Annotated in this window: 53 protein-coding genes (2 of these 53 cut by a window edge); 35 read left to right on the forward strand and 18 right to left on the reverse strand. The window is 66.9% G+C overall.

Annotated elements, in window-relative coordinates:
- Positions 1 to 140, reverse strand: the 5' portion of a protein-coding gene (locus tag AC5WS7_RS32790) for a DUF4118 domain-containing protein (RefSeq protein WP_495958491.1). 2371 nt of this gene lie to the left of the window's left edge; the window shows 140 of its 2511 coding nt (coding positions 1-140); the start codon lies at positions 138 to 140; its stop codon lies beyond the left edge, outside the window.
- A 174-nt stretch (positions 141 to 314) separates the two neighbouring features.
- On the opposite strand from AC5WS7_RS32790, the gene AC5WS7_RS32795 reads away from it, so the two are divergent.
- On the forward strand, positions 315 to 2270 hold the full coding sequence (locus AC5WS7_RS32795) for a DUF4118 domain-containing protein (protein ID WP_495958492.1): 1956 nt from the start codon (positions 315 to 317) through the stop codon (positions 2268 to 2270).
- A 197-nt stretch (positions 2271 to 2467) separates the two neighbouring features.
- On the opposite strand, the gene AC5WS7_RS32800 is transcribed toward AC5WS7_RS32795, so the two are convergent.
- Entirely contained in the window at positions 2468 to 3982 is a 1515-nt protein-coding gene (locus AC5WS7_RS32800; RefSeq protein WP_495958493.1) for an MFS transporter, read from the reverse strand.
- 547 nt (positions 3983 to 4529) lie between these two features.
- Between AC5WS7_RS32800 and AC5WS7_RS32805 the strand changes: the two genes are divergently transcribed.
- Positions 4530 to 9353, forward strand: a complete 4824-nt coding sequence (locus AC5WS7_RS32805) for a cation-translocating P-type ATPase (RefSeq protein WP_495958642.1) — start codon at positions 4530 to 4532, stop codon at positions 9351 to 9353.
- 576 nt (positions 9354 to 9929) lie between these two features.
- Here the strand turns inward: AC5WS7_RS32805 and AC5WS7_RS32810 are convergent.
- A complete protein-coding gene (locus AC5WS7_RS32810; protein WP_495958494.1) occupies positions 9930 to 10337 on the reverse strand; it encodes a hypothetical protein in 408 nt (135 codons plus the stop codon).
- 698 nt (positions 10338 to 11035) lie between these two features.
- Here AC5WS7_RS32810 and AC5WS7_RS32815 point away from each other — a divergent pair.
- Positions 11036 to 11464, forward strand: coding sequence for a hypothetical protein (locus AC5WS7_RS32815; protein ID WP_495958495.1), 429 nt, complete (start codon positions 11036 to 11038; stop codon positions 11462 to 11464).
- Between the two features lie 126 nt (positions 11465 to 11590).
- Here the strand turns inward: AC5WS7_RS32815 and AC5WS7_RS32820 are convergent, their stop codons facing one another.
- Entirely contained in the window at positions 11591 to 13093 is a 1503-nt protein-coding gene (locus tag AC5WS7_RS32820; RefSeq protein WP_495958496.1) for an LCP family protein, read from the reverse strand.
- An 871-nt stretch (positions 13094 to 13964) separates the two neighbouring features.
- Between AC5WS7_RS32820 and AC5WS7_RS32825 the strand changes: the two genes are divergently transcribed.
- Positions 13965 to 14138 carry a hypothetical protein gene (locus tag AC5WS7_RS32825; RefSeq protein WP_495958497.1) on the forward strand — a complete coding sequence of 58 codons (174 nt, stop codon included), beginning with the start codon at positions 13965 to 13967 and terminating at the stop codon, positions 14136 to 14138.
- A gap of 540 nt (positions 14139 to 14678) precedes the next feature.
- On the opposite strand, the gene AC5WS7_RS32830 is transcribed toward AC5WS7_RS32825, so the two are convergent.
- The 5 genes from AC5WS7_RS32830 to AC5WS7_RS32850 all read right to left on the reverse strand — a co-directional run bounded on the left by AC5WS7_RS32830 (position 14679) and on the right by AC5WS7_RS32850 (position 18220).
- On the reverse strand, positions 14679 to 15485 hold the full coding sequence (locus AC5WS7_RS32830; RefSeq protein WP_495958498.1) for an SAM-dependent methyltransferase: 807 nt from the start codon (positions 15483 to 15485) through the stop codon (positions 14679 to 14681).
- Positions 15482 to 15700, reverse strand: coding sequence for a hypothetical protein (locus AC5WS7_RS32835; RefSeq protein WP_495958499.1), 219 nt, complete (start codon positions 15698 to 15700; stop codon positions 15482 to 15484). Before AC5WS7_RS32835 ends, AC5WS7_RS32830 begins: the two co-directional genes overlap by 4 nt.
- Positions 15697 to 16458, reverse strand: coding sequence for a hypothetical protein (locus tag AC5WS7_RS32840; RefSeq protein ID WP_495958500.1), 762 nt, complete (start codon positions 16456 to 16458; stop codon positions 15697 to 15699). Before AC5WS7_RS32840 ends, AC5WS7_RS32835 begins: the two co-directional genes overlap by 4 nt.
- Positions 16455 to 17423 carry a nucleoside hydrolase gene (locus tag AC5WS7_RS32845; protein WP_495958501.1) on the reverse strand — a complete coding sequence of 323 codons (969 nt, stop codon included), beginning with the start codon at positions 17421 to 17423 and terminating at the stop codon, positions 16455 to 16457. The genes AC5WS7_RS32840 and AC5WS7_RS32845 overlap by 4 nt, the downstream gene beginning before the upstream one ends.
- A 104-nt stretch (positions 17424 to 17527) precedes the next feature.
- On the reverse strand, positions 17528 to 18220 hold the full coding sequence (locus tag AC5WS7_RS32850) for an HAD family hydrolase (RefSeq protein ID WP_495958502.1): 693 nt from the start codon (positions 18218 to 18220) through the stop codon (positions 17528 to 17530).
- A 291-nt stretch (positions 18221 to 18511) separates the two neighbouring features.
- Here AC5WS7_RS32850 and AC5WS7_RS32855 point away from each other — a divergent pair, with 291 nt between their 5' ends.
- Positions 18512 to 18637: a hypothetical protein gene (locus tag AC5WS7_RS32855; protein WP_495958503.1), complete on the forward strand. Its 126-nt coding sequence runs from the start codon at positions 18512 to 18514 to the stop codon at positions 18635 to 18637.
- 42 nt (positions 18638 to 18679) lie between these two features.
- On the opposite strand, the gene AC5WS7_RS32860 is transcribed toward AC5WS7_RS32855, so the two are convergent.
- The 3 genes from AC5WS7_RS32860 to AC5WS7_RS32870 all read right to left on the reverse strand — a co-directional run bounded on the left by AC5WS7_RS32860 (position 18680) and on the right by AC5WS7_RS32870 (position 22051).
- The gene (locus tag AC5WS7_RS32860; RefSeq protein ID WP_495958504.1) at positions 18680 to 18904 is read right to left on the reverse strand and encodes a helix-turn-helix domain-containing protein; all 225 of its coding nucleotides are present in this window, start codon (positions 18902 to 18904) and stop codon (positions 18680 to 18682) included.
- Between the two features lie 152 nt (positions 18905 to 19056).
- A complete protein-coding gene (locus AC5WS7_RS32865; RefSeq protein WP_495958643.1) occupies positions 19057 to 20355 on the reverse strand; it encodes a cytochrome P450 family protein in 1299 nt (432 codons plus the stop codon).
- A 112-nt stretch (positions 20356 to 20467) separates the two neighbouring features.
- Positions 20468 to 22051: an FAD-dependent monooxygenase gene (locus AC5WS7_RS32870; RefSeq protein WP_495958505.1), complete on the reverse strand. Its 1584-nt coding sequence runs from the start codon at positions 22049 to 22051 to the stop codon at positions 20468 to 20470.
- Positions 22052 to 22631: 580 nt separating this feature from the next.
- On the opposite strand from AC5WS7_RS32870, the gene AC5WS7_RS32875 reads away from it, so the two are divergent.
- Positions 22632 to 23762: a M20 family metallopeptidase gene (locus AC5WS7_RS32875; protein ID WP_495958506.1), complete on the forward strand. Its 1131-nt coding sequence runs from the start codon at positions 22632 to 22634 to the stop codon at positions 23760 to 23762.
- A 22-nt stretch (positions 23763 to 23784) separates the two neighbouring features.
- Positions 23785 to 24825 carry an NAD-dependent epimerase/dehydratase family protein gene (locus tag AC5WS7_RS32880; RefSeq protein WP_495958507.1) on the forward strand — a complete coding sequence of 347 codons (1041 nt, stop codon included), beginning with the start codon at positions 23785 to 23787 and terminating at the stop codon, positions 24823 to 24825.
- A 39-nt stretch (positions 24826 to 24864) separates the two neighbouring features.
- Here AC5WS7_RS32880 and AC5WS7_RS32885 read toward each other — a convergent pair whose 3' ends face one another.
- The 3 genes from AC5WS7_RS32885 to AC5WS7_RS32895 all read right to left on the reverse strand — a co-directional run bounded on the left by AC5WS7_RS32885 (position 24865) and on the right by AC5WS7_RS32895 (position 28421).
- Positions 24865 to 26178: an NsdA family TPR-like regulatory protein gene (locus AC5WS7_RS32885; RefSeq protein WP_495958508.1), complete on the reverse strand. Its 1314-nt coding sequence runs from the start codon at positions 26176 to 26178 to the stop codon at positions 24865 to 24867.
- Between the two features lie 163 nt (positions 26179 to 26341).
- Complete coding sequence (locus AC5WS7_RS32890) at positions 26342 to 27274, reverse strand: inositol monophosphatase family protein (RefSeq protein ID WP_495958509.1); 933 nt, start codon at positions 27272 to 27274, stop codon at positions 26342 to 26344.
- Between the two features lie 22 nt (positions 27275 to 27296).
- Positions 27297 to 28421 carry a helix-turn-helix domain-containing protein gene (locus AC5WS7_RS32895; RefSeq protein ID WP_495958510.1) on the reverse strand — a complete coding sequence of 375 codons (1125 nt, stop codon included), beginning with the start codon at positions 28419 to 28421 and terminating at the stop codon, positions 27297 to 27299.
- A 399-nt stretch (positions 28422 to 28820) separates the two neighbouring features.
- Between AC5WS7_RS32895 and AC5WS7_RS32900 the strand changes: the two genes are divergently transcribed.
- The 9 genes from AC5WS7_RS32900 (at position 28821) to AC5WS7_RS32940 (ending at position 37150) form a co-directional block, all read left to right on the forward strand.
- Entirely contained in the window at positions 28821 to 29513 is a 693-nt protein-coding gene (locus AC5WS7_RS32900; protein WP_495958511.1) for a 6-phosphogluconolactonase, read from the forward strand.
- On the forward strand, positions 29473 to 30585 hold the full coding sequence (locus AC5WS7_RS32905) for an ROK family protein (protein ID WP_495958512.1): 1113 nt from the start codon (positions 29473 to 29475) through the stop codon (positions 30583 to 30585). The genes AC5WS7_RS32900 and AC5WS7_RS32905 overlap by 41 nt, the downstream gene beginning before the upstream one ends.
- Position 30586: 1 nt before the next feature.
- Positions 30587 to 31723, forward strand: coding sequence for a sedoheptulose 7-phosphate cyclase (locus AC5WS7_RS32910; protein ID WP_495958513.1), 1137 nt, complete (start codon positions 30587 to 30589; stop codon positions 31721 to 31723).
- The gene (locus AC5WS7_RS32915; RefSeq protein WP_495958514.1) at positions 31720 to 32835 is read left to right on the forward strand and encodes an MDR/zinc-dependent alcohol dehydrogenase-like family protein; all 1116 of its coding nucleotides are present in this window, start codon (positions 31720 to 31722) and stop codon (positions 32833 to 32835) included. Before AC5WS7_RS32910 ends, AC5WS7_RS32915 begins: the two co-directional genes overlap by 4 nt.
- Entirely contained in the window at positions 32832 to 33914 is a 1083-nt protein-coding gene (locus AC5WS7_RS32920; RefSeq protein WP_495958515.1) for a hypothetical protein, read from the forward strand. Before AC5WS7_RS32915 ends, AC5WS7_RS32920 begins: the two co-directional genes overlap by 4 nt.
- On the forward strand, positions 33911 to 35026 hold the full coding sequence (locus AC5WS7_RS32925; RefSeq protein WP_495958516.1) for a DegT/DnrJ/EryC1/StrS family aminotransferase: 1116 nt from the start codon (positions 33911 to 33913) through the stop codon (positions 35024 to 35026). Before AC5WS7_RS32920 ends, AC5WS7_RS32925 begins: the two co-directional genes overlap by 4 nt.
- A complete protein-coding gene (locus AC5WS7_RS32930; RefSeq protein WP_495958517.1) occupies positions 35023 to 35706 on the forward strand; it encodes a ribulose-phosphate 3-epimerase in 684 nt (227 codons plus the stop codon). The genes AC5WS7_RS32925 and AC5WS7_RS32930 overlap by 4 nt, the downstream gene beginning before the upstream one ends.
- Before the next feature lie 247 nt (positions 35707 to 35953).
- Positions 35954 to 36406: a GNAT family N-acetyltransferase gene (locus AC5WS7_RS32935; RefSeq protein WP_495958518.1), complete on the forward strand. Its 453-nt coding sequence runs from the start codon at positions 35954 to 35956 to the stop codon at positions 36404 to 36406.
- Between the two features lie 102 nt (positions 36407 to 36508).
- Complete coding sequence (locus AC5WS7_RS32940) at positions 36509 to 37150, forward strand: NUDIX hydrolase (protein WP_495958519.1); 642 nt, start codon at positions 36509 to 36511, stop codon at positions 37148 to 37150.
- Between the two features lie 45 nt (positions 37151 to 37195).
- Here the strand turns inward: AC5WS7_RS32940 and AC5WS7_RS32945 are convergent, their stop codons facing one another.
- Complete coding sequence (locus AC5WS7_RS32945; RefSeq protein ID WP_495958520.1) at positions 37196 to 37534, reverse strand: DUF397 domain-containing protein; 339 nt, start codon at positions 37532 to 37534, stop codon at positions 37196 to 37198.
- Between the two features lie 10 nt (positions 37535 to 37544).
- Positions 37545 to 39044 carry a helix-turn-helix domain-containing protein gene (locus AC5WS7_RS32950; protein WP_495958521.1) on the reverse strand — a complete coding sequence of 500 codons (1500 nt, stop codon included), beginning with the start codon at positions 39042 to 39044 and terminating at the stop codon, positions 37545 to 37547.
- Between AC5WS7_RS32950 and AC5WS7_RS32955 the strand changes: the two genes are divergently transcribed.
- The 7 genes from AC5WS7_RS32955 to AC5WS7_RS32985 are packed head-to-tail and all read left to right on the forward strand — an operon-like array spanning position 38998 to position 42068.
- Positions 38998 to 39261, forward strand: a complete 264-nt coding sequence (locus AC5WS7_RS32955) for a hypothetical protein (protein ID WP_495958647.1) — start codon at positions 38998 to 39000, stop codon at positions 39259 to 39261. The two genes, AC5WS7_RS32950 and AC5WS7_RS32955, sit on opposite strands and share 47 nt — an antisense overlap.
- Positions 39258 to 39509, forward strand: a complete 252-nt coding sequence (locus AC5WS7_RS32960; RefSeq protein ID WP_495958522.1) for a hypothetical protein — start codon at positions 39258 to 39260, stop codon at positions 39507 to 39509. Before AC5WS7_RS32955 ends, AC5WS7_RS32960 begins: the two co-directional genes overlap by 4 nt.
- Before the next feature lie 39 nt (positions 39510 to 39548).
- On the forward strand, positions 39549 to 40028 hold the full coding sequence (locus tag AC5WS7_RS32965; RefSeq protein WP_495958523.1) for a hypothetical protein: 480 nt from the start codon (positions 39549 to 39551) through the stop codon (positions 40026 to 40028).
- Positions 40021 to 40341 carry a cold-shock protein gene (locus AC5WS7_RS32970; protein ID WP_495958524.1) on the forward strand — a complete coding sequence of 107 codons (321 nt, stop codon included), beginning with the start codon at positions 40021 to 40023 and terminating at the stop codon, positions 40339 to 40341. The genes AC5WS7_RS32965 and AC5WS7_RS32970 overlap by 8 nt, the downstream gene beginning before the upstream one ends.
- A complete protein-coding gene (locus AC5WS7_RS32975) occupies positions 40334 to 41320 on the forward strand; it encodes a hypothetical protein (protein WP_495958525.1) in 987 nt (328 codons plus the stop codon). Before AC5WS7_RS32970 ends, AC5WS7_RS32975 begins: the two co-directional genes overlap by 8 nt.
- Positions 41317 to 41520, forward strand: a complete 204-nt coding sequence (locus tag AC5WS7_RS32980; protein WP_495958526.1) for a hypothetical protein — start codon at positions 41317 to 41319, stop codon at positions 41518 to 41520. Before AC5WS7_RS32975 ends, AC5WS7_RS32980 begins: the two co-directional genes overlap by 4 nt.
- A complete protein-coding gene (locus tag AC5WS7_RS32985) occupies positions 41517 to 42068 on the forward strand; it encodes a hypothetical protein (protein ID WP_495958527.1) in 552 nt (183 codons plus the stop codon). Before AC5WS7_RS32980 ends, AC5WS7_RS32985 begins: the two co-directional genes overlap by 4 nt.
- 187 nt (positions 42069 to 42255) lie before the next feature.
- Here AC5WS7_RS32985 and AC5WS7_RS32990 read toward each other — a convergent pair whose 3' ends face one another.
- Positions 42256 to 43047, reverse strand: a complete 792-nt coding sequence (locus AC5WS7_RS32990; protein WP_495958528.1) for a helix-turn-helix domain-containing protein — start codon at positions 43045 to 43047, stop codon at positions 42256 to 42258.
- A gap of 360 nt (positions 43048 to 43407) precedes the next feature.
- On the opposite strand from AC5WS7_RS32990, the gene AC5WS7_RS32995 reads away from it, so the two are divergent.
- The 12 genes from AC5WS7_RS32995 to AC5WS7_RS33050 all read left to right on the forward strand — a co-directional run.
- Positions 43408 to 43563: a hypothetical protein gene (locus AC5WS7_RS32995; protein WP_495958529.1), complete on the forward strand. Its 156-nt coding sequence runs from the start codon at positions 43408 to 43410 to the stop codon at positions 43561 to 43563.
- Between the two features lie 486 nt (positions 43564 to 44049).
- The gene (locus AC5WS7_RS33000) at positions 44050 to 44598 is read left to right on the forward strand and encodes a hypothetical protein (protein ID WP_495958530.1); all 549 of its coding nucleotides are present in this window, start codon (positions 44050 to 44052) and stop codon (positions 44596 to 44598) included.
- Positions 44595 to 45842, forward strand: a complete 1248-nt coding sequence (locus tag AC5WS7_RS33005; protein WP_495958531.1) for a cutinase family protein — start codon at positions 44595 to 44597, stop codon at positions 45840 to 45842. Before AC5WS7_RS33000 ends, AC5WS7_RS33005 begins: the two co-directional genes overlap by 4 nt.
- Complete coding sequence (locus AC5WS7_RS33010; protein WP_495958532.1) at positions 45839 to 47002, forward strand: lipase family protein; 1164 nt, start codon at positions 45839 to 45841, stop codon at positions 47000 to 47002. The genes AC5WS7_RS33005 and AC5WS7_RS33010 overlap by 4 nt, the downstream gene beginning before the upstream one ends.
- A gap of 149 nt (positions 47003 to 47151) precedes the next feature.
- On the forward strand, positions 47152 to 48291 hold the full coding sequence (locus AC5WS7_RS33015; protein ID WP_495958533.1) for a lipase family protein: 1140 nt from the start codon (positions 47152 to 47154) through the stop codon (positions 48289 to 48291).
- A gap of 98 nt (positions 48292 to 48389) precedes the next feature.
- Positions 48390 to 49133, forward strand: coding sequence for a DUF8176 domain-containing protein (locus AC5WS7_RS33020; RefSeq protein ID WP_495958534.1), 744 nt, complete (start codon positions 48390 to 48392; stop codon positions 49131 to 49133).
- 85 nt (positions 49134 to 49218) lie between these two features.
- Positions 49219 to 50127 (forward strand): alpha/beta fold hydrolase, encoded by a 909-nt coding sequence (locus tag AC5WS7_RS33025; RefSeq protein WP_495958535.1) that lies wholly within the window; start codon positions 49219 to 49221, stop codon positions 50125 to 50127.
- Positions 50128 to 50238: 111 nt separating this feature from the next.
- The gene (locus AC5WS7_RS33030; protein ID WP_495958536.1) at positions 50239 to 52047 is read left to right on the forward strand and encodes a BTAD domain-containing putative transcriptional regulator; all 1809 of its coding nucleotides are present in this window, start codon (positions 50239 to 50241) and stop codon (positions 52045 to 52047) included.
- 883 nt (positions 52048 to 52930) lie between these two features.
- Positions 52931 to 54112: an AAA family ATPase gene (locus AC5WS7_RS33035; RefSeq protein WP_495958537.1), complete on the forward strand. Its 1182-nt coding sequence runs from the start codon at positions 52931 to 52933 to the stop codon at positions 54110 to 54112.
- Positions 54113 to 54153: 41 nt separating this feature from the next.
- Positions 54154 to 55845, forward strand: coding sequence for a VWA domain-containing protein (locus AC5WS7_RS33040; RefSeq protein WP_495958538.1), 1692 nt, complete (start codon positions 54154 to 54156; stop codon positions 55843 to 55845).
- Between the two features lie 77 nt (positions 55846 to 55922).
- Positions 55923 to 56795: a hypothetical protein gene (locus AC5WS7_RS33045; protein ID WP_495958539.1), complete on the forward strand. Its 873-nt coding sequence runs from the start codon at positions 55923 to 55925 to the stop codon at positions 56793 to 56795.
- 99 nt (positions 56796 to 56894) lie between these two features.
- Positions 56895 to 57671, forward strand: partial view of a hypothetical protein gene (locus tag AC5WS7_RS33050; RefSeq protein ID WP_495958540.1) — the 5' portion only. The gene runs 171 nt beyond the window's last position; the window shows 777 of its 948 coding nt (coding positions 1-777); its start codon is at positions 56895 to 56897; its stop codon lies beyond the right edge, outside the window.

A 57671-nucleotide genomic window follows, 5' to 3' on the forward strand; every position in this document is an offset into this window, starting at 1 on the left:
CGCCGCCCGTGTGCCTCGACGAACCCGATCACACAGTCGAAACCCTGCTCGGCCCGGCGATGAGCCTCCGACAACATGGCGTAGGTCTTACCGACCCCCGGCGCGGCACCCAGATACACCCGCAACCGTCCCCGCGTCACCGCCCGCCTCCCACACCTCGCAACTGTCCTGTGCGTCCAGGCTCGCCGGATCGGGGCAATACCGAAAGCATCCGACGTCGCCCCGGTTGATGACCTTGGCCCCTTCAGCGCAGTCCGCGCCGGACCCTACTGTCACGTGGCGTCCGAGACAGCTTCCCGAACGGGAGCAACACCATGACCAACTCCGCGGCTCCCAGCCCGGCCCGGTCGCGCCGGGGCCGGTTGCGTATTTATCTGGGCATCGCGCCGGGAGTCGGTAAGACCTACGCCATGCTGGCCGAGGGGCGCCGCCTGGCCGGCCACGGCGCCGATGTCGTCATCGCCGTAGTGGAGACACACGGCCGCCGCGACACCGAAACGCTCCTGACCGGGATTCGACGTATCCCACCGCGCCGGATCCCGCACGCGGGCAGCAGCTTCGACGAGCTCGACATCGACGCCGTGCTGGCTCAGCGCCCGGCCATAGCGCTGGTGGACGAGCTGGCCCACCGGTGTGTGCCGGGCAGCCGACACGAGAAGCGATGGGAGGATGTGGCCGAACTACTCGACGCCGGCATCGACGTCGTGACCACGCTCAACATCGCCCACATCGACAGCCTCAACGAGTCCGTCGAGGCGATCACCGGCATCACCACCGCAGAAACGGTTCCCGACGCCGTAGTCACCGCTGCGGACGACATCGAATTCCTCGACGTGACCCCCGAGCAACTACGGGCGCGGATCGCCGGGACCGACGTCCTGGGTGGCAGCGCCGGGTCGGCGCTGAGCGGATTCTTCACCGCGGACCGGCTCGCCACATTGCGCACGCTGGCCGCGCGGTGGCTGCGCGACCGGCATCGCCCGCACGCGCCTGCGCACAGCGCCGCCCCGGCAACGGCCGCGGAACGCGTGCTGGTCGCGCTGACCGGCGACCCCGAGGCCGAGCACGTACTACGCCGAGCCGCCCGCATCGCGGACTCACTCCGCGCGGAACTGGTCGGCGTGCACGTGCGCGAACCCAGCGGGCTCGACACCGCCGAGCCGGCGTGGCTGGCAGGACAACGCCGCCTGCTCAGCGAGCTCGGCGGGCAGTTCACCGAGCTGGCCGGCATCGACGTCGCCACCACGGTCCTGGACTTCGCCCGCAACAGCGGCGCCCGGCAGCTGGTGCTCGGCGCGACCCGCCGTTCCCGGCTGCAAGAGCTGCTGCACGGCTCGGTGATCAACAAAGCAATCCGTACCGCCGGACCGGTAGAAGTGCACATCATCCCGCCACGCACCGCCCGCCACCGGCACCTGGATTTCCCGCTCACGATGCCCAGAATCCAGCCCGCTCAGATGCCCACCGCACGGCGAACCGCTGCCTGGGCGCTCGCGGTGGCGGCGCCGCTGGCGATCACCCTGGCACTGACCCCGGTACGGTCCTCGGTCGGGCTCACCGGCGCACTGCTGTGCAACCTGGTAGGGGTCGTGGGCGCGGCACTGCTGGGCGGCGCGCTGCCCGCGCTGCTGGCCACCGCGGTGAGCGTGCTGCTTGCCGACTACTACTTCACCATCCCCCTGCACACCCTGCGCGTCACGAACTGGGTCGACCTGATCGCGCTGATCACCTTCAGCGGCGTCGCCATAGTCGTCGGCGGCCTGGTCGACCTACTGATCCGCCAGAGCCTGCGCACGGCCCGCACCACAGCCCAGGCACGCAACCTGGCCCGCCTGTCCGCCGACGCCATCGTCCACCTCGACGACCTCACCAGCACCACAGAAAGCATCCGCCGCGCTTTCGATCTCCCCGCCGTAGCCGTACTGCGCTCCGCAGACACCGGCTGGCGAGTCGAAGCGAGCAGCGGCACAACCGAACCCAGCGACCTCGTACTTGCCACCGAGACAATCGCCATCGGCACCAAGCGCACACTACTGGTCTCGACCACCAGTAAAACCCGTGACCACCACCTGCTCGACACGTTCCTCACCGAACTACGCACCGCCACCGAGCGCAACCTGCTGCACGAATTACATTGCGCCACACCATCCTTCCAGACCCCGACCGTTTCACCCGAGAACTGGACGGATACGTCGAGACCGACACCAGACACCTATCCCGCGAACCGAACCGCGAACACGCCCGGCCCCGGGCCAGACCGGACCGAATAACCCGTCACGAGCGCCGACCGCACTCCACCGCCGCCCGGCAGGCACGCCGTCCGGCGGCGGCGACGTGTTCATTCGACTTCGCGCGGATCGTGAGCCGCGAAACTGTCGACGCCCGCACTTGCGATTGACCGGATAATCACTGCTGCACTCGAACCCGACCCATCGAAATGAGGCGGTTGGAGGCCGCGCCGAGGCGCTTATTCGGTGGCCATGGACCGGGATCGAACGGGTTTGACCGAAGGCAGGAACGCCAACGCCAGCACAAAACCGAGCAGGGCGATCACCGACGAGGCCAGCAGGGCGGTATCCATACCGTGCGTGAACGAGGTCCGCACCGAACCCAGCAGCTGCGGTGATCGGAACCGCCCGGCGATCGATACACCGGCGAACACGCTTTTCTCGACCTGCGCCGCAACAGGTTTCGGTAGACCATCCAGCGCGAGCCGGTGCCGGTAGACCGACGACAGCACGCTGCCCATGATCGCCGCACCCAGCGGGCCTCCGGTCTTCTGCAGCGCCTGCATCACCGCGGAGCCGACTCCGCTCTGCTCCGCCGAGAGTTCACACAGCGCCGAGGACGCCGCAGTGGCCATCGACAACCCCAGCCCAGCCCCGGTCAGGGCGGTCCAGGTCGCCAGGAACGCGGTGCCGGAATCGGCGCTCGTGCGCGCTCCGATCGCCAAACCTGCTGCGAGTACGGCGAATCCGATCGCGACCGTGGCTTTCGCCCCGATCCGGCGGCAGATCTGGTCGGCGGGTAAGGCGCCCACGATCAATCCGCCGACGACCGGCAGCAGCCGCACACCCGATCCCATGGCGTCGGTGCCGGCCACAGCCTGGAAGTACTGCGGCAGTGTGAACAGAACCCCGATCATCGCCAGGACACCGACCGCGGCGAGAACGACTCCCCAAGTGAACGATGCGTTGCCGAACAGTCTCATATCGACCAGCGCCCGATCCGCGCCGAGGCGATGCTCCCACACCCCGAACCCGATCAGCACTACCAGCCCCGCGGCGATCCACCCCCACGCCGAGGCGGTGCTCCAGCCGAACTCACCGGCCAGGATCAACCCGTAGGTCAACGCGGCCAGGCCGCCCACCGACAACGCCATGCCGACCGGATCCAAAGCCGCATTCGCGGCCGCCCGGGATTCGGGTATCAGCGTCGCGGTCGCGATCAAGCCGATCACCGCGACCGGCACGTTGATCAAGAACACCCAGCCCCACCAGCAGTGGCTGAGCAACCAGCCGCCCAGGATCGGCCCGATCGGCAACGCCACGAAATTCGCCGCCGCCCAGATTCCCACCGCTTTCGGTCGTTCCTGCTTGGTGAACAACACCGTGATCGCGGACAACGCCATCACGATCACCCCAGCACCGGCGAGGCCCAGCAACACTCGCGCCGCGATGAACTCACCCGGTGTCCTGGAACAGGCGCAGCCGACCGAACCGAGCCCGAACAGGGCCAACGCGACCAGCATGGTGCCGCGACGTCCGAACCGATCGCCCACCACCCCGGCGGGAAGCATCCCGGCGGCCAGCACCAGCAGATAGCCGGAGGAGAACCACTGCAGATCCGACTCCGAGGCCCGCAAAGACTTGCTCAACGTCGGCAACGCCACGCTCAAGATGGTGCCGTCCAAACCCACGGCCAGCACCGCGAGGGTCACCGCGACCAACGCCCACCACTTGCGATCCCCAAGACCAGGCATGACGAACTCCGTATCGGCTGTATCGGCCGACCGATTGTCGGTGTCCTTCTTTTATCCCCGAGCGCCGCCGTCAAGATCAGAGCCGATGGTCCCGGCGAAAATGGCGGAACGTAGCTGTCGCAGCACATACGAGCGTCCACAGCCTCGTGCGGCGTGTGCGGGTCAACGCCTCGATAACGCAGTTGCGGCGGCTGTCTACCCGGATGCGGCCATGTCACGGCAGCGGATCCGGTCCAGCGAATGTGGTCTCGGACAACCTCGCTTGGGAAACACGCTCCCGTGCCCGACATCGGTGCGGCCGCGGCGCCGAGCGTCTCCCCGCAGCGGGCAACCCATGTGACCGCCCGCGTTCCGCGTGCGCAACGAAGGCAATGTGTCGGCGGCAACGACATCGCCGATGCCGATCCGTCCGCCGGGCGCGAGCGCCCGCGCGAACGCCGGTGTCGCCGCGCTGGTCGGGACCGGATTGATCGCGGACCGGGCGGTACTGTTCTTGGTGCATCTTTCCATGCGGGTTTTCCAGGAATTCGACGTGAAGGGTGAGGCGATGAACATCCCTGGTATCGCCACTGTGGCTGCGGGCGTGAGCTGTGGTGTGCGGGTGTTGCAGGTCGGTACGTCGACGGCAGCCGGGGCGGCGCAGGTCGTGGCGCGCCCGGTGCTGAGGTCTGTGGGGGGCGCGACTTTTCGGGTGTTGGGCGGCTCGGCACCGGCAGAGCCGTCTGTGGCCTGGGACACCGGCCGTCGGTTCCATGTGGACTTGGATCCGGTGCTGCCGTTTCCGCATTGGATCGACCATGCGACCGAGCTGGAAACCATGATCCACACGGTGCCCGGGGTGCGCACGGCACACGTGGAGAGCGGTTTGGGCCGCTTGGTGGTCGAGCATGACGGCTCTGCCGATCCCGCGGACATCTGGCAGCGGGTGCATGCGGCCGCGAACGATTTCTCCGACGTCGATACCGGTGCAGAGCAGATCTCTCGTGTCGTTCCTTTCGCGGACCCCGGCGATCCGCTGGCGATGATCATGCCGCTGGCTGCGGCGGCGATCGATGTGACAGCCGTGGCTGCGGCAATCGGCGGACAGATGGGCAGGTTACCGCTGCTGCCGCGGACCGCGCGGGCCGCTGCGGCAGCGATCAATCACCAACCGAGGGTGGTGGGGTTGCTCGAATCGCGGCTGGGCCGGCTCGGCGCGGATCTGGTGATGAGCGCCTCGACCGCGGCGGCGCACGGCTTGAGCGGCTCGGTCGGCGGGCCTGCGCTGGATCTGCTGCAGCGCAGCGTTCAGGTGTCCGAAGCGGCCGCGCATCGCAGGACCTGGCGTCGGCGCGAACCCGAACTGGCTTCACCGCGGCGTCCACAGGCCCCGATCGTGCCGGTGATCACCTCGGCAGGTAAGGACCTGCCCGCGCCACGGCATAGCTGGAACGCCGCGGGCATCGGTGAGCTGTCGCACGTGGCGGTCGATGCGGCCATCGACAGCGCCAAGGGAGCGGTGTCGGGTGTGGTGGAGGAGTATGCGAATCAGGCGGCGAACGCCTCGTTGGTCGCCGCCGCGGGTGTGTTGCTGGCCGGCGGCGGGGCCGAGGAGGCCGCTGATGCGGTACTGGCCGGGGTGCCGAAAGCCGCGCACCTGGGCCGGGAGGGATTCGCCGCGCAGCTGGGACGCGGCCTGGCCGAAGCCGGGCAGCTGGTACTGGATCCCGGGGCGCTGCGGCGGCTGGACAGGATCCAGGTCGTGGTCATCGACGGCGCGGCTCTGCGCGGCGAGGAACGTGCGGTGGTCAAAGCGCTGGGAAATCAACCGTGCTGGGACGAGGACCGCGTCTACGAAGTCGCCGATGCTCTGTTGCACGGCGAGCGAGCCCCGGATCCGGACCCCGACGAGCTGCCCGCCACCGGAGCACGCCTGCGCTGGTATCGCGGACAGAGGTCCTCCGCGCCCGCGCAAGGCGTCGAACACGCCGACCTCGTCGTCGCCGGACAGACGGTCGGACACGTCGAAATAGCTTGGGAGATAGATCCTTTCGCGGCCCCGTTGCTGCAGACCGCGAACCGGACCGGCACTCGGGTGGTACTACGGCACGTGGTCGGCACCGAGGAGCTCACCGCCAGTGTGTCCGCCGCGCACCCACCCGGCACCGCGCTGCTACCGCTGGTGCGTGAGCTGCGCGCCGATCGCGGACCGGTGCTGTTGATCACCGCACTGCACCCGGATGTCGCATCCACCGACACGCTGGCGGCATTGGCCATCGCCGATGTGGGAGTGGCAGTGGACGATCCGCAGGCGGCCACGCCATGGAGCGCGGACATCGTCACCGGCACCGACCTCGCCGCCGCAGTGCGGATCCTCTCGGCGCTGCCGACAGCGCGACAAGTCAGCGAATCCTCGGTACGTCTGGCCCAAGGCGGCAGCACCCTGGCCGGTTTGCTGCTCGTCACCGGGGAGTCCGGCGCCGACGGCCGGGCCGGGCTGCGCCATGTGTTCAGTCCCGTCGTCGCCGCCGGTGCTGCCGCCCTCGTCTCCGGAGCGATAGCCGCCGGGCGGGTTCTGCGGTTGCCCGACCCGACGCCGCAACCATTGACGGCGTGGCACGCCTTGGATCCGGAAATCGTCTATTCCCGTCTCGGCGGCGGCACCAGGCCGCTGGCGGCCGAACCCGGCCAGTCGCCGTGGCGGCGGCGATTGGCGGACCTGTCCGACAACGCGATGCTGGCGCCGTTGCGGGTGCCGATACGCACGGTGCAGCAATTGGCGGCCGCGACCCGGGCCGAGTTGCATGATCCCTTGACTCCGATCCTTACCGTCGGTGCGGCGGCCTCGGCGATTCTGGGCAGCAATATCGACGCGATCCTGGTCGGCGGTGTGATGGCGGGCAACGCGTTGATCGGCGGAGTGCAACGACTGCGAGCCGAGAACGCCGCCGCCGCCCTGTTCGCCGAACAAGATCAACTCGCGAGACGAGTCGTGGTGCCGGCGATGGCCACGATCCGCCGACGCCTGCAGTCCGCCCGGCACGCCGAGCGGACGGTGACTGTGCCTGCCACCCGGCTGCGCCCGGGCGACGTCATCGACCTCAGCGCCTCGGACGTCGTGGCGGCCGATGCCCGACTGCTGGTGGCCGACGATCTCGAGGTCGACGAATCCCTGTTGACCGGGGAATCGCTGCCGGTCCTCAAGCAGGTCGACCCCGTGCCCGTCGACGCCGCCGGCGACCGCGCCAGCATGGTTTTCGAAGGCAGCACGATCGTCGCCGGACACGCCCGCGCCATCGTGGTGGCCACGGGCGAGTCCACGACCGCGCAGCGGGCGATCTCGGCCGTCTCCGACGCAGGCACGTCGGCGGGAGTGCAGGCACGACTACGGCAGCTCACCGGAAAGGTGCTGCCCCTCACGCTCGCCGGGGGCGCCGCCGTGGCCGGCCTGGCGTTGGCCCGGCGAGTCCCGCTGCGACAAGCCGTTGCCGATGGTGTCGCCATCGCGGTCGCCGCGGTCCCCGAAGGACTGCCCCTGGTGGCCACACTCGCCCAGCTCGCCGCCGCCCGCCGCCTGTCCGGCCGCGGCGTGCTGGTCCGCGCCCCCCGCACACTCGAAGCATTGGGGCGCGTGCAGACCGTGTGTTTCGACAAGACCGGCACCCTCACCGAGAACCGCCTGCACGTCGTCGCAGCCGTGCCCGCCGACCTGAACCTCGGCGCACCACAACCCCTCGACACGCCGCAGGCAGTGCACGTAATCCGAACAGCCGCCCGGGCTTGCCCACGACCACACGAGAGCCAAGGACACGCGCACGCCACCGACGAGGCCATTTTGACAGCCGCGACTGCCACACCGGCCGCCGAGCACTGGACCGCACTCGCCGAAGTGCCGTTCGAATCCAGCCGTGGCTATGCCGCCACCGTCGGTGCCATGCACGACGCGGCTGGATCGCAACAGCATGCGCCGGTGTTGATCGTCAAAGGCGCGCCCGAGGTGATCCTGCAGCGCTGCCGATTCGCCGACGGATCAGCCGGCCGCGACCATGCCGAACAGTTGGTGCACAACCTGGCCGAGCACGGCCACCGGGTGATCGCCGTCGCCCAGCACGACTGGGATCGGACCAGCGCGCCCGAGGACGCCGATGCTGCCGATATCGACTCCGCGGCATGGGATCTGGAGTTGATCGGTTGCCTCGGGCTCGCCGATGTCGCCCGCCCGTCGGCTCGTCCACTGCTGGAACAACTCACCGCAGCCGGACGGCACGTCGTGTTGATCACCGGCGACCACCCCGTCACAGCGGCGGCGATCGCCGGTCAACTCGGGATGCCCAGCGATGGCCAGGTTGTCACCGGCGCCGAACTCGCCGCACTCGATGAACAAGAGCGCAGCGAACTCGCCGTCCGGACACAGGTGTTCGCGCGAGTGAGTCCCGAACAGAAGGTGCAGGTTATCCGCGCCCTGCAACACGGTGGACGAATCACGGCCATGGTGGGCGACGGCGCCAACGACGCCGCCGCCATCCGCATCGCCGACGTCGGCATCGGAGTCCAGGGCCGCGGATCGTTCGCCGCACGCAACGCCGCCGATCTCGTCCTGACACGCGAAGATCTCACCGCGCTGCTCGATGCGCTGATCGAGGGCCGCAACATGTGGAGCAGCGTCCGGGACGCGGTGACCATCCTGCTCGGCGGAAACGCCGGAGAAGTCGCATTCACCATCCTGGGCACCGCCCTCGGCCACGACCGGGCGCCGATGGGAACCCGCCAACTACTCCTGGTGAATTTGTTCACCGACATGTTCCCAGCACTGGCAGTCGCGGTGACACCGCGACAACCCGAACCCGAAATCGACACCAACGGCGATGCCGAGCAGGCCCTCGCCGCGATCCGGCGCGCAATACTGACCGAGCCCACACCCTCGCTCGACCGACCACTAGTCCACCAAATCCTCAGCCGCGGCGCCGCCACCGCCGCCGGCGCCACCGCCGCATGGGCGATCGGCAACTGGACACCCGGCACTCGCAGACGAACCGCGACGATGGGCCTGACCGCATTGGTGGCCACTCAGCTGGCGCAAACCCTGCTCACCCGCAAACACAGCCCGCTGGTGGCCGCCACCGCACTCGGCAGCGCGATCACCTTGGCCGCGATCGTGCAAACCCCAGGCATCAGCCACTTCTTCGGCTGCACTCCACTAGGACCGGTCGCATGGACCGGTGTACTCACCGCCACCACCACCGCCACCGCCTTGTCGATCGCAGCCCCCACCTGGCTGACCAAGATCACCGCTATCGCCGGCACTTCGAGTGAAAACCCCACCGACGCTCGGCCGCAACCGTTTCCGACGCGCCCGCAACCCTCTCCGACCCCTGCAGGCACAAGCAGCTGACCCAGCAGAAGACATCGAAGACCGCACAAAACGCTCTCGCACAGAAGTATCCGCGACGAGAAGGACCCCACAGCCCGAGCTCGACGCGCGGCGCAGGAAGCGGTACACGGTGGTCAGCGCGACTCGAACAGCCGCGTCGGCGAGTAGCCCGGCATTCAGTTGCTGAGCGCTGCTCAATCGGTCGCTACGGACCCAGCACCTCACGGACGGCGCACTATTGCGACATGGTGCTGCGCCAACAAGGAAATCCTCACCGACACCTGAACCGCGCGGGCCTACCGCGACCCGATGATGGCGTGGGACGACCCGGCATGCCAGGGTGCTTGGAGCAGATTCGGCGAGTGACACTGGCGATACGGCCGGTCTGCGAACGGATCACCGTCGGCACCACGGTGATACCCGACCAACGTCAGGTCGCCGACCGCGCCGCGCGCACGGCGAACCTCGTCTGGATGCAACACATAATCTCCCGCGAATGGCCGCAGGTTCGAGGAGTACCTCCCAGCAGACGGCGCTCAACCGCGCCGCCGCTGTATTTAGAGGGTCCGTTGCGGACTGGCTCGTGTTCCTCGCGGTTCAATCGGTCACGGCAGGCTTGTTGCCTGATTGCTCCGATTCCCGTTGCTCGGCGATCCGCCGATGGATCTCGTCCCATGACAGCGGCAACTCGTGAACCGGTGCGTTGAAGAACACGAATGTGCTGTCCCGCATGACCTTTCGCTTGCGCTCGACAGTCGACTTGTGCGGCTCCGAGCCTGCGTAAGCGGAGATGGCACCCTTGTCGTCCCAAGCCGAGTAGGTCCAGAATGTGCGCTTGAGCATCTCGGCCTTCAGAGTCACGCCCAGCGCTCCCGGGGAGCGGCGGGCCTGCCGCCACAACGCCAGCGAAGCGATCAGGAAACCGGGTGTGCTGAGCAGCGATTTGACTTCGAGACGTGAGGCCATGCATTGGGCTTCGGGTGTGGTGGGCGCGCCGATCGTCATCCATGGGAGCGTGGGCATGGAACCCTCTTTTCGAACGGAGGAGCGACGGTGGACTGCCGAGCAGCCTCACTATATTCCACAGTAGGATATAGGTAGTGTCAACGACTGCGGTCGATCGGACGGGCGTAGCTGATCCAGTCTCGGCTAGCCGCCCGATCGCCGACAAACCGACTCCGCTCGCGGGATGGAATCCTGCCCAGCGGTGGCCGGGTAGGCGGTGAACAGCTCGATTCCGCCCGTGCTGGAGAGTAATTCGGCCGTGTGGCACAGGCGACACAGAGCAGTGCACGCTGAGTTCGGAGCCTCGGGACCGTTGGGCGGCGATGAAAGATGTCGCCGGCGACGGGCTCGATGTTCGACTGGTCCCGGGGGCTGGTCAGGTCGCGCTTGTGGTTGATCGGAGTGACGGCCGGTCCCTCGGTGCTGTTTGACGGTTTCCGACAGCCGCGTTCCGGCGGAGAGACCGTGAATGGTCATGCGGCGGTACCGGTCTGCGAGCCACTGGGGCGGCCCGCGGCGTGGGATTCCACTGGTGGTGCGGGCGCGCAGATGTCCGCGCCGAAGGTATCGATACAGGCCAGACTGCGCGGATCAGCGGGGACATTAGGCACTGCGCCAACCGGAGTTGTCGTTGGCCTTCGGGGATGGTCAGTGTTCGTTCCTCGACTCGTCGGGAACAGCGAAACGCGGATGAATTCATGGTGGATGGGTTGCTGGGGCCGGTTGGCGACGACCATCCTGGTGGCATGCATAAAGCGATCGTGACGTTCATCGTTCTCGCTGTCGTGGTGCTCCTGGTGATCGCGGTCGTGCGCTCCGGATCTCGGCGTCGACGCAGGCAACGGGATCATCTGCTCGGCCAGGCCGCCTGGACGGGAAGGCATGGGGACATGCGGGGCACGGAGCAATGGATGATCTACACGATGCTCGCCAACCAGAACCACCACCATCATCATCACCACACCGGCGACGCTCAACCCGGTGGTTACAGCACTTACGGTGATGGCGGCTACTACGGAGACAATCTCGGGCAGACCAGCGGATGGGTTGCTCCCGGCAGCTGGGGCGATGGTGGCGGTAGCGGCTTGTTCGGCAACGGAAGCAGTTCCAGCGGCGTCGGTTTCTGATCCTCACCGGTCGAGCGACTCGCGCTCCCCGCGCCCCGGAATCGATGGTGGGCGCAGGAGTCGCCGGCTATGGGCGGCATGCCGATCGCGCGATCGAGGTTATGGTCGAACGGGTTGGAGGCCTGATCAGTTCACGCAGGGGCTTTTCGACCCTATGGTGGTCGTGATCGGCTTGCCGGTTTCGAGGCCGCTGTCCGCGGCGGATGTCGTTGTGCTGGTTGGGGAATCGGTGCTGTTACTGCTCGAGGACATGGTGCCGGTGGTCGATTCCTGCGGGAGAATGAAATCGTTGCCGATGACGACCTTCACGTGGCCGGGGGCAACGCTCGTCGATGCCGCTGTGGGCAGGCTGCCGAGGACCTCGGCGATCTGGGTGGCGTCGGTGTCGGCACCGGAACCGTAGTAGACGACCGAGCCGGGGCCGTCGTCGTAGCTGGCGTTGCCGATAGCGCCCCGGCCGAATCCCTTGCCGGCCAAGGCATTGGACACTGTGGCGGCCATGCCGGTGACGTGGCCGGCGTTGACGACGTCGACGGTGCTGGTGGGTGTGGTCCTGGGTGTGGTGGGTTGCGACGCGTGCACGCCGAACGCGCTGCGGACCGTCTTTTCGATGGCGGCGGGGTCGATGAGGTTGACATCTTGGCCGTCGATGCTCTGGTATCCCCTAATCGGCAGGGTCCGGAATTCGATCGGAATCGATCCGGCCTTTCCCATGGTCTGGGCGAAGTCGAGAATGTTCCAGCCCTGGGACAGCACCACATCGTTCTGCGCGGCGTTGATCAGTTGCCGTAGTTTCCCTATGTCGGTGAGTGTGCCGGCCTTCTTGAGTTGCGTGGCCGCGGCGGTCAGGAATGCTTGCTGGCGGTGGGTGCGGTCCAGGTCGCCGTTGTCGAGTCCGTGGCGTTGCCGCACGAACGACAACGCGTGGGCGGCATCGAGGTGCTGCGGCCCGGCCGGGAACACCGCCCCGGAGTAGTACTCGTCGTCGACCGCATGGTCCAGACACACGTCCACACCACCGAGAATGGTGGCCAGATCGTAGAAACCGACCAGGGAGATCTCCGCGAACCGGTTGATCGGTACGCCGGTCAATGCCTTCACCGTTCGCACGATCGATTCCCGGCCGGCCTCCCGGCCCCGGCGTTCCAGTTCACCCTTGTCCACGATGCCCTGGTCGGCGAGCTTCTGCTCGACTGCGGCTTTCTCGAGCCCGTAAGCTTCCTTGATCTTGGCGTGGTCGTAGCCGGGGATCCCGGTGACCGCGACGTAGTCGTCGCGGGGGATGGAAAAAGCGGTGATTTTCCTCAGATCCTTCGGAATGTGTACCAGGATCAGCGAATTGGCGTTGTAGCCGCCCTCGCTGCCATCACCGGCGTGCAATCGGTCCAGGACAGCTTCGGGTAGGTCGTTGCCGTTGCGGTCTTTGCGGGTGTCCAGTCCGATGAGCAGGATGTTCACATCGCCATCGAGCGCTGCGGCGTCCTCGGGACCGATCACGTTGGAATGCGCAAAACCCTGATCCAAGGTTTTCTCGGTGTAGTAAGCGAATCCGGTGCCGGACACGACGACCACAGCCGCAGCTGCGACGGCCAGCCGGACAACGACACGGGCCGCCGCCCTATACGACACGCTGGAACGGTGCCAAGCACACCAGCGGGGCGGGGCGGGCTCGTAGCAGTGGGCGGGCAGGTCAGTCGGCTGCGCCGCCACCGTAGTGCTCGGTGCGCTGGGCTCGACCTGAACCACGGGCCCACCGAGGTCGCCCGGTTCGACACCAGTCTCGGGATCAGACTCCGGCCGTGGGGCCTGCGCCCTGTGTCCGGTCACGGGCCGGGACCCGACGGCACATAAAGCGGTAACGGAGGCATGCGCCATGCGCGCGGCACGTTCGGCCGGAGTCGGTGCCGACGTGGAGCGATCTGCGACATTCCATAGCTCGGCGCGGGTGCGGTGAACTTCCGGTCCGGAATCCACGACAACCAGGGGCGGTGCGGCTTCGTCTTCCATCCCGGCAGCCCTCACATGACGGTGCTTCAGGAAGCGCTGAGAACAACCCTCAGCCAGGTCGTATCGAATCCTGCACGGGCCAACTGCAATCCCATGTCAGCGACACACCCCACCCGCTCTCGAGTTTCCATCGCCGGGCAGCCTCGCCAAAATAGCCACCGCGTCACCCAGGGGGCACCCACCTGCCCGCTGTGATCGCTGCTCCCGCCGACGAGTTCGGCCGCGATGCCCCTTCCCGGGCCGAACATGCGGGCACCGGACTATTCGGTATTGCCACCCAGCGTCGCACTAATGGTCAGGACCCGGACGTCCGGCTGTAAGGGCCAGGGGCTTGCGAGACCGGGACGCGACAGCGCTGACGTTCTGCGCGCCAGAAATGACTGCGCTCACCAAGTTCAGTGAGCGCCGTCAGCAATACACACTGCGGATCCCAAACAGTCAAACACGCTAACTTGACAGGGAAGTCAACTGCGACTACGACGTCGAGGACGGCATGGTCGCTGTCGAGGTGATGGGCGGCACGACCGCCGATCTCGATGTGATCTACGACCTCGCCGAGCAGGTACGCCGCGAACGCGACGAACTGCGGCGCGAACAGGCGAAGAACAAGTCCGGGAGCAGGAAGATACCCGAACCGCCGTGGCGACGTCGCCAGGACTACTGGTGATCACCACCGGCTGGCTGTTTCGCTGAGGTGCCGCTTGGTGTCATGCCGGGCGGCAAGATATGCGGCCCAGTCCCAGTCCCTTTGGGCCAGCCGTTCCCATGTGTGCGCGGTGGTCAGTCAGACGCCGAAGAGGTCACTGACCACCGCTGGCGGCAACTCGCCGGACGGGTTCGATCATCGCGGTGTTGCGTGCAGCGAGCGTAAGGAGTCTGTGAGATCGAGCCGTGCTGGCCGAACCTTCCTGTGCGCGAAGCAGGTACCGATCCGGCGGTGCAGTGGGTGGGCCGGGGGCAGGGACGCTGGTGGCCATCGGTGATGCTCCTCGAGGCTCGGGGATGGGCGGGACCCTCGCTGTTCGCAGCGATGCGCATCGCTGCCCGGAGATCGCGGCCAGCGGACTCGTGATCGCGGTGCACGGCGATCACAGAGCGGCGGATACAGGCAGTCGATCGTGGGGGTGCCGAATCCCTATGCGGTTGTGGAGTTCTCGCCACAGGGTCTGTCTGTTCGGGGGCCGAGCAAGCTCGGTGATCGACGGGTTCACGTGCGGCCGATTCCGCCCAGGATGACCCATCGTGAGGTGGGTAGGTCATCTGCGAGCCAGTCCTGCACCGGCACGATCCCCGGTTCCAGGAGTTCGAACCCGTCGACCAGTGCGTTGATCTCGTCCTCGGTGCGGAAGACGCATTGTGCTGTGCTGCCGTCGGTGTCGCAGCGCAGCTGCTGGACGAAGGCGTCGTCGCTGTGGGCGGCTGCGTGGGTGAAGGCGATGTAGCTGCCCGGTGCCATCACCTGTGCGAAACGGGCGACGCACTCGGCAGGGTCCTCGGAATCCAGGATGTAGTCCAGAACACCGACGAGCAGCAGCAGGACGGGCTGGTCGAAGTCGATGCCCGCCTCGGCGTGGAGCCGGGCCGGGAGTGTGTGGTCGGGGTCGCGGAAGTCCGCCAGCATCGGTGTCACGCCGGGCACGCTCGCGTAGAGCGCGTTGGCGTGGACGTAGACGAGCGGGTCGTAGTCGAGGTGGGCCACCCGCACGTCGGGGGTGATCGCGGTCACCGTGTCGTGGACGCTCGGTGTGGTGGGCATGCCCGCGCCGATGTCGATGAACTGCCGCACTCCGGCTTCGGCGGCGAGTGCGGTGGCGTGGGTGAGGAATTTGCGGGTGAACCAGGCGACGGTGCGGCTTTCCGGGGCGAGGGCGAGCATGCGTTTGGCGACGGCGCGGTCCGCGGTGTAGTTGTCTTTGCCGCCCAGCAGGTAGTCGTGGATGCGGGCGGCGTTGGGTGTGGTGGGGTCGATGCCCTCGGGCGCCGGCCGAGCGGTCCGGGTGCTCGCGGCGCTCATCCGAGCGCCTGAGTGCGTACCCACCGAGGGAATGCGGGATCCACGCGTCTGGTGGTCCAGATACGGCGGCTGTCCGCGCCGGGAGCGGGGTTCACCGGTGGGGTGGGGATCATGCGGGCGTGCTGGTCCAGCCGGAAGGGCTGGCGGCGGGTGCAGGAGATGAGCGGTTTGCGCATGCCGAGGCACAGGGTCGCCACGGCCCGCAGATGGATCACCGGCGCGGCGGAGTCGAACCAAGAGCGAGGTGCTCGGCCACCAGCGTGGTTCCGGTGGCGGTGCATGCGGCGGCCAGGTCGATGTGCAGGTCGCTCCGGTGGTGCAGGGCGATGGTGTCGGTCTCGGTGACCGCTGTGGTGACCAGATACAACCGGGTCGCTGCGGCGAGGACAGCGTGGGCGGCGTCGGGGTCGCGTTGCAGCGGATCGCGCCGGTCATCTGCGGGGGTTCCGCCGGTGTGGGTAATCACCAGCCGTTCCGCGATCCGCGGATCCCGGGCCAGCGCGTGCGCGAGGGTGGCCGGGGAATAGGTGCTGACCCACCGGACCGGGCCCCTGGTGCTCGCACACACCTTCGCTGCCGCGTCCACCGCGTCGAAGGGTTGCGCGGGTATGTGGCCGGGAATCAACCCAGCCGGGATGCGGTAGCCGGGTGCGCGTTGGGGGCTGGCGGTGGTGACCGGCACGTCGCTGCGGCCCCACACATCCAGCAGATGCCGGGCGAGCCGGGCGGTGTCGTGGTCCGCGGTGATCACCAACGCCAGCTCCGGTGCGAGGTGTGCCGCGCAGGCCAGGGCGAGGGTGTCGTCGGGGCTGGGGCCGATGTCCAGGATCAGCGGGGTCCGGTACAGGCTGCGCAGGGGCGGGCCGCCCGCGCGCAGTTTCTGCGCGAGGAGCTCGAAGCCGGGATACCGCTCGTAGAACTCCAGGAGCGTGTAGTAGTCGGCGGCGGCTTGCGCCCACCCGCCACCGGTCATGTCACCCCCTCCGACGAGGCACAAGGCGATATCGGGTCGGGTTCGGTCGCGGTGAGTTGCGTGGTCAGCCAGCCCATGAAGGCGGGATAGTCCGCTCGGCTGCTGACTCGGACGACCCGGCCTGCGGTGGGGTCCAGGCTCATCCGGCCGTCCTCGGCCACCACGACCGGGCGGTCCTCGAGGTGCACGAATCCGAGTCCGAGGGCCACGCTCAACGTCAGGGGGTCATGCATCTTGCTCGTGTAACCGAAACCTGTCGCCCAGCGGTCGATGTGCTCGGCCAGCAACCGCGCCCACGGCGGGGCCTCGGGTGTGGCGAGTCGCTGCACGAGCGGGTGCCCGGGGTACAGGGCGATCTCGGGGGTGAAGGTGACATCCGAGAGCACGAGGGTCAGGTGCCGGGCGCGGGCCAGCACGTAGCGGGCCGCGTCGGGATCGAGCCGGAAGTTGTGTTCCGCCTTGGCCGGGTCGCGGTAGTGGATGGCCCCGCCCATCTGGGTGATGACCAGCCGATCGGCCAAGTCCGGAGCCGCACGCAAAACGTGGGCGAGGTTGGTCAGGGGCCCGCACCCGACCCACCGCACCGGGCCACTGGTACTCGCGCACACCCGCCGAACCGTGTCCACCACATCCCCGGGCTGCGCGGCGATGCTGGTGGGGGTGAAACCTTGCATGACCCAGTACCGCGTGTTGCCCAGGTCCGCCCCGGCGGTGACGGGCACCTCGGGCCGTCCCAGCAAGTTCAGCTGATGCCTCGTGAATTGTGCTCGCTGCCCGCGGAGTTCATCAGCGGTGATCACCGCGGCGAGTTCGGGTAGCCACGCCGCGCACGTCACCGTGACCGCGTCGTCCGGGTCACCACCATTGTCGCTGTCGATCACCATCGGCGGCGGCACCAGTGAGTGCACCGATGCTCCGGGGTTTCCCGGACCCGCCGGAGCCCGGGTGGAATGCGTTGTGGTCATGGGGTTTTCAGAGCGTCGGAAGCCGTGGGCAACGGGCAGGACCACCGGGCTTCGGGCGGGTGCCGCCAGCTGGTCGGGATGAGGGGATCGGTTCGGCGCGTGCGTCATCGACGCGCCAGACTCGGGGTTGCGGGTATTGCGGCAGTGTGGGTGACGAGGTGGAGCCTGCGCTCGCTGGGGTCGGTCAGCGGCGGAACGAGCAGGGTCGGCATACCGACCTGCACCGCTGCCCCGTCCCGGGAAGCACGGTCCCCGACCATCAGAGTCTGCTCAGGCGAGGTGCCGAGCATCTCGAGCATCACCTCGAAGATGCGCGGATGTGGCTTCTGGACACCGTGCTCACCCGACAGCACGAACGCATCGACGAACTCGCCCAAACCCGCTCGGGTAAAGGTAGGCCGGATGTCGACGTGAATGTTGCTCAGAACCCCTATCGCGCAACCATTTCCAGCCAACGCGGCGAACGTGTCGGGAACGTCGGCGGCGAAGAGGTTGCAGCTGAGGTCCGAATCCACCGCGAACAGAGCATCGGCCAGCGCATCGTCCAGCCCAGCATCAGCGAACACCGCGTACAGCGTGTCCCGATGCCGGACCGGGCTCGTGTTGCCCGTGGGGTCCTGCAAACGGTTCGGCTCCCCGGCTGCGGCGTGAATACGCTGCCACAACGCTGCGGACGCTTGGTCACCGCAGTCGCGTCCGACCCGCCGCAGTGCTTCGCGCGCCCATCCTTCGCTGACGTACTCCGTGGTGAGCGTGCCACGAAAATCGAACACGACCGCGCAAATGTGTGACGTCAAATCCTGTGCCTTCCAATAATTTTCACCGCTGTTTCTTGTTTGCTGCCGCCGACGCCGAGCCTCGGGCTGTTCGGGTCGTGGTGATTCACAGAGGGGTGTCAGTCACCTCTGTCGGCTGGTGACTGCCGGGCAGCAGGGGCGTGGCACCGTCGCGTGCTCAGCATCGACCGGCGCGGGACCAGTGGCTCGATCGCAATGCCCTGCACGGCGCGCATGTCGCGCACTACCACGACATGCCGGGCATCGCCGGGGCGCAGCCGCTCGCCCGGCACCGTCGCACCCGGAGTCGTCGTGGCCGGTCGGGTCCTGGTCGTCGGAAAACCGCATCGCGAGCCGGGCTACCTGCCCGGCGATGCGGTACATCTCGCTGACAGCATCCAAGACATCGGCTGGCATCGGCCGGTCGAGGGTCACTAGTGGCTTCCCGCCCGCCAGGACGGTGTCCGCGCTGCCGGGTGCTCACCCGAGGGCGTATTCGATCCTGGCCAAGACGGGCGCGGTGACCGGGCGCTCCCCGCGTTCCACATTCCCCAACGTCCGGACACTCACACCCGCCGCCCGAGCGAACGCGCCACGCGTGTACATCCCCAAGAGGCGGCGGCGAATGATCACGTAATGCGCCAACCGCGCCAACGCTTCACCCGTGATCGGCTGCGGAACACTCTGGCCTGCGTTGTCTTTCAACTAACCTCCTGTCAAATGTCAGCGGGCGATGTGCAGCCGGGCGCGCACATCGGCCGGGTGGGGTAATTCCTCGGACGCCACCAATCGGTGTGGCCGCTGGCGCGGCGATCGCGCAGTCCTGGGTGTCGTGCCCGGCGGCGGGCTGCTGCCGGTCATCTGTGGCTGCTCGGGTGCATATACAGGCCGGTGGCCAGCGGTGGTGTGGGGGTGAAGGTCACCGGAAGCGCGGTGAGGGCCCGGTGGAACGGGCCCGGTCGCCAGTGCAGTTCTTCCGGGGCCACGGCCAGTTGAAGTTCGGGCAGCGCGTCCAGGAGCTGGTCGGTCGCGGCTTGCGCGATCTGGTAGGCCATGCCCTTGGCTGGGCACTGGTGTGGGCCTGCGGACCAGGCCAGATGGGACCGGTTGCCGGTAAGGTCCCCGCCCTGGGCGACCGCGTCGTTGTTGCAGGCGGCCATGCTGATCAGGACCGGCTGGTCCGCGGGCAGCCAGGTGTCCTCGACCAGGATGGGTTGCCGGGGGTAGGTGGTGCAGAAGTTCGCCATCGGCGGGTCCCGGAACAGCACTTCATCGAGCGCGTCGCGGGTCGACAGGCTCCCGCCGATCAGACCGCCGCCGAATCGGTCGTCGGTCAACATAAGCAGCGCGGTGTTGCCGATCAGGTTGCGCAGGGCTTCGAGTCCGGCGCCGTAGAAACTCATCAGCTGGGCGAACACTTCGGTGTCATCGAGCGGTGGTTCGAGCTCGAATTCGTGCTGCACCAGATAGGAGGTCATGTCGTGGCCGGGGGTGCGGCGTTTGAGAGCGATCAGCTCCAGCAACGCGGCCCGCAGATACTCGGTGCCCGCCCCGGCATCAGCGCCACTGTCGAACCGCGCGGCCATTCCTTGCGCCACGCGCGCCCCGATATCGGGTGAGCATCCGATGAGCCGGTTGAGGACCTCGAACACGACAGGGAAGGCATACTGGCTCAGCACGTCTGCGGTGCCGTGCTCGCAGAACAGGTTGATCAAGGGGACTGCGGCGTGCTCCACCATCTGGTCGAGGGCATGCTGATCGATGCCATCGATACTGGCAATCGACGCCTGCCGATACCGTGCATGCACAGCCCCGGTGTTGTAGCGGGCGGCGGGAAACCACGCCATCATCGCCAGCACCGGCGAATCGGGTCGCACCGACCGCTGCCACGCACGCGGATCGGCGGGGAAATGCTCGGGATCGTTCAAAATCCGCACCGCCGTGCGGTATCCGATCACCAGCGTCGCGGGAACACCCGGTGCCAGCTCGACCGGCACCAGCGACCCATACCGTTCCCGCATCTGTCGGTAGGCAGCGTGCGGGTCCGCAGCGAACCGCGCGCTGTCCAACGAGACACGATCCTGGTCGATCGCATCGGGCGACCCGTGCCCGACAGGGCACGAGCCAGACTCGGTATATCCGAGCGGGGAGGGCATGGTCACTGGTTCGACTCCGGAAATCAGGGCAGAAGAATGAATTACGTGGGCAAAGGCAGCGCGGCCGGCGTTCTTTGAAGAGGAAGGCACCGGGCCGGGGCCGTCGGAGAGGTCAGGTCAGGACCGTCTCGAGGTCCGCGAGCGCCTGGCCGCACTCGGCGAGCGGGACTCGCGCGGCGACATGACCGTCGGGCCGAATGAGGCAGGCCGCCGCCGACCCGGGTGCGCCGTAGATGTCGTGAATGCGGTCGGTGTCGGTGATCAGCGTGTTGCTCGGGGCACCCTCGCGCCCAGGTGAGCTGATCGCCTTCACCTTGATCCGATCGCCGAACCGCTGCGCCACGCGGGCCGCCAGTCCCGCGTGTTCCCACGCCGAGCGAGGGCTGTGGTGGATAGCCAGCAGCGTGTAATCCGTGTGATGCAGCAAATCGTGCACACTGGTGCGGCCATAGAGGCCCACATTGGGAGCGCGGTCCCCGGCGGCGAGCCCACCGAGGCTGGGGGCCGGGGCGGATGTAGAGGACATGGTGTCGCGGTAGGTGTAGGCGAGACCGGAAATCCGGGTCACGGCACGGTCATTGAAGCCCGGTGACTCGGCGATCGCGATGCGTTCGGCGAGGGGGCGGTCGTGCGCCATGATCACTTGGTGCAGCATGTCGGTCGCCTCGATCACCTGCGCCGCGATCGGCAACCGCTCAGCCTCGTAACTATCCAAAAGGCCAGGGTGCGCGTCGCCGTGGACCACTGACGCGAGTTTCCAGCCCAAGTTGAACGCATCGCCCATGCCCGCGTTCAACCCCATCCCGCCTGCTGGCGAGTGGATATGACCGGCGTCCCCGCACAGCAACACCCGGCCCCGGCGAAACGCCGCGCTCAACCGCTTCCACAACACGAACCGTGTCGTCCACTCCGGCACGCCGACACTCACCGCGCCGCCGAAATGCTCGTCGAGGGCCTGCTGGAATTCGGCTTGCGCGACTTCTTTGTCGGTGGCAGCCGAGCCGCCCAGTTCGCTGATCAAGACTCGATAGTTCGCTCCTGGAAGTTTGGTAACCAGCAGCATGCGATCGTGGCTGTGAAGATAGTGGATCCGGTCGTCCCCGAGCAGAAATCCATGCAGCGGCACATCCATCATCCGCATGTGACCCGCATATTCGTCGCCATGGAAACCCAGCCGGAGTTGCTCGCGCACGGTGGAACGCAACCCATCACAGCCGACCAGCCAGTGAGCGTGCACAACTTCAGAGGTGCCGTCGGACCGCACCAACGACGCGGTCACCCCACCCTCCGGCTCAACCGTGAATTCTCCCAATGCGGTGCCCCATTCCACCATGACGTTCATCGATGACAGATGCGCTCGCAGCAGTGCCTCGGTGGTGTTCTGGTTACTGATGAGAATGAATGGATAGCGGGTGTCCCGCAACTGAGTGAAATCGAGTCGAGCGACTTTATCCATGTCCGGAAATCGGTAATCCATTGATTTGCTGACCAAACCCTGACCGAGGAAGCTCTCGACCAGCCCAGCCGCTTCCAGTTGCTCGAGACTGCGCGCGTGCACGGTAAATGCCCTGGATGTGACCGTCGGACCACCTGCCCGGTCGATCACTCGGCACGGCACGTTCCGTCGCGCCAATTCGATAGACAGTGTCAATCCAGCAGGTCCTGCACCCGCAATGAGAATAGGAATATCAGACATGAAAAACCTTCCTGATCAAACGCTTCAGCCTGAAAGGCTGACCAAACCAGACGATGCAATCGAGGCCCCAGCTCGCTAACGACAACGATCAGCCAATCGGGCAGAGACGGCAGTTCCTGCCTAGTTTGTCGGTCGGCGTACGGCTCTTAACTGACCTTTCGTTAAGCAAAGTTGCCCGAATCGCGAATGGGTAGTGAAGCGTTCCAAGAGCGCAACTGCCGGTTGCCGCCCAGGCGCGGTTGGGCCGTTTGTCCGCCCCGAGCCGCATCATTCAATATCGAGGGTCCGCCCCCTTCTTCTCTGTGGCGTGTAAAAGCTCCCCGGACCTGTGAATGGACGAAAGAAAGCTATGAATCGAACGAAAACCTGCTCGTCCGGTCCATGTGATCAATGATGACCGAGGGTTGTGTACCGGTCAGCATATGAGCCTCAAATGAAACAAAATGACACTGCTGCGCCGCCGTGGAACTACCAGTGGCACCGGTCGATACAGCTGTGTATCGACCGAAGCTACTGCGATCCCGTGCGGGATGACTTGGTCGGTGTGCACGAATCTGCTCGCGCGGCGAGAATCGTTGCCATGGCTACAGATCTGGGCATGCTCCAACAAGCCGCCGACATGCTTCCAGCGATGACGGCCCGCATCGTGGAACTCGTGGAGTGCGAGTCCCCCTCGGATTCGCCAGCCGCGCTCGCAGAATGTGCACGTTTGCTGGCACCCTGGCTCGAAGAGGCAACGGGACGACCAGTTGAAGCGCCTCGGGTCGGGGACAACGTCCATCTGCTAGTGCAAGCTCCAGCACCTCGCGTATTGCTCCTTGGGCACTTCGACACGGTATGGCCGCTGGGCACGACCGAGCAGTGGCCGTGTTCGGTGGTCGACGGAATCGCCTCGGGCCCTGGCATATTCGACATGAAGGCCGGAATCGTTCAGATGCTCGGCGCGCTGCGCCTGCTCGACGACGCCAGCGGGGTAAGTATCCTCCTCACCAGCGACGAGGAAGTCGGATCACGGACATCACGGGCCTTGATCGAGCAGCACGCCCAGGCCGCCGGGGCAGTCCTGGTATGCGAGCCCAGCGCCGATGGCGGCGCGGTCAAGATCGGCCGCAAGGGCATTGCGAACTATCGCATCGACGTCCGTGGCAAGGCCGCGCATTCGGGACTCGAGCCCTTCTTGGGCATCAATGCCGGTGTCGAATTGGCGCACCAGATCCTGGCGATCTCGGAACTCGGCACCAGCGAGACGACTGTCACCCCTACGGTGCTGTCCGCAGGCACAACAGCAAACACCGTACCCGAGCGTGCGCAATGTATGGTCGACGTTCGCGCATGGACGCGGGTCGAACTTGAGCGCATTCACACGACAATGTCGGCACTGGCTTCGCGTCTGGTCGGTGCCGATGTTGTCGTGTCTGGCGGGATCGACCGCCCGCCGTTCGAACCCGAGGCCGCAGAGAGGCTGTACCTCGAAACCATCGGGGCCGCAGACAGTTTGGGAATAGCCAGGCCAGCCGGAGTGCGGTCCGCGGGCGGTTCCGACGGCAATATCACAGCAGCCCTGGGGATCGAGACCCTCGACGGGCTCGGAGCTGTGGGCGCGCATCCGCACGGGCGAGAGGAGCATGTTCAGATCGCTGCCATTCCGGAACGGACGGCGTTGCTTGCTGCGCTGATTACCCGGCTGGCAGCGGTTCCTGCGGTCCGGTAATCCGTGCCCCACAATGGTGTGGGTGACGCGGATTCTTATCTTGGGCGGAAGTTGGTTCCTCGGCCGTACGATTGCCGACCACGCAGTAACAAGAAGTTGGGACGTAGTGACCTTCCGTCGTGGCCACACCGGCAGCGACGCCGAGGGAGTCACCATCATTCGAGGCGACCGCACAGATGCCGGCGACCTCGCGCGCCTGGCCCGCGCCGGAGACTTCGACGCGGTGATCGACACGTCGAGTTACGTGCCCCGCGACACCCTTGCTGTAGCCCGCGCCCTCGAACCGGTTGCTTCACGATACGTACTGGTCTCAACCGTATCGGTGTATCGAGGCTGGCCGACCGAACCACTGAACGAGCAATCGGAGATCCTCGAATGCCCCGCCGATGCCGGCCCCGGCTTTGGCTACGACGGCGATCCCGGGCCGTCCACGTACGGCTTCGGCAAGGCCGGTTGCGAGCGAGCAGTACTCGACACCTTCGGCGATCGGCGATCCACCATCCTGCGACCCGGAGTCATCCTGGGCCCGCGTGAATATGTCGGACGCACAGAATGGTGGCTCCGGCGAGCCCAAAGAGGCGGACGAATCCTAGCTCCTGGCTCCCCACAACGCCCGGTCCAGCCGATCGATGTCCGCGACGCCGCTGATTTCACCCTGCACACCGCCACGGGCCCGACCGGCATATTCAACGTTGCCGGAACACGACGTGAGACGATGGGAGACCTGCTCACTGCGTGCCTCGACGTGACTGGCCGACGCGGACGGCTGGAATGGATCACCGACGAGGAATGGCTTGCCGCCCAGCACATTACGCAATGGACCGAGCTGCCGTTGTGGCGAATCTATCCCGGCACATGGGCGGTCGATTCGACGCGCGCTCGTACCGCTGGCCTCCAGTGCCGCCCGCTGCGCGACACCGTCGCCGACACCTGGTCATGGCTCACTAACGGCGGCGCGAGCGTGACTCATGAACGAGCCGATGAGCTGGGAATCTCGCCCGAACGCGAACAGGGGATCCTCGGCTTGTGGGACGCCTACCAACTCGACCATTGCGGCGCGTAGCAGCACTTCCCCGCAGCGCAAGTCTCGGCCCGAGTACGACTACATGGGCGGCGCGAGAGCGCGAAGAGCGGCTCTCCCTGACGCAGTTGCGGTGGTGAACTCTTGGATCTCGCTACGAAGGTTCCGTGCCTCGACAGCCGTACGGTAGCGGGACGCGCTACCCAGGACATCCCCAAGTGCGTCGAGCCGCTGCGCGATCGCCTCAGTGCACTGCCCAGGAGCCAGATTCAGCACTGGCGTCAATGCTTCTCGTGCACCTGCCAGGTCGCCGCGCAAGGTCCTGGCCGAGCCGAGATCGACTTGCGCGCTCAATGCTCCACCAGTCCACCGCCGATCCGCCGGAACAGCTGCGAACAAGTCGACAGCGTTCTGTGCTTCACGCTCGGCCTGCCGCCCGTCTCCGAGTCGAACGTACGCAGCTCCGGCGCACAATCCCCGCCGAGCGACGTCGAACGCCAGCTCGCCGCCCACCCGGTCGAGGAACTCATCGTCACCAGCGCGGCCGAGCTCATCGGCCGCCTGCTCCAATTCGCTACGCACATTCTCGGTTGCCCCCGTCATCGCCAAGGCACGCGCGTGCACGCTGTGCAGCCGAACCCGTGCAGTCCCCGCTGGGGCATTCGCTAACCCATCAGCAGCCAAATCGATTGCCCGGCCGGTGTTTCCGGCCCAGAATGCAACCGTCGACTGCAACGCACGCGCCCACGCCTGCACCGACAAGTGGTCGATCAAACTCCCATACGTGTGCGCCGCCCTCGCCTGGCCTTCCGCCGCATTTTGAAGTCCCAGATCCCACGACACACTCGACAACAGACCGCAGACCTGGCCCGCGATCAAATAGAGTTCGGCCTGCTGAGCCGGTTTACGGGTGCGGTCCAACACGGCATAGACCGTGTCGCGCAACGACACCAGATCGGTCAGCATCTCCAACGCCGACTTCACGTAATACGCCCGTGCGCAATCATCGGCAGCCGCACGCAAATGCTCGAGCGCTGACGGATCCAGAGCTGCTGCTGCAGCCATTGCATGGGCCACCGACTCCCTCGCCGCACTCACCACACGCTCCAAACCAGCCATCCACTGTGACTCAACCCCACGCGCCGACGGCACCGGGGCCATCGGTGATCCGAACAATCGCTGTACCGACTCACCGGTCCATTCTTCCAGGACCTTCTGCGCCGCCAAGCGTGGCGATCCTTTTCCACTCAACCAGCGTATGGCTTGACTGCGCGACACCGACAAGTTCTCACCGAGGCGTAGGGCTTGTCGCCTGAACTCGCGCTGGAACTCCGGCACCGACATCCCCCGGTCCCGGACGAGCTGCTCCAAACGGGTATACGGATCACGCTGCATCCCAACCTCCACCCACCAACGGCATCAAACTATTGCAACCCATCACGACAAACCTGTCCACAACCACCTACGCCTGTCATGCAGGGACAGCGGCCGGGACTTTCCGGCCCCGAGAAGTGTTGCGCCGGGACCTAGGGCTGAGGGCCGAAGAGGCCGCTGACCTTCAGCGCCAGCGGAGGACTTGTTGGATTTCGTTTGCGAGGCTGCGGTTTCCGGCCGCGATGAATTTCTTGCGACCGTTCATGGCCTCGTTGATCTCGGGTAGCGAGTTCAGACCGTAGTCCAGTGGGATCGGTGTTCCGCGGAGATCTGTGACTGTTCCGCCTGCGGCGTGCAGGATGTAGTGCCCGGGTGAGAGGTCCCAGATGGCGAAGCCTTTAGCGAATTCGACCATGGCGTCGGTGAATCCGGCTGCGACGTGGCATAAACCGATCGAGCCGAAGTCAACCCCGATGCGCCCCTTCGCTTTTCCGCCATCGGACGGCGCTCCGAGCGCTTCGAAGAACTCGTGCTGTTGCGTCAGAGGCTCGAATCGTTGGAGTGGCCGCATGAGGTAGTTGGTGACCAGCGCCTCCGGCAATGATGCGTCTGAGGGGTGTTCGAGGGGGTGCTGGGTGCGGTTGGCGGTGATCATCTCGGCGCGGTCGTTTCCGTCCTCGTCTCTGGCGGCGAGGTAGATCTGAATGTGGTGGAAGATGTCGCCGACCACGGCCACGACCGGCCGCGCCAGAGTACGGGAGTAGACCAGGATGTGGGTATAGCCATAGAGGCTGCGGACGGCGAGTTCGCTGGTGTCGAGAGGATCGACCAGCACGCACAGGTCGGGATCTGGCTCTTGGCCGATGATCTCGGGGTCTGCTTCCTCGGAGGCGTAGATGAATGAGGGAATGATCTGGACCAGCAGCTCTTTGTAGCGGCGGTGCATCCACAGGTCGTAGTCGGAAAGGAAGTTGTCCTGGTGGCGCGGGTTCTCGTTTTCGGCACGGCGGCCGGTGAGCGCGGCGTCGATGAGGCGGGGCCGAATGTCCACGATCATGTCGCGCACGAGCTCGGCGATGCGGTGTGCGAGTTCGGTGTTCGTGGCTGAGGTGGTCACCAGGTGCCGCCTTTCGGTGGAGTCATCGCAGTTCCAATGGTGGTTCGATGCCCGGCGGGCTCATGGTGGCGGCGATGAATATAGCTTCTAGGCCAGCGTCACGCATGATTTTCGCTCCGGTCAGGTCGTCGAAACTGTCCACTTTCAGGTCGCGGTTTTTGGTCATTGCCCCGAAGACGGCGAAGTAGAGTTCCGCCTTGCGATATCGGGCACGGAGTTGCTGGGTGAGGTACCCGATGACGTCGGCGTGTTTGACTTCGAAATCGCAGATGACGATGGTCGGTGTGTCTCGGGCGGGCGGGAAGAATGAGGCGTCGTCCAGGTCGATGCCGTCACGGATTTTGTTGCAGCGTAGGTAGCCGATGTTGCAGCGGGAGAAGCGTGAGGATGCGAGGAAGGTCGCCATCACTAGTCCGGCCTCGTTCACGCCGAAGCATACGTCCACGTCGAGGCGGCGGCCGACGTTTTTGATCTGTATCGAGAGTTGTTCCACGCCGTAGCCGAACGTTTCCCAGGTCAGGTCGAGGAGCTGGCCCGGATGCGGGTTGGGCAAGGTGAAGACGCTGATGTCGGGGTTGCCGTACTCGATGGTAGGAACCGAAAGGATGAACTCCTCGCCGGGTCGCCTGGCCGACATGTTCCCGACGGTTGGGTGTATGCCGGCCCCTGGGGGACCGAGTGGAGATGCACCAGATGGGCTGTCGGGGTGGGGATCTGCGGTCATCTGTCTCAGGGACAGCTGGTCTTCGATCGGAAGTCGTTCGTAGGCTTCAGCGATCAAAGTGGTCGGCGGGATCGTTTCTTCGGCGACGCCCAAGGGGCCGCGACCGTAAGCGGTGCACAGGATCAGCACGCTGGACAGCGATGGGGGCGAGCCGCGGCCTCGGCCGCGTGCCCAGGCTTCCCAGGCGTTGATCGAGGTGCCGCCGAGGGTCGTCTGGTTGCCGGTGACCTCGTTGTAGCGCTCGGCGGCCTGGTCCTGGGACAGCCCGGCCGCGTAGCGGTGCGCCTGCAGGCTAGGCACATCCGGATACCGCGCCATCAGCTCGGTCGCGGCCCGTGTCACCGAACCCAGTGTGGTCCAAAGCTTTTTGCCCGCCGCGGCCATCTCCCGGCCGCGCGCCTGCGGGGTTGTGGGCTGGTTCATCGGCGAGGTCGAATTGTGTTGCCTCGACCGGACTTCCACCCGCCCCAGTTCTGCGTACCCGGAACTGTCACGGCTCTCAGGTTACCCATCACGATGGGCAAGGCCGTTGTTTGGCGAAGAATGCCAGTTCAGCGCTACCCATCAATCGGGCGGTTGTCGAACCGTCGTGCAGGTGTCACGAGCCGACACGCGTGCGACCGTATTTTCGGAAGGCTGCGAGGTAGTCAGAGAGGCCAACGACAGCGAATCCGTACTCGGCGAATCGCCGCCGCTGCGGTAGATCCGGCCCGTGCGATTCGAGGGCGCGGGCTGGTACATGTTGCGGCTCTTGGGCTTGCGCTTCTCGCGCCTCGAATGTTCTTCGCGTAGGTGATTTTTGAACTTTGTTCGGGAGGGATAATGCCAGTCACATGCAGGTTCTGCGACACCCCAGACAGTGTTGCCGCTGCTGCCGCGACATTGATTGCGAAGCGAATCGAGTCAGTGATCGGTGTGTCCGGTGAGTGCGTTGTTGCACTGGCTGGCGGTTCCACGCCGATCGCGACGTACAGCGCGCTGCGGTCGCTCGATATCGACTGGTCGCGAGTGCATTTCGTGCAGACCGACGAGCGGGTGATTCCCGAGGCCCGGCAGCGGTCGGCAGCGCTGATCGAGACGGCGTTCGGGCTCGGAGATCGACGGTGCCAGGCTCGATGGCATCCGGTGCCGATGTGCGGAGACGGGGATCGCGCGGCTATCGCATATGCCGGGCGGCTTGCTGCTGTTCGCCCTGGCGGAGTACCGGACATCGCCGTCCTGGGCCTGGGCACCGACGGGCACACCGCCTCGATATTCAGTCACACTCTGGATTCGGACTCGCGGGCGTCGGTCGTGAGGAGCACCTATCACGGGGAGCAGAGGATCAGCCTGGGCCTCGAGTATTTGCGGGCGATCCCGACACGAGTCCTGTTGGCGACTGGTATCAGCAAGCGGGCCGCATTGACCTCGGTCCTGGCCCCGGCAAAGACCAGTGTGCGGGTGCCGGCCGCTGTTGTCCTCGGCGAGGATGGATATGTATTCGCCGATGTCGCGGCTCGGCCGGAGCGAGGTTGAGGCGCGGATGATGATGTACAACGGCGAGTCGGTGATCGTGTTCGACCTCGGCGGAACCTGGTGGCGCTCGGCAATTCTGACGCCTGATGGCACCTTCGCCGAGTGGCAGCGTCAGGCTGCGGTGACCAAGGCGCGTACGGGCAGCAACGCGGCCACCCTTCGTGAGTTGATGGTGCAGTTCCTGCTCGACAGGGCTCGCCAGCTCGCGGCTCAGCAGCCCGCGATCCGGGATGTCGGGATCTCCCTGGGCGCGGCGATCAACGGTCATTCCGGCCAGGTCCTGGCGAGTGCACCGATGTGGGGTGACAACACCGACCCCTACGACCTGCGTGCGGTGCTGGCCTCGGCCGAGCCGAGCTTGCGCTGGTGGGTAGCCAATGATGTCACCTGCCTGGCCCTGGCGATCTGTGCGAACGAGCGGGTTGCCCGGAGCGATCTGCGTGCACTCACCGCGGTCACTGTGAGCAGCGGAATCGGTGCTCGGACAATCGATGTGCGCAGTGGCGAGGTGCTGCTGGATCGTCAACACGGGATGCAAGGGGAGATCGGGCATCTGCCTGCGCTCACACCCGCCCCCCTGGGCGTGGAGCCGCCGTTGTGTCATTGCGGGGCTACCGGGCATGTATCGGCGATCGCGGCAGGCCATGCGATCGAAGCGATGCTGGCGCAGTTCGCGGGCATCCTCGATCTAGGCGAGGCCACCGGCGACGAGGGAGCGTCCCGTTTGCCGATGCTGCGTGATGCGATAGCGGCGGACAACCCGTCGGCGGTGTCGTTTCTGGACGCGGTGACCGCGCCGCTGGCGCGGGCGCTGTTGTATGTGCTGGCGGTCGATCCTCGTGTCGAGCGGGTCTTCCTATCCGGCGGTGTCGTCGACACGCTCGGCGATCACTACATGAACAGCTTGTATCGGAGGCTGGAGTCCGACGGGCTGTATCTCGTTTCCGTATATCAGCCCAGCATCTTTCGGGACCGGATTTCCCGGTGGGACTCCGACGGTTTCGAACCGTTGCGCGGTGCCGGATTGTTCGCTCGCAAACAGTCACTCCCAGCCGGGGATAGGAGTCGATGACATGGACCGCATATGGGCTATCGGTGCGACACAACCCGTTTCGTACCAGATCCGGCGCACCCACCACTGCCTGGATCCCGATAACAGCGACTTGGCCGACGCGGTCGGCATCGGTACACGGCGCACGCTGGTGTTCGTGGATTCGACCGTCATGAGCCTGTTCGGCGACCCGATCATCGGCTACTTCGACAACTACACCACTGCCTGCACGGTGGTTCCGATCGAGACGACCGAGCGGAGCAAGAACTCCGACACAGTGGGGCGGATCATCCGCGAATACGACAAGTTCGGCCTCAGCCGCCGCCGCGACGCGGTGGTCGCAATCGGCGGTGGAGTCTTGACCGACGTGGTCGGCTTCGCTGCGAGTATCTACCGGCGCGGCGTGCCGTACATCCGGGTACCGACCACACTGCTCGGGATGGTCGACGCGGCCGTCGGGGTCAAGACCGGGATCAACTTCAACGGCCGTAAGAACCGGCTGGGCACGTATTTCGCGGCCACCGACACGATTGTGGACCCCGGCTTCTTGACCACCCTTCCCGACCGTCAGATATCCAACGGTATGGCCGAAATCCTGAAGATCGCGCTGGTCAAGGACAGCGGTCTGTTCGACCGGATCGAGCACCGGTGGACCACACCGCGCGGTTTCGGCACCCACAGCGCGGTCAGCGGTCCGATCATCGACGCTGCGATCACCGCGATGCTCGAAGAGCTCGAACCGAATCTATGGGAGCAGAACCTCGCGCGGCTGCCCGATTTCGGACACACCTTCAGCCCAGCGTTCGAGCTTGCAGCCAAGCCGAGGCTATATCACGGCGAAGCCGTCGCGATCGACATCGCCCTCTCGTGCCTGGTGTCCTTGCACCGGGCCCTCATCGACAAGGACTGCTTCACCAGGATAGTCACGCTCCTGACCCGGGTCGGGCTGCCGTTGAGCCACGCGTGCATCACTGAGGACATCCTGGCCGCCGGCTTGGCCGACTCCATCCGCCACCGCGACGGCAACCAGAACATCCCCCTGCTCACCACGATCGGCACCGCCATATTCGCCCAGGACATTTCCCTCAAGGAAGTGATCACTGCGGCTCAGGAGCTACGCCGTCTTCACACCGACCTGTGCGAATTGCGGTGCGCATGACCACGATCGACAACCGCGCCCTCGTCCGCACGGGCACCGACCTTCGCCTCCAACGGAGTTCGATCCACCATCATTCAGGCGACGGGCCGTTGCGGCGCATCCTGCGTGCGGGGGTGTGCGGTACCGACCTGCAAATCCAGCGGCAGATTCGACCAGACAAGGCTGCGGTCCTCGGCCATGAAGGAATCGCCGTGCGTTTCGACGACGATGGCACCGCACAGTGTTGCGAGATCTTCAATCCCGTCGACCCGCACGACCAGGACATCGTCCTGGGGCACAGCTACGACGGGATCCTGCAGGACTTCATCGCCAACACCGTCCCGTCTCGCTGCGTGGTGCCCGCCCAAGAGTGCTTACCGGTCGATCTCGGCGCGCTGGTCGAACCAACCGCCACAGCCCTCTATGCCTGGGAGTTGATGCGCCCTCACCTGCCGCCGATGGCATCGGTGGCGATCTTCGGGGGCGGTTGCGCCGCACTGCTGATGACGATCCTGGGCGAGAACCTCGGATACCGGATGCACCTGATCCATCCACGCCGGGACAGGCTCGACTTCATCGCGGCCCTCGGAGTGCTGAACTCCGCCGAGCTGGCCGACTTCTCCCGGCCCGACAGCGCCCAAGGCGCGGTCCTCTGCCTGCCGCGCGAGGCGGCGTGGCAGGCGATCGAACAAGCCACCTACACCCTGACTGTCGGTGGTGTGCTGGACCTGTTCGGCGGAATCCCCACTGGCCCAACCCATCCAGCACTTCCACACATCCCGCTCGATGGCGTGCGCCGCATGAACGCGTGCGGTAAAACTCAGGACCCCCGGCACATCGACGCGATCACCAGCACAGGAAAACAACTACGGATCACCGGTCATCGAGGAACGTCCCCCGCGCACCTGCACGCGGCCCAGCAGCACCTGATCACTGCGCCTGTACAGTACGGAAAGCTTGTGACACAAGTGATTTCCCTCTCCGAGGCAGCGAACGACATCCCGGCGATGGCTCGGCGCGACAGGAGCCGCGGCGAGTACGCCAAAATCGTGGTCGATCTGGTTATGCCGCAGCGGTCGCGCGCTGTCGACCTCGACACCACCGTGGCGGATCTGCTCCAGGAGCTTCCATGACCACCACGAGCACAATCAGGTATCTGCGCATCGAGCACAGCAACCGAGCAGCGTTCCTCGCCACCGCCGAAACGCGACCGAATAACGATGAGGATCAGCTAGGCACAGTGATTTTCGCTCCGCGCGTGGCCGGAATATGTCGGTCCGATCTGCGGGAGATTACCGGTACGCGGTTCGGGCGCAGGGACTTCGGCCACGAATTGGTCGGCACCGTCCAATCCGCCCCTACACCGTTGAAGGCGCTCGAAGGCTGCACCGCCGTGTTCGATCCACATCCCATCCTGACCCGACGCACCTCCGGATTCGCCGAACTGGTCGAACTCACCGGCGACTCCGGTCAACTGGCAGCAGCGTTGGTCCCCGTCCCGGCGGGCCTGGACGATCCGATCGCGGTGTTCACCGAGCCCCTCGCCTGCGCCGTGCACTGCGCGTCGCGCCTGCATCAGGTCACCGCCGAGGTCGGCATAGACCCGCAAGGCCCGATCGCAGTGCTCGGCGCGGGCATGGCCGGCACATTGATCTGCGCCGTGCTCACCGCGCAAGGCCACCGCTGCACGCTGATCAACCCCCACCCTGAGCGGATCGAGTTCCTCAACGCCCGTAACGTCCTGCCCCGCCGTATCCTGCAGCCCCACCCTGACAGCTCGCGATACCAGCGCGTCGTTCTGGCGACCGCCGCCGCGACACCGGAGCACCTGGCCGCCGGTATCAGGCTCCTGGAACCGAGCGGGCTATTGATCCTGTTCGCCGGAACACAGCCCGCCACCACCCTCGGCGGGACCGACATCGACCAGGTGCGCCGCGAACAACTCACGCACCCGGTGACCAGTGGAACCAAACCGTTGACCTTCGCCGGTACCTACGGCGCGCTCCGGCGGGACTTCCTCGACGCTCTGTCGCTGCTGACCGAACACCCCGGACCCGGGCAGTGGTCGCTTGCGCTCAGCGTGCAACGCCTCACCACCGGTGCCCTCACTCTGCAGGCTGCCGCGGACTATCTCACCACTCACGCCGACCGAGGTGTGCTGGGCAAAACGCTCGTGCACATCCGCCCACCGAATTCGGAAAAGTCGCTGTGAAAGTGCCTCGATACAACTACCGCAGCCAATTCGACGATCTGCCTGCCGTCACCGAGCGCATCGGCCGAGCCCTGGTCGAAGGGACCTACATCCTGGACGACATAGTGGCACGCTTCGAACACCGCTTCGCGACCTACCTCGGCACCCGATACGCGATCGGGGTCAACTCCGGCACCGATGCGTTGGTCCTGGCGCTCACCGCCCTGGGCATCGGCCCCGGCGACGAGGTCATCACCGTGGCAAACACCTTCCACGCCACCGTCCTTGCCATCACCACAGTCGGGGCCACACCTGTGCTCGTCGATTGCGAACCCGACACCTACCTCATGGACCTGACCGCTGCCGACGCGGCGTGCGGTCCCCGAACCCGGGCGATCCTCGCGGTGCACCTGTTCGGCCGCTCCCTCGACATGGACAAACTCACCAGGATCGCGAGTCGGCACCATGTCGCCGTCGTGGAAGATTGTGCGCAAGCTGCGGGCGCGACCTGGGCAGGCCAGCGAGTTGGGACCTTCGGTGTCGTGGCCGCCTTCAGCTTCCACCCCAGCAAGAACCTCGGCGCCGCAGGAGACGCCGGTGCCGTAGTCACCAGCGACCCACAGATCGCCCACACCGTGAAGATCCTGCGTGGCCTCGGCCAAGACGGCCAGAACAACCACATCGCACTCGGAGTCAACTCCAAGCTCGACACGCTCCAAGCCATCGTGCTCGACGCCAAACTCGACCACCTGGACCACTGGAACACCCAGCGCAAACACATCGCCGCTCACTACTCGAAAGCACTGCACCGCATAGGGGTTCGTGCTCCCGCACCGCCCACGCCATCGGGTGATCACGTGTATCACCTCCTGCAGATCGCGCTCCCACACCGAGACGTGGTGCTGCACCGGTTGCGGGCCGATGGCATCGACGCGGTCGTGCGCTACCCGACACCGATCCACCGGCAACCCGCCTTCGCGCACTGTGGCTTCGAGATGGCGTTTCCCCACACCGATCACCAGGCTGCTCACACGCTGTGCCTGCCGATCCGCCCGGACCTCACCGCAGAAGACATCAGCCACGTCTGCGCCAGCCTGCACCAGACCATCACCGACCAGGAGACCCACGCATGAACATCTTCGTAGCCCCAGCCCTGCTGGGAGCCGACCCGCTGGACCTGCGCAGCGCGATCGACCGCGTGGAGCACAGCGCCGCACCATATCTGCACCTGGACGTCATGGACGGGCACTACACCAACGACATCAGCTTCGGCCTACGGACCCTGGCTGCCATTCGCGCCCACACCCCGATCCAACTCGACGTACATCTGCAAACCCTGCACCCCGAACGCCACATCGACGATCTCATCCGGATTGGAGTCGACCGCGTCTCGATGCACGTTGACGCCGCTACCGACATCACCGCTGCACTCGATGCGCTGCAAACCGCAGGGCTCCGAAAAGGACTCGTGCTCAACCCCGAACACGGCATCGAGCACCTCGACCCCTACCTCGCCCGGCTCGACTTCATCATTCTCATGACCAGCAAACCCGGCACCAGCACCTTCGACACCGCTGTCCCGGATAAAGTCCGCGACCTTCGGGCCCAGCTCACCGAAAAGTACCTCGACACCGTGGAACTCATCGCCGACGGCGGCATCACACCCAGTACCGCCCCCCAGGTGATCGACGCTGGGATCGACACCCTGGTCGCCGCCAGCGCCATCTTCGCCTCCCCACACGACACCATCAACGGCGCAATCAATGCCCTGGCCCACGCCGCCAGCCCGGCACTGCCCGACGCGGGCGCGTAGCCGCAACGCGACCGCCCTGGCACGTATTCCAACCCCTGCAACAAGCCGGGGACCGGCGATCGTCCCGGACCGGTGCACTGCCCGGCTAGGCTGGACAGCCGAGCCGATCCCCGGTGCTCGCCCCGCGACCACGGGGCGGTTGCCGCACGATGGATATCTTTGTGCGTCAAGGGCTTTCAGATCTCCAGAAGCCAACCGAACTGTGTGAAGGAAGGAATTGCCCCTCGTGCCCGAGGACCCCGGACCCGTGGCGGTCGAGATCGTGACACAGGTGAGCGGCGAGATACTGGCGGCTCTCGCCGCCCTGCTACCCCAACTGTCGACGTCTGCGCCCTCGCTGACCCGTGAACGGCTTGAGGCGGTCGTGGCCGAGCCCAGCACTCAGCTGCTGATTGCCCGGACCGACAGCGCCATCGCTGGCATGCTCACGCTCGTCACGTACACCATTCCCACCGGCCTGCGAGCTCGTATCGAAGACGTGGTCGTCGACGACACCACACGCGGACGCGGCGTAGGAAAAGCGTTGACCGCCACCGCGATCGACTTCGCCACACAACGCGGGGCGCGAACAATTGACCTCACCTCGGCGCCGGAGAAGACCGCGGCGAACACCTTGTACCGCAACCTCGGCTTCGCGCCACGCCACACAACGACCTACCGCATCACCCCCGCCCGCCCCGACCAGAACGAACGACTGTAGGGGCAACACATGGCGAATCGCCGACGGCGGCCCACGCGCCGCGCCGAAGCCCGCCAGCTTTTGAACTGCGCTCGCCCGTGAGCCACTCGAAAAGGACCCCGAATGGATGCTTCACCAACCCTCGAAGAGCAAATCCGTCACCACGCGCTGACTCTGGCGTCTATCGCCAACAACGGGCTGGTGTTCAGCACCGACGTTTTCGACCGGCAACGCTACGAGCAGACCCAGTCGATAGCCACCGAACTACTCGCCATGATCAGCAAGGGCACACCCGCGGAGCTGGACAAGATCGTGGCCCTCGAAGAGGGCTACATGACACCCAAGGTCGATGTGCGCGGCGGGGTCTTCGACGACACCGGGCGGGTCCTGCTCATCCGTGACCGCAGCGACGAACAATGGACACTGCCCGGCGGCTGGTGCGACATCCTGGAACCGCCGTCGGAAGCGATCGAACGCGAGGTGCAGGAAGAGTCCGGGCTCACCGTCCGTGCTACCAAACTCGTCGCTGTCCTGGATCGCGACGTACAGAAGCACGAGCCGGTGTTTCCGTACCACGTGTACAAGATGTTCTTCCTCTGCGACGTCGAATCACACGGGGAGCCAAGCCCTATCGAAACCATGGAGGTCGACTGGTTCCCCATCGACAAACTCCCCGAACTCTCCAAAACCCGCGTACTCGAAAGCCAGATCCGGACCCTCCACGAGCACTGGACCGCACCGCAACTACCGACCGTTTTCGACTAGTCCCTGAGCCCGCCCCACTGCGGTGCGACGGAGGGCTGGGGCAAGTCAGCGGCGGTCGAACTGTCCGTCCGCGATCCCTTTGGTGAAGGCGTCCCACTCCTGAGCGTCGTAGGCCAACTGCTCGCCGCGGGGGGCGGTGAGTGTGGCGCTTCCGTCGGTGCTGACGTTGATGGCCAGCACATGGTTCAGCGTGCCGGATTCATGGTTCAGGGCGAGGTCCAGGACCGCCTGCCAGTGTTCGGCTGGAACGGTGATGATCGGCTGGGCCTGGGCGGGGCCGGTGTACTTGCTGTCACGGATGAGCACGGCGTTACGCGTGTGGGCGACCTCGACGCAGGTCTGGTCGCCACCGCTGAAGGTGGATTTGAAGAAGGTGCCGTTCACAGTTCTAACCTTATCTCCGACTTGCGATTCGATCGATCAGCTCCAGCGATGGCTCCTGTTCCAGGGCGATCGACTGAATTTGGTTGTACAGGTAGTCCAGTGCGGTGACTCGTTTGGGATCCTCGACGAGTTCGCCATACGCGGCCGATTCGACCCATCCCACGGTCGGCAGGCGCGCGCTTTCGAAGTCCAGCAGATGGAACGTGGCCGAGTTGAGGCTGGCGATCGCGCCGCCCGCTTCGAAGGGGATCACACGGAGGTCGAGCGTGCCCCGGTGCTGTTCGGCGAGTTCGATGAGGTGCCGAAGCTGTTCTCGATGCACGTCCGGTCCGCCGACCTCGTACATCAACGCGGCCTGACCCATCACCACCCTCAGTTCCAGCGGCTCGGGCTCATCGAGCCGGACCTGTCGTTGCAGGCGGGCTTTGACGCGTTGCTCCACCTCGGTGGGCCGACCGGTGGTGACGCTGGCGTTCATCAGAACCCGAATGTAGTCCTCGGTCTGCAACAGCCCGGGAACGACGCCGTTCTCGAAACTCCGGATGGTTTGCGCGCCTGCCTCCAAGCCGTAGAACCGCACCAATTGTTCGTTGAACAAGGCGGAGAACTCCGCGAACGCGCTGCGTGTCTTGGCGACCTCCCGCAATGCGAGCAGCTCGGACTGCTCGCCGGCGTCGAGTTCGAGCAGGTGCATCAGGATTTTCAGCTTGTCTTCGCTGAGGTTGCCACGGCCTCTGGTCAGCGCGGACCAGTACTGCTGAGTGACGTCCAGCGCCGTTGCGATCGCAGCGGTCTTCATGCCGCGCTCCTCGGCGCGAGCGCGAAGCCGAAGCATCAATTCCCAGTTCGCGACCGCTGACGACGTTGTTGCCATGGTGATCCTTCCGCTGGAAGAGGCCGCCAACACCCTACAGCACACGGTCCTACAGATTATTCGCCAGACGTATTGCCTAGTTGTAACAACTACGCGTAGCGTGTGATCGACACAACACATCGAACTACTGATTGCTTCGGGTCTTTCCGAAAAGGAATCGAGGAACGATGGGGCGCACACCGCTACGGCAGATACCTCATGCTCGGCACACATCCGCCACGGTCGGCGGCAGGACGCCGTGCCCACGCGGCCGGACTCCCGCAATCGACCTGACACGACCACGGATACGGCTTCCACGCGCACCAGGCGTGGCCCACTGGCGGACCAGCCACGATTGGAACCATCGGCGGCACAACGTACCTCACCGAACCGCCAGGCTTTGCGGCACGCAGATCGCTGCCGTGGCCAACTTGCCCCTCGCCGAGGGTGTCGACGACTCGGCCGACAACAGGTTGTCGTCGCGACCGAGCAGTCGAAACCCATTGCCGCACAGCGGAGCCCGCCATGTCGAGCCCTGCACTCCGATCGATCGGAACGCACGGTGAACCACGTTTTGCCACGTACGCCGCCGGTGCGGTTGCAAGGGATCGTGCGCACGGACATCTCCAAGAATCCCGAGGGTGATATGCAGGACATCTGCCGGTTGGCGCGCGTGCTCGGGGCCGCGCTTGATTCGATTCTGATCGTTGAGGATGACTCCGACTATCCAATGTTGTTCGCGCTGTTGGCGTTCGGTGTCGCGGTTGCTGTGCCCGACGCGCGGCATCTGGGTGATTGGTTGCCGCTGCTGCGCGGCGCGGTGGAGGTGTGGACGCTGAGCCCGTGGGGTCGCGTTGTGGGGGATGAGTCGTGACCGGACTGCCCTCGCCGCGTCGGCATCTACACGTGGATTCGGGCCCGTTGCATCTGGACTACCACGGCCCTGCTGAACAGGTCCTGGCTGTCGCGGCCGAGCTGACCGCGTCCGGCACCGTGACCGTGCGGGTGGACACCGACATCCGCCCTGAACACCGAGCGCTGCCGTGCGGTGGCCTGTGGCCTGCTCCGGGACCCGAAACCCTCGACCGCGAGCCGCCGTCCACGCCAGTGGAACTCCTGTAGCCCGCTGGCAGTAAGTGAAGAACCGAAGGGACAGAAAGAATGACTGCTCTGCTCATGCCTGCACTCGATGTCATCGACGCGGGTGCTGTCGATGGTCGGTGCCGCAGATATGCAGAAGAGTTCGGATTCGATGTCGCGTTCGATCGGGCATTGAGCGCGATATGCCTGACCATGACCGCCGCATCCGCGGTGATGGTGCCTTCCACGCTCGGCCGAAAGGTCGTGTCACGACTGAGTGCGGTGCCGGTGTTCTCGGTCGATCGTCGTGGGCACCGGTTGTGGGTGCTGCTGGCCGATGCTCCCGCCTCGCCGGTGGAAGCGGACCGGATGACGTTGCGGCTGTTCGCTGTTGGTGCGATGCCGGTGCTGGCACGCGCCAGGATCGCGCTGCCTACGCCGGGTGATCCGCGTCGGGTGTGGTTGTACCCGCCTGTGGGCCGGGCCCGCCCCGGATGGGCCGAGCTGGCCGAGGCCATCACCGGTGCCGCAACCCGAGGTGGTGGCCGTTCTCATGCCTGAACCGTCCGCTGTTGAATCCATCGTGAAGGAAGTCGAGTCCATGAAAACCGGAGTTGTCGAGTGGTTCAGCCCGCAGCGCGGGTACGGATTCATCACCGGTACCGAAGGCGACAACATCTTCGTTCACTACTCGGGCCTGATCGACAAGGGAGCCGACTCTCCGAGAACCGGTGACCAGGTGACCTATGACGTGGCGGCCACCAGTCGGGGCCCGAAAGCGGTCCACGTCCGCATCGTCCGCCGGGCAGCCCCGGCCCCAGGGTTGGACGCGGAGGCGGCGTCGGGGGCGTCGAGTGGTGATGAGCATGTCTGATCGGATGTATCCACACATGTTCGTCCACACGGGGAGTCGCTTCGCCGAAATCCTGTGCGGCGTGGAGCTTTTCGACAAGTTGAGTACCGGTCGTGCGCGTGAGCTGGCCGAGATCCACGACGGTCACCTGGTGGACGAGTGCGCGGTCCTGCGCGCAGCGCAGGCATGCCTGAGAGTCGGGAGCGCCGGTGCTCACCGGCGCGAGGGCTGGCGGAAGCGTTTGTGTCAGAAAGGGTTCGGTGTGTCCTATTCGGGTGCGAGTGAGTTCTCTGGTCATGACTGTGGTGAGGATCCGGGGCCGATCTGTTCGGTGTTGATCGCGGTGGCGATGGCGGGCCTGACTCGCGGGTGTGAACCGGGTGAGTGCCGGATGCGCGAGCGGGTCGCCGAGGCGTTCGCCGAGTTCGGTATCGCCGAACCTCGTCCGCCGCGCTTGTGCGTCGAGGGCGCGAACGCCCTGCACGTGGGTCGGATCACCGGTTCGGTCATGGATGCTGCTGCTGTGGTGGGGGAGGTGTCCGTCGTGTATTGCTGCATCGATCCCGGCCCGGTGCCCGAGCCTCTGGGACGAGTCCTGAGCGACATCCACCACGGCTGCGACGTGCGGCGGTGTCGCGCGAAACAACGTGCACGCGAAGCGATCACACCCGGTACGCCCGCGATCCCGGTAGCCGAATGCCGAGTGGACCGAGGGAAGATCACCGCAGCGGCAGCGCGGGTCGGCACCGCGTATACCAGCGTGCTGTGGGCCGAAGCCGCCTTGCGCACAGGCCAACCCGGAGCGGGCGCGGCGATGATCACCGCGACCGCTGAGTTGGGGGCCGCGCGCCGCCGCCGCGACGCATTATTCCTGCGCGCTGTCCCGGTCGACGGCACGATCCCGTCCGACCTGATCGCCCAGTTCGGGCTGTCCTTGCGTGAGGTGCGTCGGCTCGTGCCCACCAGCGCCGCATGCGCACCACCAGGAGCGTGCCGATGAGCGAACACCGCGACTCGCGCTTTTCCCGTGATGCGGGCCTGGGGCCGGAACACACCGAGCCGGGCCCGGCCGGGCAGCGGATCCTCCAGGAACTCGATGAGCTGATCCAGCGTCTCCGGAACCCGTACGAGACCACATGGCCGCCACCAGAACACCCGACAGGTCCCAGGCCGCACGCGGACGGGGAGGCGCGCGGATGAACATTCCTGCTGCGATGCCCCTGGCCGTCCCGGGTCCAGCTGTGCGGGTGGTGAATCCGGCGTTGCCGACCAGCCGCGAGTTGCTGGCCGCGATGGACGGCCGGGTACCGTGCGAGCATCCCGCCGCACCGATTCTGCGGGCCGCGTTCCTGCTGGCGAACCTGGATACCTGGCTCGATCCCGATGCCGTGGTCACCCGCACAGGTGATTGCGGGTCCACGGTGTTATGGGAGCTGGGCATCTTCGACATCAGCCAAATCGTGCGGGCACGGCTGGTCGATGACATCAACCGCGTCGCATGTTCCGGGCAGGTCGGCCCGGCCGTGGACGCAGTGGCCCGTGCCTGGTCCGAACACCGGCGCGCGAGCGGCTACCGCAACACCCGGTTCGACGACGCGCTGTGGCGGCGCGCGGTCGCCGCGCTCATCGCCGCCCGCGTCCACTACACGCGCGTGCGCCGCACCCACACGCTCGGTCTCTACCGGAAAAGCCTGGTGAGACAACCAGTACCAGCAAGCCCCGGCCGTAGAGCAGCCCTTCTGCGGTAGTGCGGAGGAATCCGGCGAGCCCATGGTGCTCGCCGGATTCGCCGCTCGCCTGGCAGGGGCGGAGGTGCCGTCGCGGCGGCTCGCCCCTGGATGTGGAGGCCGCCCAGCCGTTGTGACGACGGACGCTAGTTGGGTCAACTATCGTCAGCACTGGCCATCCGTGGCCCTGTCGTCACAGCCGTGGAGGCTATTCGGTGGTGTCCGTGTGGGGCCAGAATAGGAAGCCGCGGATTTCGGGGAGGTCGGTGACTTCGGTGAGTTGGACGCTGAGGGTGTAGCGCTGACCGGTGGCGGGGTCGCGCAGTCGCAGGGGCTGGTTGTCCAGGCAGCGGCCGTGGGCGACGTGGATGCTGTTGTGCCAGTAGTGGTTGAAGACCTCGTTGCGTGAGAGCTGCTGGAATAGGTTGATGACTTGGGGGTCGTTGCGGTAGTGGGCGAAGGTGCCGCGCAGGGTGCCCACGAGCCATTGCGCTTCGCGGCGGGGGTCGGTGAGCATCGGTGTGGCTGGGGAGGGTTCGGGCGAGGGAGGCAGCGCCCAGAGGGCGAGGTTGTCCGCAACTTTCAGCCCGGGGAAGATCCGGAAGAACCTGTCGTTCGCGGTGAGGACGTTCCAGAGCGGGTCGAGGTAGCCCAGGGCCAGGGTCGCGTCGAGGATGTTCAGCAGGGACCGGCGGGCGGGTGTGATGCGTTCCCGCAGCTCGTGCGCTGATGGCAGGGCAGCGGGTGGCTGGCACAGGTCCCGGGTGAGGCGGGCTTGGGCGTCGTCGAGCTGGTATCCGGTGATGAGGCTTTCGATGACGTCGGGTTTGGGGATGATCTGCCCGTGTTCGATGTCTTTCACGTATGTCCAGCTGACGCCGGTGGCGGCTTGGGATTGGGGCCGGCTGAGGTTGCGGTACTCGCGGATATCGCGTGTCCAGCAGGCCATGCAGATCACGGTGCCGGGCTCGCAGTACGTCGCGCGGTGTTCGGTGTGCATTGGTCAAACCCCCTACTTTTGGGTCTTCCGCCCAGGATCGCCAGACGGATAGAGTGAAAGGTTGCTCGCTTGATCGCCCCCCGGAGACTCTTCAATAGGTATCAGACCTAGATCGGTAACGCAACGGTTTTGCGGTTGAACCTTTTAGTAGCCAATCAGTAGCTGTAATCAGGGTTTTCTCAGCTTCTTTGTGACGCGGGACACAACCATTCGTGTCGCGGAAAAAAATTTGCAGGGGTGCTGCTGACGTCCCTTTCTTATATTTCCGCTGGCAGGCGGCGGGCCGGTGACGCGAATGCGGAATGGGAGGTAAACGTCCTCCCTCGAACCTCTAGCGCGGCAGCGTGTTCTGTGTGTTGGATGAAGATTGTTCATCCCACACGCACGGAAGGTAAGAATCTCGTGGATCCTTTATCTGTCTTGTCATTGGTGAGCCTCGTGTCGGACATCGCGGTGAATGTGGTCGCCCTCGCGACCGATGCCTGGAACGCGGTCGCACCGCTGCTGCCGCACTAGTAACCCTCCCCTCCCCGCGGGTGGCTCCTGGCTGTGTGTTCCGCAGCCGGGAGCGCCTCCCCGGCGCGCAGTGAGCGCGCCATTCCGAACTTCCCTAACTCACCCTGAAAGGGTCTATTCGGCATGCCTGAAAAAGAAATACACCCAACAAATTCACGGTCGATCAATCCTCGCCCAGAACCCTTTGTCGGACGAGTCTCCCCACGCTTTTCGGTCGATCCGAAGCGTGCTTTGTGGGCCCGTGTGATGGCCGCGGGCGTAGTGCCGGTGATGATTGTCCTGGCCGTCCCCGGGGACGCGTCCGGGGCTGGTGCCGGGCCGATTGCCAACCAGCCCGGAGTGACCACCGACATCCAGCCGGGCACCCCGACCCCGACCCCATCGCCGTCTCCGGCATCGGATCCTGCGGCATACCCGGAGCAACCGCCGTCGGTGCGTAATGGGCCGGTGCCTCGGCCGGAGCCGTCGTCCGCTCCGGTCCCGGCGGTGACGGTGGCGGATCTGCATCCGCCGCGCCCGGTACCGCAGGTTGCGCCGATCGCGCCGCCGCCCAACGAGATTCGCATCGGCCAATTCGAAGCGCCCTCCCCGCCGTGGCTCCCCGGTCAGGTGCGCGACGCGATCAACACCACCGCCGCCGGTGCCGAAGCGCAGGTCTCCACCGCCCTGGACTCGATCGGGATCCCGCCGGGCCGCTCGGACCGGGTCGCGGGTGCCACAGCGGCGGGGACTGGGATCGGGGCCGCGATCGGCGGCACCATCACCGCCGCCCCCGCTGCCGCGGTGGGTGCGGTCGTAGGTGGTCTGATCGGTGGCACGGTCGGCGGGATCGCCGGAGCCGCTGTGGGCACGGTCGTCGCGGTCCCGGTGATCGGCACCGTCACCTCCGGAGTCGCCGGAACCGCCATCGGCGCAGCAGCCGGAGCAGCAGCAGGGGCGTTGATCGCTGGAGCACCCGCCGCGATCGCCGGTGCGGTGATCGGCGGCACCGTCGGTGCGGGCTTCGGCGCCGGAGTCGGGGTGGACCAGCGGTGACCACGACCTCCTGGTTCCGTACTCGCACAGCCACCGCGGCCGTGCTGAGCACCCTCGGCGCAAGCCTCCTCATGGCACCGGCCGGTGCCGCGCCGGCCCCGCCCGCACCGGGGTGCCCGGCGTTGTGGGTGCTCGCGGTCCAAGGCACCGGCCAGTCCTCCCCGGCCGCGAGCCCGACCGCTGACACCGGGGTGCTCGGCGCGCTGCTGGGCCCGGTGGTCGCGGCGGTCCCGAATCTGGTGCAGCGCACCTACATTCCCTATCCGGCCGGATTCGGCGGCGCTCCGGGAGCCGGTGGCGGACCCGAGTCGTACACCGTCTCGGTGACCGACGCGATCCGGCAGCTGGACGCGGCTGCCGGGCAGATCGTGGCTCGCTGCCCGGGCGCCGAGCTCGCGGTGGTCGGGTATTCCCAAGGTGCGCAAGCAGTCTCGCAGTTCGCGCGAGATGTCGGTGCCGGGCGAGGCCCGATCCCGGCCACCAAGGTCGCCGCTGTTGCCCTCTACGCGGACCCCGAACGCACGGCGGGCTCACCGGTGTTTCCCGGCCGCCCTGGCCAGACGGTGCCCGATCGCCCCCCGGGCACCACCAATGGCGCGGTGTCCACAGTGCGCATCGCTGTACCCCCCGCACCGGGCAGCGGCATCGCGGCCGACAACGCCAGCTACGGCGCGTTGACCGGTCGGGTCGCGGACATCTGCGTCGACGGAGACCTGGCGTGCGCGGCCCCGCAGCACGTCGCGCTCCTGCGGGTCGGAGCCGAGATCGCCGCGCAAGCCGACCTGTCGAACCCGATCGCCGCCGCCGCGAGCCTGCAACGAGTGCTGTCGGGCGCGTTGGGCTCGGCGTGGACCACGGTCGTGCTCAACGACTTCGACCTCGGCCCAGCCACCGTCGACTACCGCCCCCGCACCCCGCTGTCGACACGGTTGATCGACGCCGCCGATCCCCGCATCCCCGCACTGTCACCCGACCGGGTTTGCGAGGCGAACCAGCGGTGGATCCAGATCACCGCCACCCTCCTCGCGCACCCGGGCGAGGTGCCGAAGCTCGCCGGCCAACTCGCCGGAGCATGGGGGCAGCTGGTCGCCGACGACACCGATCTGACCAACCCGGCGGTGTGGGCGAGTTTCGCAGCGACGGTCACCGCGCACGACGGTTACGCGGCCACCGGCCAGCTCGCTTCCGGGATCGCCTGGCTCGTGGCGGTGGCCCACGACCTCGCCCAAGGAGGGCCCCGATGACCGAGCTGAAACACACCGACACAACGGTTTCCGACACACCACGAGCCAAGGCGAACAACGGCAAGGCCATGGTGACCGACAGCGAGTTCTACACCCCACCTGCTTTGGCGAAGCCCCACCGGCCAGGAGATGTGCTGCGCGTGCGTCCGGTCACCCTGAACCTGCCACGAGCAGGCACGGCGTGGCAGATCCTGTACGTCTCCCAAGACGTCCACGGCGAGCCGATCCCGGTCTCTGGCACCGTCATCACCCCCACGAACCACAAGCGCGCCGAGGAAGGTCCGGTGCTGGTGTACCACCCGAGTTTCCACGGCCTCGGCGGTCCGTGTGCCCCCTCGCAGTTGCTGGCCGCGGGCACCGAACCCGACAGCGCACAGATCAGCGCGGTCCTGGCTCGCGGCTGGCGGGTCGCTGTCGTGGACGGGCACGGTCTCGGGGTACTCGGGCTGGGGCCGCACACGTTTCTGACCGGCCGCACCGCGGGGCAGGTGATGCTGGATCTGGCCCGCGCCGCCACCCGCATCCCCGCCTTGCACGCAGTGGATGCGCCGATCCTGTTGTGGGGCTATGCCGACGGAGGGCGCGCGGCGGTGTGGGCCGGGGGCCTGCAGCCCGGCTACGCCCCGGACCTGGACCTGCGAGGGATCGCCGCCGGGGCGGTGGTCACCGACCCGGGCCCGATCCTGCGGCACCTGGACCGAAGTCCGTGGGCGGGTGTGGGGTTCGCGGGCATGATCGGGCTCTCGCACGCGCACTACCATCTGCCGTTGCGGCACGTGTTCACCGAGGCCGCCCGCGTCCTGCTGACCGACGCCGAGTCTGCGAGCCGGACGCAGTTGTGTGAGCGGTACCGGCACCCGGTCGCGACCTGGTGCGAACGCTCTGACCCGTGGAACGACCCGATGTGGCGGCACGTGCTCAATCTCGAAATCACCGGTGCCGCAGGCGTTCCCAGAGCGCCGGTGCATCTGTATCACGGGGCCAAGGACGCGATCGTGCCGGTCGGGTTCGGTCGCCTGCTCTACACCGACCTGCGCGCCCATGGCGCGCGGGCGGATTGGCGATCCTACGACGCGGACCACTTCCGCACTGCCCGCACTGCCACAGACGACGTCTTGGCCCAGCTCGCGCATGACCTCACCGACTCGACGCACACGTGACCCGCACGGCGGCGAATCTTGTCGCCTCCCTTTTTGACCTGCCTGAGCGGCCCCGTCCTGCCCGGTACCCCCTCCGCCGGGCGGGACAGGAGCCCACCAGCCGAACACCTTGCACACCAAAGCGATCGAACAGACTTCTGGAGGTTTTCATGAACGAGTTCTACACCCCGCCGATCCTCACCCCGAGCCGTCTGCCCGGTGATCTGGTGCGGATGCGCCCGACGTTCGTGCCGCAGTTGGCGGGCGCGGCGGGGGCGTGGCAGATCCTGTACGTCTCGACCAACTCCCGCGGTGAGCTGATCACCGCTTCGGGCACGGTGATCCTGCCCGACCCCGACACCGATTCCCGCCCAGGGGGAGGTGCACTGTTGGTGTACTGCCCGGTCTTTCACGGCTTGGGTGGGCGGGCGGCCTCGCAGATGCTCGCGGTCGGCGAGGAAGCCGACAGTGTGGAGATCTCCGCGGCCCTCGACCAAGGCTGGGTGGTCGCGGTACCCGACGGTGAGGGCCTCGGCGTCACCGGTGTGGGCCCGCACACGTTCCTCGCGGCACGGGCGGGTGGTCAGATCGTGCTGGATATGGCTCGGGCCGCGCAGTTCGTCCCGGAACTGGACCCCGACAACACGAGCGAGCCATGGATGCCGGTCGTGGCCTGGGGCTACGCCGACGGCGGCCGAGCGGTCGCCGCAGCAGGCGAACTCCATCCGCGGTACGCGCCGGAGCTGGATTTGCGGGGGATCTGCGCGGGCGCGGTCGCTTCCGATTTGGCCGCGCTGGCCCCCGCGATCAGCAGCGGGCCCTGCCCGGGGCTGGGGTTGGCCGCGCTGATCGGCCTCTCGCGCGCCTACCCGCACCTGCGGCTACGGCACGTGCTGACCGAGGACGGGCAGCGTGCGGTCGCCGACGCGGAAAACCTCACCGATATCGAGCTTTTCGACCGGTACCCGCAGCCGCTGTCGCACTGGTGCGTCCGCGAAGATCCGTGGAACGACATGACGTGGCGGCAGGTGCTGGCGTATGAGTGCCTCGCGCACACTGCCCCGAGGGTGCCGCTGCATCTGTATCACGGGCATACCGATGACATCGTGCCGGTGCGTGCGGGTTTGCGCACCCTGATCGCGTATCGGCAGCGCGGGGCCACGGTGAGCTGGCACGAGTACGACTCTGGGCATGCCGGCACCGCCCTGGAAGCCGTCACCGACGTCTTGGCGCGGCTCGCGGACACCCCCAAGTGGCTCACCAGTCCCGGCCCCGTGATCGATACCTCCGCGCCGCCAGTGCGTCCGTGACCCGCTCGGGGGAACCCTGCCCGCGCCCCGATCCCCTCCTACCCCCGTGCGGGCGCGGGCAGGTCCTGAAGCGCAACTGTGGAGGGAGGTGAACGAGCTTGTCTGGCAACACATCCGGCGAGGATGACCAGTGGGCTTGGCTGGACACTCCACCAGCTCTGGACACTCCACCAGATATCGATCAGCCCAGCGAGATCACCGACCCCGATGTGGACATCGATCCTGTGCCTGAACCCCCTCTCCCGCAAGAGAACTGGGAAGACGCGGCCCCGACCGATCATGGCTCGAGCACGAGCCGGCCGCGAGCGCGCTGGGGCGAGTTGGCGCGCCGGGTGCCGGTGCGTGGGGTGGCTGGGCTCGCCGCGGTGCTCGCGGTCGTGGTGGGGGTGGTGGTGGGTGCGCACGCACCGCACCATCCCAGCGGCGGCGGGACCGGTGCGAAGACTGCGTCGATGTCCGCCTCGGCGACGGTGACGGCGGGTGTGTGTGCGGGGTTGTCCGGTGTGGTGGTCACCGAACATGGCGGTGATCCGGCGACGGTGCCTGGGGTGATCGCGACGTTCGAGGACGCCTACTACACCCAACGCTCTGCCGAGGCCGCCATGCGGGTCGTTGCTGCCGAGTCCGGGATCACGCAGCAGGGACTGGCTGCCGGGATCGCCACCATCCCGGAGGGCACCGTGCACTGTGTCGCGATCACCCCGGTCACGCTCAACACCGCGAATGTGCACCTGGTCGAAGTGCATCCCGACCACAAACGCGTGGACTACCTGCAGGTGATCAACACCATCTCCGGGCCCGGTGGCGGCCTGCTGATCAGCCACGTCCAAGAACAGGGATGACCGCCGTGCACACCCCAGCAGGTCGAAATCCGCTGCCCGCCACAGTCTCTGGTCTGTGCCCCTACTCAGTGAAGGACTTCCCGCCGTGACCTGTCCCGAGATTCACGCCCTGAACATCGACGCCGACGACGGCGTGCGCCTGGCCGCCACCCGGGTCGGGCGAGCTGCCGCCCCGGCCACGTTGGTGTACGTGCACCCGCTGCTGTGCGAGCGCCGGTTCTGGTCGCCATTGAGCTTGCGTGTGCATGAGCAGTTGGGTGGCGCGGTCGCGCAGATCACCTACGACCAGCGCGGGCACGGCGAATCCGGTCTCCCGCATCTGCGCCGGATCACCACCCTGCGCCGCCTGGCCGACGACTTGGACACAGTGCTCGCGCATGCGTCCGGGGCAGTCGTCCTCATCGTGCATTCGACCGCAGCGCAGCTGGTGTACGCCTACGCCACCGCGCACCGCGACCGCGCCACCGAGCTGGCCGGGATCGTGTTCCTCAACGCCGCCGCTGAATTCCCATGTCTTCCACGATATTTACGTACGTGGCCACAACGGCTCATCCGGCTACGACCGCACCGGATCCTCGACCCGGTCACCGCGGCAGGAGAGGCGGTGCTGCGTTACCGCCTGCGGCACAGCGGCCCGCGACTCGTCACGAGCGCTGAGGTCGATCCGAGGGTGAGCATCGACATCCTGGGCGCGCACCCCGGATTCGGCCTGTCGGTCGGCGTCGCCCAACAGTTGCGGCCCATCCCCTCGATCGTGCTGGCCGGGGAGTACGACACGCTCGTGCCCCCGCAGCGCGCGGTCGCGCTGGCCGATGCCCTGTGGGCCGATTACGACCTCGTCCCCGGTGCTGGGCATTACCTGCCCCACACCCACCTCGACCGCGCCACCGACACCATCACCACCACCCTCGATCACGCCCTGCGCGCCCAGCTCGAACAACCCAGCCGCCGTAGCACCGGCCACACCCCGGACCCCGAACACGGGGAGGCGTGAGGTGGCCCCGACCCCCGCCCGATCATGATGGCTCCCACCACATCACACACCAGCCCGGCGTCGGTGCGTCCGCTGCTGATCGCGGTGGCCGGTCTCAGTCCAGGCACCGGCGTGACCACGACCACGCTCGCGCTCGCGCGCGCATGGCCTGGCCCGGACGCGGCTGTGGTGGTCGAGGCCGATCCGCGTGGCGGGCAGCTCGCGCAGCTGGCCGGCGTGGACCCGTATCGCGGCCTGGCGAGCCTGGCACGAGCCGCGCGGTCCCCGAACAGGCGAGTGCGGATCGCCGAGCATCTGCAACGGCTGCCCGGTGGTGTCGGTCTGCTGGCCAGCCCGCCCGGGGCTGATGCCCGTAAGGCGGGGTGGGTGACGACGCTGTTGACCGGCCGCGAGCATGATCGGCGCCTGGGTGATCTGGCGGCGTGGCGTGCGGTGGGCGCGAGCGTGTTCGCGGACTGCGGCGTCCCCGGGGCCGGGTCGGCGCTGGACCCGATCGTGGCCCTCGCGGACGCGTGCCTGATCGTCTTGGACGCCGACCTCACCGACCCAGGGATCGCCGGCCCGCAGATCCGCGAGCTCGCCGGCCGCAGCCGCCACCCGGGAGTGCTGCTCATCGGCGCGGAACCCGACAGCGACTACGCCACCGCGCTGCAGGTCCCGGTGCTGGCTGGTCTTCCCCGCGAACCACAATCCGCGACCGCCTTGCTGGCCCCGCCCCGGCTCTGGGCCCGCCGCAACCGAGTGCTGCGCGCCGCACACACGATCGCGGCGAGCGTGGAAATCCAACTCCGCCCTCCCGCAGCGACACCCCCGATCACCGAAACACCCGCACGCCCGCGGGTGCGGCGGCGTACACGCGTGCTGGGCCGCCGCCCGCCCGCAGTGCCGAGGGTCTACCGGATCGAGCTGCCCACCGGCCCGCCCGCGGCACCGGATCCGGCCGACACCGACCCGAACCCCATCTCCATCCCGATCCCTACGGCGGGTACCCATCCCGCGCAGCCCGCAGCATCCAGGGCCACCGACCCGGACGCCGGGTCCACGGCTGCGTCTCGCGGTGTCGTGCCGCGCGAGGCCCCTTCCAGCCCACCGCAGCCACCCGCCCCGCGCCCACCGTCGCCCGCGCCTGACGCGCGCCCGACCGAGCCCGGGTTGGCGGTCCGGATCTTCGGTCCGACGCGGGTGCTGTGGCGCACCGCCGACGCGCCGCGGGTCGGGGTTCGGGGTGTGGAGATCACGCGGTCTCTGCAGCCGCGCAGCCGTGAGCTGCTCACGGTGCTGGCGTTGCATCCCGACGGGCTCAGCCGGGGTGATCTGATCGACGCGCTGTGGGGGCAACGCCATCCCGACCGGCCGGGGATCGCGCTGACCAACGCGCTGGGCCGTCTGCGCGGCGCGGTGGCCACAGCGACCGGCCATCAGGCGGTTCTGTTGATCGAGGACCGGCCGCGGTATCGCCTCGATCCGGCCGCGGTGACCGTCGACTACTGGGAATTCACCGCCGCTGTTGTCGCGCGCCGCCAAACCAGCGCTGAGGCCGAGCACATCGCGGCCAGCCGGCGCATCCTGGACATCGCCTCGGCGACCGCCACCCTCGCCGCGGATCTGTCCGACCCTTGGGTCGAGCAGTTCCGCGAGGCCGCCCGCCACAACACCCTCAACGCTTTGGGCTGGCTGGCCAACCACACCCTCACCCAGGATCCGCGCACCACCCTGGGCATGCTCGAAACCGCCGTCGAGACCGACCCCTACAACGAACCCGTCTGGCAAGACATCCTCCGATTGCACGCCAAACTCGGCGAATACGACGCCCTGGCCCGCACCTACTCACTCCTGAGCAGAAAACTCGCCGAAATCGACGCCACACCAAGCCCCGAAACACAACACCTCCTCGAACAGCTCCGCCGCACCACGAGATAAAACACGACGCACTCACCCCAGGCTGAACACCTCACCCAGCAGCCCTCCTGTGGCCCGCCGGAATACCTTCGAGAACCCACCCGGAACAGGACCCAGAACTCTCGGAGAGGCCATCGCGAGTCTGCTGCCGCCAATCAGGTAATGGGCCCCTTAAACCACCTCCACGCCACGATGACATCCATGGACAGAAATGCCGTAAAATGGAACCAAAGCTGTGAAGTATCGGCTCTCCCGCTGCTCTCCTGGATGGGCTCGAAAGAGTCGTTCGGGTACATCGACTATTGCGCATTCATCATTTTCGATGGACAAAAGAATGCTCGGCCGGATTTCGGCGATCGCCCGACTCGGTTCCGTGGTCAACTCCGTGGTCAGTTCCGTGGTCAACTCCGTTATCCGATCAAACCGGACCACCCTGCGCCAGGAAACATCCTGGTGGCGGCATGTTTTTCCGGCTGGGTGTCCCCCAGGATCACATACCCACAAAAGTGCAGGTACGTGATTGACGGCCGGTGCCAACCGGTTCCCCAGGGTGCCCGGTATGTCACTTCCTTTCTTGTTTTCCCCGTGCAATGTCATTCTCATTGCTCGTTATTGAATTCATTGTTTTGCATTCTTGTTCCCATTATTGTTCCGACTGTTGACCGGGTTCGAGAACGCATTTCGTTCCGGAATTGCGTCGCTCATTTCGAGGCGAGGCAGGAAAATTCGCGGAAATTCGGTGATTTTCGGGTTGTGGATCCGTGGCGAGTCGAGTTAGCGTCGTCGTGTTCCCGGAAATTCCCCGGGGATTCCCGAGAATTCCGAATGACGGTCTCACCACCGGTATGTCAATACCGCGCGGGTTCGGCGCATGTCGGAATACGGTCCGTAATAGGAGACGAAAATGACTTCCCCCACCGGTTCGGCCCCTGCGACGAGCGTGCGTCTGGGTAATGGTGAGTTGCGGCGCATGGTGGCGCGTGTGCTGGCCGACAACCCCACCACCGAATATTCCCCGCGTGAGGTCGCGAAACTGATTTCCCGCTCGTCCGGGGCGGTCGGTAACGCGCTGAAAACCCTGGCCGGGGCCGGGCAGGCCGAACAGACCAACGCGAAACCGTTGCGCTACCGCGCGACCGCCGCCACCGCTGCCGCAGCAGCCGGAGCCCCCACCCCCGCACCGACCCCGGCCGCACCCGCCGCGCCGAAACCCGCCGCCCGCACCGGCAAGGGCAAGGCGACGGGCACGCGCAAAACCAGCGCACCCACCCCCGCTCCCGCCTCGGTGCCGGGTGCGACGGTGACTCGGCCGAACGGGCAGGAGTACCACCTGCGCAAGCTCGCGGGCCGCACGGATGTGGATGTGCTGCGCACCATGCGCACCGCCGAGGTCCCGGTGCTGTTGTACGGGCCCCCGGGAACGGGCAAGACCTCGCTGATCGAGGCCGCCTACGGGGATCTGCTCACGGTGCAAGGGGACTCGGACACCACGGTCGCCGATTTCGTAGGCGAGTACACCCAAAAACCGGACGGCACTTTCGTTTTCGTACACGGCCCGCTGATCCGGGCGATGCGTGAGGGCCGGGTGCTGTTCGTGGACGACGCGACCCTGATCCCGCCGACGGTGCTGGCGTGCATGTATCCGGCGATGGATGGCCGCAAAGAGATCGTGATCAAAGCCAACGGCGGTGAGGTCGTGACCGCCGAGCCGGGGTTTTTCGTGGTGGCTGGGCACAACCCGGGTGTGCATGGGGCGATCTTGTCCGACGCGTTGTCTTCGCGGTTCGCGTTCCAGGTGCAGGTCGGTAGTGACTACGACTTGGCCGGGCAGCTCGGGGTCGACCCGCAGGCGGTGAAGGTGGCCCGGAATCTGGCCACCCGCAAGGCCAACGGCGAGATCGGGTGGGCCCCGCAACTGCGAGAACTGCTCAGTTTCAAGAAGATCGCCACCGCGACCGACCTCGCGACCGCTGCGGCGAATCTGATCGGCACCGCCCCGGAGGAGGACCGCGAGATCGTCGCGACGGTGGTCAAAACCGTGTTCGGCAGCACGTACAAGCCCCTCGCGCTGGGCTCACGCATCTAACCCTCACCCCCGCACCCTGCCAGCGAAAGGACCTGCACGCCATGACTTCCCACGTGATCTCCGACCCGACGCTCACCCCCGCCACACCGCCCGCCCAGGCGTGGGACACCCTGTCGGCCGATCTGACCGCCGAGGCCCCGCCGATCGCGGACCGCGAGGACCTGATCGTCACCATCGCCCCCGGTGCCGCCCACGGGCACCCGGCGGTGTTCTTCCCGGCCCGCGCCGCGATCGAAATCGATGGCGACCTGCTGACAATCGACCCGGGCACCGCGCGCCCGGATCGCCTGTCGGACCGGGCCCGCTACGCGGCGGTGTGGGGTGCGTTCACCCACGAATGCGCCCACGCCCAGCACTCGCGCTGGGACCCGCCCGCGCTGGCGAACCCGGCCGTGGTCGAGGCCGCGATGCTGCTGGAAGAGTCCAGGATCGAGGCCGCGCAGGTCCGCCGACGCCCTGATGACCGGCATTGGCTACGGGCCTCGGCGACCGAGATCATCATCGGTGACATCGGCGGACCCGATGCGGCCGAGTCTCTCCCGGCCACCGACTACGCTGCCGCGCAGACAGCTGCGCTGCTCTTGGCCCGCGTGGACGGGGGGGTCCTGGAACGCACAGAGTGCGGCCCGGCTGCTGCGGCAGCGGAAAAGATCCTCGGCACCGCGAAACTCGATGCCCTGCGCGCGATCTGGCGCGAAGCACACCAAACCGGCGACGAGGACGCCGCGCGGATGCTCGAGCTCGGGCAGCAATGGCTCGACCTGATCGGCCCCGACCCGCACGCCGCGCCGGATCCGAACTCGGCGCTGTCCGGAGCGATCAGCGAGGCGATCACCAACATCCGCAATGCGGTTGCCTCGCAACCGGTCCCGATCGACCCGGCCGAGGCCGCCGCCGCCCGCCACGCGGCCGAGGACCGCGACCGGAACCGGGCCGGGGCGGTCGCCGCCAAGGTGTTCGGCACCCCCGGCGCGGCCCCCGCGACCCCGCACCGGGGCACCCGCGCCCCCGAAGGGACCGAACGGTCGGCCGCGCGAGTGCTGGCCCGCGCGCTGTCCACGGCGAGCCAGCGGGAGGCGGCTGTGGTGAAAACGACCTCGGCGGTGCCCCCGGGCCGGATGCGGATGCGTGGGGCCATGGCCCGCGAAGCGCAGCGCGCGGCCGGTGCCATCCCGACCGCCGAACCGTTCACCCGCGCCGTGCGTAAACCGGTGCCGGTGCCGCCGCTGCGGATCGGAATCGGCTGCGACGTGTCCGGATCGATGAACGCCTACGCCGCCCCGACCGCGTCGGCCGCATGGATCATCGCCCACGCCGCACGCCTCGCGGCGATGCCCGCCGAAACTGCGACAGTCACCTTCGGTGAACGAGTCCGGCCGATCACTCATCCTGGCATCGCGCCCGACCGGGTGACCGAGTTCCGGTGCGGGGGCTCGGAAGAAGCGATCGACGAGGCCATCGACGCCCTGGACGGTGCACTCGGGTTGTCCCGCCGCGAGAACACCCGCCTGCTGGTCATCATCTCCGACGGCGTCTTCTACCCCGCACCTCGCCAACGCGGCCAAAAACGCCTCGACCGGCTGCGCGCCACCGGTTGCGCGGTGCTGTGGCTGGCCCCCGAACCCCACGCAGCGACCCCGCTGGCCGGGGCCACCCTGCACCCGGTCGGCGACCCCGCCGCGACCGCCAAAGCCATCGCCCGCGCCGCCGTCACCGCCGTACGCCACGCCTGACCCGACCACCCTGGGGCGCGGCAGACCCCGCGCCCCGGGGGACCGGAACCCATTCGATCCCAAGGAGGTTCACCGCCATGACCCGCCACCGGCTCGACCCCGACGACACGCTCGCCCAGTTCCGGGCCACCCGCCACACCATCGCCGAGGCGATCACCGCCTACACCGCCGACGAAAACCGCACCGAAACCCCCGGCGAGACCGCCGACCACCACGACCGCCTCGAAGAGCTGTACCGGGACACCAGCGACCTCATGGCCGCCCTGGACGAGCACCTCGCCACCGGTGGCACGCTCCTGGCCGACTGGACCCCGCCCACCGAAACCTCGACCGGCACACCCGAATCGAGGCACCACGACACGAGCCGCCACCCCCGCCCCGGCGACCCCGAGGACGGCGCGGCCGAGCTGGCTCGCCTCGACATGCACGCCGTGCTGGGCATCCGCGAGGACTCCGCCCACACCGGGGATCTTGTCCGGGCGTTGGTGGCGGACGACGTGCTCGACGACTGGGGCGCGCTGGCCGGGACCGGGGAGGGCCGTCGCCGCACCTGCCGAGCGTGCCGGACATGGGCCGACCACCTGCACGACCCGCTCACCGGCCAAACCATGCGCATCGCGGGCCGGTGGCCCACCGAGTTCACCCCCGCCGACGTCGCCGCCACCGCGGACCTCGCCGCGCAAGTGTTCGCGCTCGCGTCGGTGGCCCCGCCCGAGCAGTGGCAGCACCTCACGGACGGCTCGCACCGGGTCACCGTGGCCTGCAACACCATCCACGTCGACATCCGCGTACCCGCCGACACCCGACCCCGCCCGACCCCGCCGCACATCGAGAACTACCGGCTCCACGCCCGTGGACCGCGACTGTGGCTGCCGATCGTGTACGCCAACCCCCGCGCGGCCACCGCCATCACCGACGCCCGCCGCCACCTCAATCGCCCCCACCGATAACCCGCACCACCACCCGGCCCGCTGACCCCGGTCCCCCCCCGAGGCCAGCGGGGGACCAGGCACCACTCCAACACACGAGAGAGAAGGACACCCCGCACCATGAGCTCGAACCCGCACCCCAGCCCCACACCGACACGAGAGTTGAACGCCCGGCTCGCTGCCGCGCACGCCCTGCCCGCCGGTCCGGGCCGCGAGCACGCGATCGCCGAACTGGCCCTGGCCATCGTCGTCACCGAGATCGGGCTCCACGCCCCGAAAGTGCGGTACATCGTCTTGGACTGGGCACCGTACGGGGGCCTGGACGTACACGCCTTCCTCGACTCGCGCGGCGCCGAGGTCGAGGTCCCGGCGGGGCTCGCCGGCTACCTCACCCAATGGACCTCGGACCTTCGGGACCCGGGCCCGACTCCCATGATCCCGGCCTCCGCACACGGCCCCTTCCTGCTCGACCTCCACACGGCATCCACAGCCGCAGGCAAAGCTGCACCCCACGCACCGGGTCCCGATGTCCCGCAACCTTTTCCCGCGCCCGCGCCGGGCGTCCCGATGACGGCTGACAGCACGATCAGCGGCCCCCGCCCGCTGACAGTGCACGGCATCGAGTGCCCGATCGTGGTGGGCCAGCAAGTCGTCTTCGCCGACGACCCCGCACAGCGCGGAACAGTGCGGACGGTCTACCTCTACAGGGGCATCATCACCTGCGAGGTGTCGGCACCGAACCTGCTCACCGTCCACCCGTGGGAGCTGCTGCCCGCCGATGGCGCGGACGAGCAATGGCACGAGCGGATGAACACCGTGCATGCGCTCCAGCGTGCGGACGCCCGCGACCTGCTGCGACGGCGCAGTAACGAGGTGGCCGAGCAAGCCGAGGCCCTG

The organism is Nocardia sp. PLKS1-43, from assembly GCF_059510335.1.

Bases quoted from the DNA above. Each gene is read 5' to 3' on its own strand.
- AC5WS7_RS32875 (WP_495958506.1), top strand. From the start codon at position 22,632: ATGGCTACAGATCTGGGCATGCTCCAACAAGCCGCCGACATGCTTCCA.
- AC5WS7_RS32965 (WP_495958523.1), top strand. From the start codon at position 39,549: ATGACTGCTCTGCTCATGCCTGCACTCGATGTCATCGACGCGGGTGCT.
- AC5WS7_RS32805 (WP_495958642.1), top strand. From the start codon at position 4,530: ATGAACATCCCTGGTATCGCCACTGTGGCTGCGGGCGTGAGCTGTGGT.
- AC5WS7_RS32930 (WP_495958517.1), top strand. From the start codon at position 35,023: ATGAACATCTTCGTAGCCCCAGCCCTGCTGGGAGCCGACCCGCTGGAC.
- AC5WS7_RS32920 (WP_495958515.1), top strand. From the start codon at position 32,832: ATGACCACCACGAGCACAATCAGGTATCTGCGCATCGAGCACAGCAAC.
- AC5WS7_RS32900 (WP_495958511.1), top strand. From the start codon at position 28,821: ATGCCAGTCACATGCAGGTTCTGCGACACCCCAGACAGTGTTGCCGCT.
- AC5WS7_RS32915 (WP_495958514.1), top strand. From the start codon at position 31,720: ATGACCACGATCGACAACCGCGCCCTCGTCCGCACGGGCACCGACCTT.
- AC5WS7_RS32995 (WP_495958529.1), top strand. From the start codon at position 43,408: ATGAAGATTGTTCATCCCACACGCACGGAAGGTAAGAATCTCGTGGAT.
- AC5WS7_RS32940 (WP_495958519.1), top strand. From the start codon at position 36,509: ATGGATGCTTCACCAACCCTCGAAGAGCAAATCCGTCACCACGCGCTG.
- AC5WS7_RS33015 (WP_495958533.1), top strand. From the start codon at position 47,152: ATGAACGAGTTCTACACCCCGCCGATCCTCACCCCGAGCCGTCTGCCC.
- AC5WS7_RS32990 (WP_495958528.1), bottom strand. From the start codon at position 43,047: ATGCACACCGAACACCGCGCGACGTACTGCGAGCCCGGCACCGTGATC.
- AC5WS7_RS33045 (WP_495958539.1), top strand. From the start codon at position 55,923: ATGACCCGCCACCGGCTCGACCCCGACGACACGCTCGCCCAGTTCCGG.
- AC5WS7_RS32815 (WP_495958495.1), top strand. From the start codon at position 11,036: ATGGTGGATGGGTTGCTGGGGCCGGTTGGCGACGACCATCCTGGTGGC.
- AC5WS7_RS33010 (WP_495958532.1), top strand. From the start codon at position 45,839: ATGACCGAGCTGAAACACACCGACACAACGGTTTCCGACACACCACGA.
- AC5WS7_RS32865 (WP_495958643.1), bottom strand. From the start codon at position 20,355: ATGCCCTCCCCGCTCGGATATACCGAGTCTGGCTCGTGCCCTGTCGGG.
- AC5WS7_RS32985 (WP_495958527.1), top strand. From the start codon at position 41,517: ATGAACATTCCTGCTGCGATGCCCCTGGCCGTCCCGGGTCCAGCTGTG.
- AC5WS7_RS33040 (WP_495958538.1), top strand. From the start codon at position 54,154: ATGACTTCCCACGTGATCTCCGACCCGACGCTCACCCCCGCCACACCG.
- AC5WS7_RS32800 (WP_495958493.1), bottom strand. From the start codon at position 3,982: ATGCCTGGTCTTGGGGATCGCAAGTGGTGGGCGTTGGTCGCGGTGACC.
- AC5WS7_RS32885 (WP_495958508.1), bottom strand. From the start codon at position 26,178: ATGCAGCGTGATCCGTATACCCGTTTGGAGCAGCTCGTCCGGGACCGG.
- AC5WS7_RS32845 (WP_495958501.1), bottom strand. From the start codon at position 17,423: ATGACCACAACGCATTCCACCCGGGCTCCGGCGGGTCCGGGAAACCCC.
- AC5WS7_RS32840 (WP_495958500.1), bottom strand. From the start codon at position 16,458: ATGACCGGTGGCGGGTGGGCGCAAGCCGCCGCCGACTACTACACGCTC.
- AC5WS7_RS32980 (WP_495958526.1), top strand. From the start codon at position 41,317: ATGAGCGAACACCGCGACTCGCGCTTTTCCCGTGATGCGGGCCTGGGG.
- AC5WS7_RS32830 (WP_495958498.1), bottom strand. From the start codon at position 15,485: ATGAGCGCCGCGAGCACCCGGACCGCTCGGCCGGCGCCCGAGGGCATC.
- AC5WS7_RS32795 (WP_495958492.1), top strand. From the start codon at position 315: ATGACCAACTCCGCGGCTCCCAGCCCGGCCCGGTCGCGCCGGGGCCGG.
- AC5WS7_RS32910 (WP_495958513.1), top strand. From the start codon at position 30,587: ATGGACCGCATATGGGCTATCGGTGCGACACAACCCGTTTCGTACCAG.
- AC5WS7_RS32975 (WP_495958525.1), top strand. From the start codon at position 40,334: ATGTCTGATCGGATGTATCCACACATGTTCGTCCACACGGGGAGTCGC.
- AC5WS7_RS32870 (WP_495958505.1), bottom strand. From the start codon at position 22,051: ATGTCTGATATTCCTATTCTCATTGCGGGTGCAGGACCTGCTGGATTG.
- AC5WS7_RS32825 (WP_495958497.1), top strand. From the start codon at position 13,965: ATGGTCGCTGTCGAGGTGATGGGCGGCACGACCGCCGATCTCGATGTG.
- AC5WS7_RS32905 (WP_495958512.1), top strand. From the start codon at position 29,473: ATGTATTCGCCGATGTCGCGGCTCGGCCGGAGCGAGGTTGAGGCGCGG.
- AC5WS7_RS33035 (WP_495958537.1), top strand. From the start codon at position 52,931: ATGACTTCCCCCACCGGTTCGGCCCCTGCGACGAGCGTGCGTCTGGGT.
- AC5WS7_RS32810 (WP_495958494.1), bottom strand. From the start codon at position 10,337: ATGACGATCGGCGCGCCCACCACACCCGAAGCCCAATGCATGGCCTCA.
- AC5WS7_RS32970 (WP_495958524.1), top strand. From the start codon at position 40,021: ATGCCTGAACCGTCCGCTGTTGAATCCATCGTGAAGGAAGTCGAGTCC.
- AC5WS7_RS32895 (WP_495958510.1), bottom strand. From the start codon at position 28,421: ATGAACCAGCCCACAACCCCGCAGGCGCGCGGCCGGGAGATGGCCGCG.
- AC5WS7_RS32950 (WP_495958521.1), bottom strand. From the start codon at position 39,044: ATGTCCTGCATATCACCCTCGGGATTCTTGGAGATGTCCGTGCGCACG.